Genomic DNA, 43,404 nt, shown 5'->3' with positions numbered 1-43,404 from the left:
GGGGGGGGTCGGTCAGCCCCCGTCGACCTCCACGAACCCGTAGCGGCCGCGGTGGAACAGGAGCGGACGGCGGCCGGGGTCCGCGCCGAGGTCCAGCACCCGGGCCGCGACGATGGTGTGGTCGCCGCCGTCGTACTCCGCCCACAGCGTGCAGTCGATCCACGCGACGACGCCGTCGAGCACGGGGGAGCCGTGCCGGCTCGGCCGCCACGGGACGCCGGCGAACTTGTCGACGCCCGAGCGGGCGAAGGCCGCCGACAGCCCGGACTGGTCCTCGGCGAGGACGTTGACGCAGAACCGGCCGATGTCCCGCAGCCGCGGCCAGGTGCTCGACGTGCGCGAGGGCGCGAGCGCCACCAGCGGCGGGTCCAGCGACAGCGAGCTGAACGACTGGCAGGTGAAGCCGACCGGGCCGCCGTCGCTGTCCGCGGTGACCACGGTGACGCCGGAGGCGAAGTGGCCGAGCACGTCCCGCATGACCCGTGGGTCGACGACCTCCGCCGGACCGCTCACGCCGTCGTCCCGGCGGCCGCCCGGGGGACCGAGCGGCCGCCGGCGCGGTACAGGGAGCTGGGCAGCTCGTGGCCGACCGCGGACTCGGTGACCCGCGCGGCGGCCAGCAGCGCGTCCAGGTCGATCCCGGTGCGCACGTCGGACTCCTCCAGCCAGTAGACGAGCTCCTCGGTGGCGATGTTGCCGCTCGCGCCGGGCGCGAACGGGCAGCCGCCGAGCCCGCCGACGGAGGCGTCGAGCTGGGTCACCCCGGCCTGGACGGCGGCCAGCGCGTTGGCCTGGCCGGTGCCGCGGGTGTCGTGGAAGTGCACAGCGACCGGGGTGCCGGGGCAGGCGCGGCGGACCGCGTGCAGCAGGCGGACCACCCGCGCCGGCGTCGTCGTCCCGATGGTGTCGCCCAGGCACAGGGCGTCGGCGCCGGCGGTGACCGCGGCGCGGCAGACGTCGACGGTGCGGGCGATCGGGGTGCGCCCGTCGAACGGGCAGTCCCACGCGGTGGCGACGACGACCTCCAGGGAGCCGCCGGCGCCGTGCGCCAGCGCGGCCACCTCGCCGACGCCGGCCAGCGCCTCGGCGGTGGAACGGCCGGCGTTGGCCCGGCTGTGCGCGTCGGAGGCGGACACGACCAGCTCCAGGTCGGCGAGGCCGGCGTCGACCGCGCGGACCGCGCCGCGGGGGTTGGCGACCAGCGCCGACCAGTGCACGCCCGGCCACCGGGACAGCTCGGCGGCCACCCGGTCGGCGTCGGCCAGCGCCGGGACGGCCTTCGGCGACACGAACGAGGTCACCTCGATGCGGCGGACGCCGGTGGCGACCAGCGCCTCCAGCATCGCGAGCTTGCCCTCGAGCGGGACGGGGGCCTCCAGCTGCAGCCCGTCCCGCATGCCGACCTCGCGGACGTCGACCGCCGTCGGCAGCACCAGGTCGAAGTCCGACGGCACCGCGGCCCTCCTGTCTGCTCGCCCGGACGGGGGAACCCGACCATCCTGCTACGTGATGGGGTTCCACGTGGAACGCAGGAGGTAATGACTGGGGTCGGTACACCGAGCCGAGGTGCGGGAGGGAGGCGCCGTGGACCTGGGTAGTGCCACGGGCACCCTGCCGCCCCCCGACCTGGGCAGCGCGTTCACGAACTCGCCGATGGGCGTGGCGCTGAGCACCCCGGAGGGCGTGCTCATCGAGGCGAACGCCGCGCTCGGCGAGCTGCTCCGGCGCGACCCCGGGACGCTGCGCGGCACGACGCTGTTCGACGTCACCCACCCCGAGGACGTGGCCGGCGCGGTCGCCGTCTGCGCCGGCCTGCAGGAGAGCCGCGGCCGGGCCCGCCACGAGTGCCGGATGGTGCGGTCCGACGGGGAGGTCGTGCCGGTCCAGGTGACGTCGTCCTGGGTCGACGGCACCCCGGGCGTCACCGCGCCGCACCTGGTCCTGGTGGTCGAGGACGTCACCGAGCGCAAGGCGATGGAGGCCCGGCTGCTGCACCAGTCGGCGCACGACCCGCTCACCGGGCTGCCCAACCGGCTGCTGTTCCGCGACCGGCTGCGGCACGCGCTCGAGCGGGGCCACCGCGAGCACACGCCGACCTGCGTGCTCGTGCTCGACCTCGACGGGTTCAAGGCGGTCAACGACCAGTTCGGTCACCCCGTCGGTGACGCCGTCCTCGTGGCCGTGGCCGGGCACCTCGTCTCGGTGCTGCGGGCCAGCGACACCGCGGCCCGGCTGGGCGGTGACGAGTTCGCCGTCGTCTGCGAGAACACCGAGCGGGCCGACGCCGAGGTGCTGGCCGCGCGGCTGCAGGAGGCCTTCCCCGGCTCGCTGAGCATCGGCTCGACCACCGTGCGGGTGGGCCTGAGCATCGGCATCGGCTCGGTCGACGGCGGCGTGGACCCCGAGGAGGCGCAGGACGCGGTGGTCCGGGAGGCCGACGCGGCGATGTACGCGGACAAGGCCCGCCGCCGCTGAGCTCCCTCAGGCGCGCGGCTCCGTCAGGCGCGCGAGCCGGCCCAGCCCACCGTGCCGGGCAGCCGGGCGAACACCGCGGTCAGCACCGGCAGCGGCAGCGCGAGCACGAGGAAGACGGTGAAGCCGGCGATGTCGTCGGCGTTCTGCGACGCGGCCCCCACGACGAGGGCGAGGAAGAGGACGGCGACCGAGGCGAGCGCGGAGGCGAACAGGACCGTGGGGGAGTGCCGGCCCAGCAGCCGCGCCGCCCCGGTGACCAGCCCAGCCGCGCAGGGGAGCCCGAGCAGCAGCGTGACGGTGATCGGGTCGTCCTCGGCGCCGGTGAGCACCGCGACGAGGAAGGCCAGCGACACCAGCGCGGTCAGGCCGCCGGTCACGAAGCCGAGCACGGCCGCGGTGGTCGCCGTCCCCGGCCGCCCGGGGCCGTGCGGCCACGCCGGCGGCGCGAGCGGCACCGCCGCCCAGCCGGGGCCGTACGGGGCCGGCGGCGGGGAGGGCGGGACCTGCCCGTAGGGCGGCACGGCGCCGTACGGGGGCGGGGCGCCGTACGGGGGCCGGGCGCCGTAGAGCGGCTGGGCGCCGTACGTCGGCTGGTTGCCGTACCCGGGCGGCGGGGGCGGAGGGGCGGACCCGGGCGGGACGACGTCCCACTCCTGCTCGTACGGCTGACCGGTCATACGCCCAGTCTGCGGCCGCCGCCCCCGCGCCCCGCGCTCCCGCTGCCGTGTCGTCGCCCGCTCGGGTCAGACGCCGAGGGCGGCGCCGACGACGGCGCGGGCCTCCTCCTGCACCTGCGCGAGGTGGTCGGGGCCCTTGAACGACTCCGCGTAGACCTTGTAGACGTCCTCGGTCCCCGACGGGCGGGCGGCGAACCAGGCGTTCTCCGTGACCACCTTCAGCCCGCCGATCGCGGCGTCGTTGCCGGGCGCGCGGGTGAGCTTGGCGGTGATCGGCTCGCCGGCCAGCTCGGTGGCGGTGACGTCCTCCGGCGACAGCTTCCCCAGCGCCGCCTTCTGCTCGCGGTTCGCCGGGGCGTCCACCCGCGCGTAGGCCGACGCGCCGTACCGCCCGGTCAGCTCCGCGTGCAGCTGCGACGGCGAGCTGCCGGTCACCGCCTGGATCTCGCCGGCCAGCAGCGCGAGCAGGATGCCGTCCTTGTCCGTCGTCCACACCCCGCCGTCGCGGCGCAGGAACGACGCCCCCGCGGACTCCTCGCCGCCGAAGCCGACCGACCCGTCGAGCAGCCCCGGCACGAACCACTTGAACCCGACCGGCACCTCGACCAGCCGCCGCCCCAGCCCGGCGACGACGCGGTCGATCAGCGACGACGACACCAGCGTCTTGCCGACGGCGACGTCCTCGCCCCACTCCGGGCGGTGCACGAACAGGTAGGAGATCGCGACGGCGAGGAAGTGGTTGGGGTTCATCAGCCCGGCGTCGGGGGTGACGATCCCGTGCCGGTCGGCGTCGGCGTCGTTGCCCGTGGCGATCGCGTAGTCGGCGCGCTTGCCGATGAGCGAGGCCATCGCCGACGGCGACGAGCAGTCCATCCGGATCTTGCCGTCCCAGTCGAGCGTCATGAACCGCCACGTGGGGTCGACCAGCGGGTTGACCACGGTGAGGTCGAGCCGGTGCCGCTCGGCGATGGCCGCCCAGTAGTCCACGCTCGCGCCGCCGAGCGGGTCGGCGCCGATCCGCACCCCGGCCGAGCGGACCGCGTCGAGGTCGAGCACCGCCGGCAGGTCGTCGACGTAGGTGGCGACGTAGTCGTAGCGCTGCGCCGCCGCGTGCGCCCGGGCGAACGGCACCCGCCGCACGCCGTCGAGCCCGGCAGCGAGCAGCTCGTTGGCGCGGTCGGCGATGACCTTCGTGGCGTCGGTGTCGGCCGGGCCGCCCGACGGCGGGTTGTACTTGAAGCCGCCGTCGCGGGGCGGGTTGTGCGACGGGGTGACGACGATGCCGTCGGCGAGACCGCCGGTCTTCCCCCGGTTGGCGGCGAGGATCGCGTGGCTCACCGCCGGGGTGGGCGTGTACCGGCCGGCGGCGTCGACGAGCACGGTGACGTCGTTGGCGACGAGCACCTCCAGCGCGGACGCCCACGCCGGCTCGGACAGCGCGTGGGTGTCGCGGCCGAGGAACAGCGGCCCGTCGTAGCCCTGCGCCGCCCGGTACTCGCAGATCGCCTGGGTGGTGGCCAGGATGTGCGCCTCGTTGAACGCGGTGTCGAACGCCGACCCGCGGTGCCCCGAGGTCCCGAACGACACCCGTTGCGCCGGCTCGGCCGGGTCGGGCACCAGCGTGTAGTAGGCGGTCACCAGCGAGGCGACGTCGACCAGGTCGGACGGGGCGGCCGGCTGGCCGGCGCGGGGATCGGTCACGCGCCGATCCTGGCCCGACCGGGGCCCGGCTGGCGACCCGGCGTCACCCCACCCGGGCGGTCGCCCGGCGGACCCGGAGTCCGTCGAGCAGCAGGCCGGCGGCCAGTGCGGCCCCGGCGCCCTCCCCGGCGCGCAGCCGCAGGTCCAGCAGCGGCTCCAGGCCGAGAGCGTGCAGCACCAGCTCGTGCCCGCGCTCGCGGCTGCGCTGCCCGGCGACCAGGCAGGCCTGCGCGCCGGGCTCGAGCAGCACGGCGGCCAGCGCGGCCACCGAGACGGCGAACCCGTCGAGGACGACGGGGGTGCGCGCGGCCGCGGCGCCGAGGACCGCCCCGGCCAGCACGGTGAGCTCCGGCCCGCCGAGCTCGGCCAGCGCCCGGGCGGGGTCCAGGCCGCTCCCGGCCCGGGCCACCGCGGCGGCCACCACGGCGCGCTTGCGCTCGAGCACCGCGCTGTCGGCGCCGGACCCCAGCCCGGTGACCTCGGCGGGGTCGGCGCCGAGCAGCCCGGCGGCCAGCGCGGCGGCGACGGTCGTGTTGCCCACGCCCACCTCGCCGAGCGCGAGCAGGCCGTCGCGGGCGCCCAGCTCCCGCCCGGCGGCCAGCAGCCGCTCCACGTCGGCGGCGGGCAGGGCCGGGGCCGTGGCGAGGTCGCCGCGCGGGCCGGCCGGGCGGGCGTCCACCGCGCCGGGCAGCGGGCCGCCGTCCACCCCGGCGTCGACGACGACCGTCGTCAGCCCGGCCGCGGCCGCGGCGGTGGCGCCGACCGAGGTGCCGGCCAGCGCGGCGCGGACGACGTCGCGGGTGACGTGCCCGCCGTAGGCCGAGACGCCGAGCGCGGCGACCGGGTGGTCGGCGGCGGCCAGCACGAGGGCGCCGCCGGTGACGTCGCCGCGGCCGAGGGCCACGACGCGGTCCACCGCGCGGTCGAGCACGCCGAGCGAGCCCGGGGGAGTGAGCAGGCGGTCGGCCTCGTCGCGGGCGCCGACGACGTCCTCGCGGCCGGGCGCGCGCAGGTGCGACGGGGGAGCGGCCGGGCCGCCGTCGTCGGCGGGCCAGCGGTCCTCCAGGACGACGGCGTCCAGCGGCAGCCGCCGCGACCAGCCGGCGCGCTCCAGCCCGGGCGCGGGCGGGCGCTCGTCGGGCCAGCCCAGGCACAGCCAGCCGAGGGTGGCCACGCCGTCGGGCAGGCCGACCAGCCCGGCCAGCTCCTCGGGGCGGAACAGCGTCACCCAGCCCATGCCCAGGCCCTCGGCGCGGGCGGCCAGCCACAGGTTCTGGATGGCGGCCGCGCAGCTCCACAGGTCGGCGTCGGGGAAGGTGGCGCGGCCCAGCACGCCGGCCGCGGGGGTGCGCCGGTCGCAGCAGACGACGACCCCCAGCGGCGCCTCACGCACGCCCTCGAGCTGCAGGTCGAGCAGCCGGCGGGCGGCGTCGGGCTCCATCTGCGCGGCCTGGCGCAGCCGCTCGCGGTCGGTGAGGACGGCGGCGCGGTCCCGGACGGCCGGGTCGCGGACGACGACGAACCGCCACGGCTGGCTGTGCCCGACCGACGGCGCGGAGTGCCCGGCGGCCAGCACCCGGCGCAGGACGTCGTCGGGCACCGGGTCGGGGCGGTAGCGGCGGACGTCGCGGCGGGCGGCGACGACGGCGTAGAACCCGCCGGCGTCGTCGGGCATGGCCCAGCCGGCGGGGTCGCCGGCCCGCTCGGCGGCGGAGGTGGCGTCGCCGATGAGCGGGACCGGCCGGGGATACGTCACGGGTGCTGCCTCCGCAGCCGGCCGGGGGCCCGGCGGGCCCAGGCCTCGTCCAGCAGGTCGGTGACGACGGCCGGGGCGGCCGCGGCGAGGTCGACCTGCACGCCGGAGAGCCGCTTCCCCCACCACAGCAGCGACACCGCGCCGCCCTCGGCCGCGCGCGCCTCCGACTCCCCGACCATGACGTTGAGGATGCCCGGTGCCCACAGCGTGGCGAGCACGGCGGTCCCCAGCCGGAAGGACGGGCGGCCGTGGTGGTCGGCCTCGGTGACCTCCGGCAGCGCGAGGGCCAGCGCGCGGACGTCGTCCTCGGTCATGCCCGGTCCCCGGTCACCCGCTCAGCCTGGCAGCGGCCGGGAACGGCCTCCAGCCGCCGGCGGGCACGACGGGGCGGTTCAGGCGCTCGCCGCGATCCCCGCGAGGAGCGCGATCCCGATGAACCCGATCCCCACCCAGCCCAGGACGATGCCGGCGATCGCCATGCCGTCCCCGCTCTCGCCGCGCTCGCGGATCTGGCTGCGCGCGATGTAGCCGAAGACGAGCGCCAGGACGCTGCCGATCCAGTAGATCCAGAGGATGCCCAGCACCATCGACGCGATGGCCAGGCCGTTCGTCCGGCGCGCGACCGGGTAGCCGTAGGGCGGGTACCCGTGGCCGTAGGGCGCGGGCGGTGGACCGTACGGGCCCTGCGGGGGGCCACCCGCGGCCGGGCCGGGGGTCGGCCCGTACTGCGGCCACCCCTGCTGCCCGGTGCCGTACCCGGGCGCGTCCCACTGCGTCATGTCCGTCCTCCCCGTCCCGATCCCCGCGCGGGAGCGGACGGGAGTCCGTCGTCCCGGCGCGGGTGCGGAGGGCAGGCTACGGAGCCGGGGGCCACGGGCCCAGCTCCGCCACCCCTGACGGGTCGGACAGCGGGCAGCCCGCGCGCAGGTCCGCGGAGGTGCTCGCTCGACGGCGGCGACGGGCTCCGCGCGACGTTCCCACGGGAACGCCCTCAGTCCTCGACGGCGGCGAGGAAGCGGCGCAGCGTCTCGAGGAAGACCTCGGGCTGCTCCGAGTGCACCCAGTGGCCGGCGTTCTTCACCGTGACCAGCCGGGTCGAGGGGAACAGCTCGTCCATCCGCGCGCGGTCCTCGGGCAGCACGTAGTGGCTGTTCGCGCCGGCGACCCAGAGCACCGGGCCGTCGAAGGTGGCGCCCGGCGGCGGGTCGGGGAAGCCGCGCAGCTCGCCCAGGTCGCGCTCGAGGGTCTCCAGGTTCAGCCGCCACCGCCAGCGGCCCGAGCCCACGCCCTCGCGGACCAGGCTCTGCAGCAGGAACGACCGCACCATCGTGCTCGGCACCGCCTCGCGCAGCGCCCGGTCGGCGTCCTCGCGGGTGCGCAGCGCGCCGAGGTCCACCGCCCGCATCGCGGCGATGTAGGCGCCGAACGGCGAGGCCTCCTCGTCGCGGTCGTCGGTGCGGCCGCCGGTGAGCGGGTACTCGACCGGCGCGATGTCGACGACGACGAGCGCGCGCAGCAGCTCCGGCCGGCGCAGCGCCAGCTGCATCGCCACCTTGCCGCCCATCGAGTGCCCGACCAGCGTCACCGGCTCGCCGAAGGACTCCAGCTCCGCGGCCACCAGCCCGGCCATGTCCACGTAGTCGACCCGGTCGGTCCACGGCGAGTGCCCGTGGTTGGGCAGGTCGAGCAGCGTCACCCGGTGGCGGTCGGCCAGCCCCTTCGCCGCCGTCGTCCAGTTCTTGCCCTGGCCGAACAGCCCGTGGACGAACACCACCCGCGGGCCGGCCTCGCCGACGGTGCGCGCCGCCAGCCGCTCGTCGGAGGGCGCGTCGGCGGTCACCCGGCGATTCCACCAGATCCGCGGGCGACGGCGACCTACCGTGCCGGGGACGACGGGGGAGGTCCCAGCATGCCCGGACGGCGTCGCGCCGCCACGACCACCAGACGGCGGACCACGAAGCGGCGGACGGCGGCCCGCCGGCCGCCGGTGCCCGACCTGCCCACCGCCGGTCCCGGTGAGCGGGTGTGGGTGCTCGCCGTCCCGTTCCGCGCCCCGGCCCCGGGCGCCGTCTGGCACGCCGGGCTGCAGGCGCACGTGTGGGTCGGCGCGCGGCTGCCGCCGGCGCTGGCGCCCTACGACCCGCCGCCCTACACGTTCGAGCGCTTCCTCGAGGACGAGCTCAACGAGGCGCCGCGGCCGCTGCCCGAGGCCCGGCAGCTGGTGCCGCGCGACGAGCAGTGCACCGGCGCCGAGGCCGTCGTGGCCTCGGCCGCGGCCGGGCACCGGGTGTTCCTGCTCGGCGACGACCCCGGCGTCGGCAAGACCGGCACCGCGGTGATGGCCGCCCGCGAGATCTGCGAGCTGCGCGGCGGCGAGCGGGTGCTCGTCGTCGCCGACCGCCCGGCCGCCATCACCATCCCGCACTGGACCCGCTCGATCGCCGGCTTCGGCGACGGCGGCCTGCGCTGGTGCGTCACCACCTGGGACCGGCTGGCGAAGGTCGCGAAGCTGCCGTTCGACGTCGTGATCGCCGACGAGGCGCACATGGTCCGGCACACGACGACGCAGCGCTGGAAGCACTGGAAGGCGGTCTCCGGCGGCGCCCGCGCGAAGGACGTCCCCTTCGTCATCGCCGCCACCGCCACCCCGGCGCACACCCCGCTGGAGCTGCCCTACCTGGCGCCGCAGTTCGCCCAGGTGCACGACGAGCCGCTGCGCGCCTGGGCCGACCTGCCCGCGAAGCTCGCCGGGCACGGGTTCCACGTGGAACGCGGCCGCTACGGCTGGGCGTGGACCGAGGACGCCGACGCCCGCCGCGCCGACCTCGCCCGCCTGCAGGGCTGGCTGGCCGACGCGGACCCGCCAGCGACCCTGCACCGCCCGGCGCCGTGGGGCCCGGTGTCGGTGACCGGGACCCCGGTGGCCCTGACCCCCGCCGAGCGGGCCGCCTACGAGTCGGAGTGGCAGGAGTTCCGCGCGGAGATGCAGCTGGCCCGGAAGGCCCGGCAGAGCGCCCGCGGCCGCGCCGCGCTGCTGCGGTTCCGGCAGAAGGCGGGGCTGATCCGCGCGCAGGCGACCGTCGACTGGGTGCGCGCCCAGGTCGAGGCCGAGCGGCAGGTCGCGGTGTCGGTGGAGTTCGTGGAGACCGCGGCCGACCCGATCCGCGAGGCGCTGCTCGACTCCGGCATCGCCGTCGCCTCGATCTACGGGCGCGACCGGTTCGACGTCGAGGCCGAGCGGCTGCGCTTCCAGACCGGTGAGGCGACGGTGTGCGTGTTCACCGTGACCGCCTCGATCAGCCTGCACGCCGGCGAGCTGCTGCCCGGCGGGACGACGGCATCGCCGACGCCGCGGGTCGGGCTGTTCCACCAGCCGCGCTTCTCCGGCATCCAGGCCCGCCAGGTCACCGGCCGCACCCACCGCGACGGGCAGGTCTCGCCGTGGCGGGTGGCCTACGCCGAGGGGACGGTCGAGGAGCAGGTGGCCCGGGTGATGGTCGAGCGGCTGGCGGTCAGCGGGTCGACGGCGGGCGCGGACACCTCGGCCCTGCGGGAGATCGCCGAGCTGCTCGACGCCGACTGGCTGCCGCCGGTCGCGCTCACCGACGCCTGAGAGACGCCGCGCGGCGCTACCGTCCGGCTCCGTGATCCCGGTCGCCGCCGTCGGTACCGCGCTGCTCGCCGCCCTCGCCGTCCTCCAGCTCGCGCTGGCCGGCGGCGCGCCGCTGGGGCGGTTCGCGTGGGGCGGGCAGCACGTCGTCCTGCCGCCCCGCCTGCGGGTGGGCAGCGTGCTGTCGATCGGGGTCTACGCCGTGGTGGCGCTGCTGGTGCTGCAGGCGGCCGGGGCCGTCGACCTGCTGCCCGGCGGGCTCGTCGAGGTCGGCATGTGGGTCCTGACCGGGTACTTCGCGCTGGGCGTGGTCCTCAACGCGCTCTCCCGCAGCCGGCCCGAGCGGCTGGTCATGACGCCGGTCGCCCTCGCGCTGGCCGTCGTCTGCCTGGTGCTGGCGCTGGCCTGAGCCGGCGCTACGCCCCCGGCTGCGCGTGCAGCCGGCGGGCCGCCGACGCGTGCAGGAAGCCGGTGATCCCGAGGACGGCCAGGCCGCCCACCGCGTGCAGGCCGCCCCAGACGGTCCCCTCGTCGGCCAGGGCCCGCAGCAGGCTCTGCCCGACGAAGGTGAGCAGGGCGAGCACCAGGGCGAGGACGACGTCCCGGGTGCCGGCGCGGGCCAGCAGTGCCAGGACGAGGACCACGGCCGACAGCGCGGGGATGACGGTGAAGCCGTTGGTCACGTGGGCGTCGAAGCCCCCGCCGAAGGCGCCCAGCCCGGCGAGGAAGAACTGCACGACGACGGCGAGCAGCAGCAGGGCCAGCGCCAGCCGGTAGGCGACCAGCGCCCCGTGCCGCGGTCCACCGCCTCGTGTCCGCGTCGTCGCCGGGGTCCCGTGAGCGGTCATCGGCGGCCTCCTGTCGGGTGCCTGCCGGCCAGGATCCGGCGGCGCCGGACCGGCGTCCAGGGCCTGTCGTCCCGGCGTAGGACCATGGGGGCGTGCGGCGGGAGGCGAGCGTCCTGCACCTGGACCTGGACGCGTTCTTCGCCGCCGTCGAGCAGCGCGACAAGCCCTCGCTGCGGGGCCGGCCGGTGGTCGTCGGTGGCACCGGCGGGCGCGGCGTCGTCGCGACGGCGTCCTACGAGGCGCGCGCGTACGGGGCCCGCTCGGCCATGTCGACGGCGGAGGCGCGGCGCCGCTGCCCGCCGGGGACGGCGTTCCTCGGCGGCCGGTTCGGCGCCTACCGGCGCACCTCCGACGTCGTCATGGAGTTGCTGCGGGAGCTGTCGCCGCTCGTCGAGCCGGTGTCGATCGACGAGGCCTACGTCGACCTCGCCGCCGGTCCGGGGCACGACCTGTCCGTCGCGGGCGTCACCGCGCTGGCCCGCGGGCTGAAGGCGCGCATCGCCGAGGCCACCGGCGGGGTGACCGGCTCGGTGGGCATCGGCAGCTCCAAGCTCATGGCCAAGATCGGCTCCGACCTGGACAAGCCCGACGGCCTCGTCGTCGTCGCGCCCGGCACGGAGCTGGACGTGCTGCACCCGCTGCCGGTGACCCGGCTCGGCGGCGTGGGCCCGGCGACGGCGGAGCGGCTGCGGCAGGTCGGCGTCGCGACGGTGGCGCAGCTGGCCGCCAAGTCGCTGCCGGACCTCGTCGCGCTGGCCGGGAAGGCGCACGGCAGCGGGCTGTACCAGCTGGCGCGGGCCGAGGACGACCGGCCGGTGGTGGCCGAGCGCGAGGCCAAGTCGGTGTCGCACGAGGAGACCTTCGAGCGGGACCTCACCGACCTCGCCGAGCTCAACCGGCTGATCGACTCGATGGCCACCCGGGTGGGCGCGCGGCTGCGGACCTCGGCGCTGTCGGGGCGGACGGTGACGCTCAAGCTGCGCCGCTACGACTTCACCACGCTCACCCGCTCGCAGACGCTGCCGCAGCCCACCGACGACGCCCGCCAGGTCGCCTCGATCGCCCGGCGGCTGCTCGTCGAGGCCGGCACCGGCGGGGGCCTGCGGCTGCTCGGCGTCGGCGTCTCGGGGCTGTCCCAGTACGCGCAGGGCGACCTGTTCGCCGACGACGACGCCGACGCGCCCGACGAGTCGGAGGCCGCCGCCGTCCTCGCGCAGGCCGCCCGGACCGCGGGCCCGGCCGACCGGCGGTGGTGGCCGGGGCAGGACGTCGTGCACGACGAGCTGGGCCCGGGCTGGGTGTGGGGCCGCGGGCTGGGCCGGGTGACGGTGCGCTTCGAGGGGCCGCTGACCCCGCCCGGCCCGGTGCGGACCCTCGCCGCGGACGACCCGGCGCTGCACCCGGGCGACCCGCCGGACTGGCGGCCCCCGACGATGGAGCCGTGAGCGAGAACCTCTGGGTGCGGATGACCGAGGCCGACCCCGGTCACTCGGCGGCCTACGTCAAGCGGTTCAAGGACCTGGCCGCGGGCGGGATGGACATCGTCGGCGAGGCGCGGCTGGTCGACGCGATGCTGCCGCGGCGGTCGCGGGTGCTCGACGCCGGCTGCGGCCCGGGCCGGGTCGGCGGCCACCTCGCCGCGGCGGGGCACGACGTCGTCGGGGTCGACGTCGACCCGGTGCTGATAGCCGCCGCGCAGGAGGACCACCCGGGCGCGCGCTGGCTGGTCGGCGACCTGGCCGCCCTCGACCTGCCCGACCGGTTCGACGCGATCGTGTGCGCCGGCAACGTGGTGACGTTCCTGGCGCCGTCCACGCGGGTCGAGGTGCTCCGGCGCTTCCGCGCCCACCTGGCCGACGGCGGCCGGGCGGTCGTCGGCTTCGGCGCCGGGCGGGACTACGCCTTCGACGCGTTCCTCGACGACGCCCGCGCCGCCGGGCTGGCGCCGGACCTGCTCCTGTCGAGCTGGCACCTGCACCCGTTCACCGCGGGGTCGGACTTCCTGGTCGCCGTCCTCCGGGTCAGCTGACGCCGGCCGGCCGGCCGACCACCTGCAGGTCGCCGTCGAGCCGGACGACGAGCGCCTCGCCGTCGGCGCCGCGCAGGTGCGCCTCGAACAGCCCCCACACGTCCACCTCCAGCCACTCGATCGTCGCTCCCGGCACCTCAGCGAGGGCGGCGGCGGCCACCTCGACGGCGACGTCGGCGGTCAGCTCCGGCGACAGCGGGCGGCGCGGGGTGCGCACCCAGGCGTGCCGGCCGACGGTCTCGGTGCTGCGGTACACGGTGGCCTCCTCGGGTCCCGGCGGCGGGAGTGCCGCCGTGGACCCGAGCCTCGGCCGCCCGCCTGGGAGCAGCCTGGGGACGACGTGCGGGTTCCCCGCCCCTCAGCGGCAGCCGAGGGCGAGGGTGAGCTCGAGGACGGTCTGCGGATCGTCGAGGTGCGCGCCGAACAGTTCCCGCAGCTGCCCCATCCGGTAGCGCACCGTCTGCGGGTGGACGAACAGCTCCGCGGCCACCCGCTCGCGCCGGCCGTGGTGCAGCAGCCACGAGCGCAGCGTCTCCAGCAGCTTCTCCCGCGGGCCGGGAGCCAGCCCGTCGAGCGGGGCGAGCACCTGCGCGCGCAGGTCGGCCAGCGCCTCGCCGTCGGCACGCAGGACCAGGTCGGCCAGCCGCTGCTCGGTGTCCACGGGCGCGTCGCCGTCGGGGGACAGGCCCACCTGCAGCGCGCGCAGCGCCCGCGAGTACGACGAGCGCGCCTCCTGCCACGGCCGCGCCGGCCCGACGACGGCGTCGCGGCCGGAGAGCACCTTGAGCAGCGCGGCGCGGGCGAACCCCTCGGCGTCGGGCACCAGCAGCACCGCCCGCTCGGTCGAGGGCTCGGCGCCGGGCAGGTCCTCGCCGGCCTGCAGCGTGCGCGCGTCGAGCACCGCCGTCGCGTCGCGGGCGCCGGCCTCGGACAGCAGGACGGCGGTGAGCGTGCGCGGCGGCGTCCAGTCCGCCCGCTCGGCCGCGGTGATCAGCTCGTACGGGGGCGCGCCGGTGACCAGCAGCTCGGCCAGCCGCTCCAGGTGCCGCCGCCGTACCCGGCCGCTGGCCGCGAGCTGGTCGGCGTGCCCGGAGGCGCTCGCCGCCGAGAGCTGGTCGATGTAGGCGAACACCAGCTCGGCGAAGCGGGCCAGCGCCGCGGCGGGCATGCCGGCCGCCACCGCCGTCTCGCTGAGGTGCCGCCAGGCCACCCGGGCGCCGACCCGGTAGGCCGACAGCAGCGCGTCCATCGACCGGCCGGTGCGCGCCTCCCCGCGGCCGAGCGCGTAGGCGCTCTCGATCGCGGGGTCCACCGGCCGGCTGGCGTCCGCGCCGCCGGTCGCGAGCTCCAGGAAGCCGCCGAGGGCGAGCTGGACGGCGTTCTCGATCTTGCGGCCCATCTGCCCGCGGAAGGCCTCGGCGTAGCTGGGCACCTCGACGACGATCGCCGCGACCGTCCGCTCGGCGACCGACGGCAGCTCCGTGCGCATCGCCGCCGCGACGTGCAGCGCGAAGGTCTCCTGCTGGGGGACCACGTGACCTCCCCGTGACACGGTTTGTCCTCCGCGAACAGTATCCGGCGGAACGTTCACGTCCAGGGCACAGGTAGTTGCACGTTCCGCAGGGAACAGTGAGGGCATGACCGCGACCGCTCCGCGCCCTTCCCCGGCCCGGCCGGCCCTCAAGGCGCTGCGCGACCGCGTCCTGCGCGTCGCCGAACTCGTCACCACCCCGCTGCTGCCCGCCGACTACCTCGACCTGATCGACCCGCTGCGCGCCGGCGCCGACCTGCGCGGACGGATCGAGGCGGTCGTGCCCGAGACCCGCGACGCCGCCACCGTGGTCATCCGGCCCGGCGCCGACTGGCAGCCGCACCGGCCTGGCCAGTACGTGCGCATCGGCATCGACGTCGACGGCGTCCGGATGTGGCGGGCCTACTCGATCACCTCCGACCTCGGCCGCACCGACGGCTGCTTCACCGTGACCGTCAAGGCGATCCCCGGCGGCAAGGTGAGCAACCACCTGGTCCGCCGGGCGAAGCCCGGCGCGATCGTGCAGCTCGACCAGGCCACCGGGGACTTCTGCCTGCCCGCGCAGCTGCCGGCCAAGGCGCTGTTCGTCACCGCCGGCTCCGGCATCACCCCGGTGATGGGCATCCTGCGCAACCACCCCGAGCTCACCGACGTCGTCCTGGTGCACTCCGCGCCCACGCCCGACGACGTCGTCTTCGGGGCGGAGCTGCGGCGGCTGGCCGCCGACGGGCGGATCCGGCTGGTCGAGCAGCACACCGACACCGCCGGGATGCTCGACGCCGCGGCGGTCGCCGCCCTCGTCCCCGACGTCGCCGAGCGCGACACCTGGGCGTGCGGCCCGGTCGGCATGCTCGAGGCGCTGGAGGAGCACTGGGCCGCGGCGGGACTCACCGAGCGGCTCTACACCGAGCGGTTCCGCCCCAAGGTCCTGGTCACCGGCGAGGGCGGCACGGTCACCTTCACGAAGAAGGGCACCTCGCTCGAGGCCGACGGCGCCACCCCGATCCTCGACGCCGCCGAGGAGGCCGGCGTCCTCATGCCCAGCGGCTGCCGCATGGGCATCTGCTACGGCTGCGTGCTCCCGCTGCGCGAGGGCGCCGTCCGCGACCTGCGCACCGGCGAGGTGACCACCGCCGCCCCCGGCGACGGCGTCCTCGTCCAGACCTGCATCAGCGCCGCCGCCGGCGCCTGCGACATCGACCACTGACCGCTTCCGACCCAGAGGAGCACCGCATGACCGTTCTGCAGAAGAAGGCCGTCAACCCCATCGAGCACCTCACCCCCGAGGACGTCGAGCTCATCGGCAAGGAGCTCGACGAGATCCGCCAGGGCGTGATGGACAGCCGCGGCGAGTCCGACGCGCGCTACATCCGCAAGGTCATCGACGTGCACCGCAAGATCGAGCTGGGCAGCCGCGCCGTGCTGCTGGCGTCCGGCTTCCCGCCCGCGTGGATCGCCGGGACGATCGGCCTGTCGATCGCCAAGATCCTCGAGAACATGGAGATCGGGCACAACATCCTCCACGGGCAGTGGGACTGGATGCGCGACCCGAAGATCCACTCCACGACGTGGGAGTGGGACATGGCCAGCCCGGCCGAGCAGTGGAAGCACTCGCACAACGAGCTGCACCACACGTACACGAACGTCGTCGGCAAGGACAACGACCTCGGCTACGGCATCATGCGCGTCGACGAGGACCAGCCCTGGACGCCGCTGTACCTCGGCCAGCCGCTGTGGAGCTTCATCAACGCGTGCTTCTTCGAGTACGGGATCGCCGCGTACGACCTCGAGCTCGGCGCCGTCATCGCCAAGAAGCAGACCGGCGACCCGGAGTTCCGCCGACGGGCCAAGCAGGTGCTGGTCAAGATCGGCCGGCAGGTGCGCAAGGACTACGTCATCCACCCGCTGCTGTCGGGCCCGAACTTCCTGGCCACCCTGGCCGCGAACTTCACCGCCAACATCGTGCGGAACCTGTGGTCGAACTCGGTCATCCTCTGTGGGCACTTCCCCGAGGGCGTCGAGACCTTCGAGAAGAAGTCCATCGACGGCGAGACCCGCGGCGAGTGGTACCTGCGGCAGATGCTCGGCTCGGCCAACATCTCCGGCTCGAAGGCGATGCACATCCTGACCGGGAACCTGTCCCACCAGATCGAGCACCACCTGTTCCCGGACCTGCCGAGCAACCGGTACGCCGAGATCGCCCCGAAGATCCGCGACCTGTTCCAGCGCTACGGGCTGAACTACCACACCGCGCCGCTGCCGAAGCAGGTCGGCTCGGCCTGGCACAAGATCATCCGGCTGTCGCTGCCGAACGGCTGGCTGGCGAACACCAACGCCCGCAACCTGCCCTCGCAGCTGGCCAAGCTCTGGAAGATGACCACCGGGGAGCCGAAGGTCCGCCGCCGGCTGGTCCGCGAGCAGGCCGCCATGGCCGCCGCTGCCGCCTGAGACCGCGCAGCCGCACGGCACACGCGGAGGGGCCCGGGACGGATCGCCGTCCCGGGCCCCTCGTGCGTCAGCGGCCGGTCAGGGCCGCAGCGCCGGCTGGGCGTAGTTCAGCCGGAGCAGCACGGACGGGTCGCCGACCGGCACCTCCCACACCGCGCCGCCCGCGTCCGGGTCGACGACCTGTCCCGACTTGAGGAACGCCGCGACCTGCGCCTGCCCCTGCAGCGCCGACGGGTGGGTCAGGACCAGCAGGAACGAGTGCGGGTTGGGCAGCGGCGGCGTCGCCCTGTCGTTGCGGTAGAGGCTGGTCCGCGACCACAGGTGCCCGGCGTCGACGAGCGTGTACGACGTCGGGTTGGGCACCGTCTGGTCGCCGTAGGCCACCTGGACCAGCACCCGCTGCGGGTCGATCAGCGGGGCGAAGGTCTCCGGGCTGCCCGGGCGGGACAGCCAGGTGGACCGGGCCAGGTACTCCTGGATCTCCACCGCGCCGGGCACGGTGACCGTGACCGGGCCCTCGCCACGCAGCGGCATCTGCTCCTGGAAGTAGTTCCGCGTCGGGTCGGCGCTGTTGAGCAGCCCCGCCGCCTGCAGCGACGCCGTGGTCAGCGGGCGGAACGCCGGCGAGAGCCGGGCGATCTCGCTGATCGGGCCGCCGGGCACGTTGAGCACCGAGCGGGTCACCGCCCGGTCGACGCCGGTCAGCATCGTGCCGTAGATGCCGCCGAAGCTCTGGCCGAAGTAGGTCACGCCCTCGCCGGAGAGGTCGGCCGTCCCGTTGCCGTCGACGTCGGTGCCGCCCAGCGAGCGGATCAGCGTCATGTTGTCCGCGACGGTCTGCCGCAGCGCGTCGCGGGAGGACTGGGCCGCGGCCGCACCGGTGGCCGAGGACCCCTCGCTGGACTCGATGTCGGTGTCACGGTCCTGGTCGATCCCGCGCCCGTGGGCCGGGATGACCGTCGTCGTGCCGCCGCTGGTCACGTTCCAGGCGCTCTCCGGGCCGAAGCCGTGGCCGACCACGTTCGTGCCGATGGTCGCGATGCCGTTCTGGGCGTTCGCGACCGCGGCGAGGAACACCGCGTTGGTCGAGCTGGTGAAGCCGTGGCCGAACACCGCGACCGGCCAGCCGCCGGCCGGGGCCTGCCCGGGCGGCAGGACGGCGACGAAGGGCAGCCGCTCGGCCTCGACCGGCCGCGGGCCGGCGTCCCGCGTCGGCGTCTGGGGGATGGTGACGTCCGGGGTGAGCCAGGACGGCGCCTGGAACGTGCCGAAGACGATCGTGCCGCCGACCTGGGCCGTCGGGACGGGCACGGGCGTCGGCGCGGGGTCGGTGGCGCCGCGGTCGGTGGTCCACGTGACGGTCGTGCCGCGGGCCGGGAAGGCGCCCTGGACCTGCAGGCCGGGGCGGTCGATCCCGACGGCGCGGAAGGCGCTGCCGCTGTCGATCTGCCGCTGCAGGTCCTGCAGGCCGTCGGTGGCCGACAGGGTGGTGAAGGTCGTGTCCTGGGTGGCCCCGATGGTCGGGCCGCCCTGGACCCTGACCCGGTAGGTCGTGCCGGGCGCGAGCTGCTGCGCCGGGTGGGCGTAGAGCGTGTTGGCGGCCGGGTCCCAGACGACGCGGTCGACGCCGGTCCGCCAGCCGCCGCGCTCCTCCTGGACCGTGATCCGGGCGGCGGCCGTGGCCGGGTCGACCGGCCTGCTGAAGCGGATCGCCAGCCGCGGGTCGAGGTCGAAGCCGTCGAGCTGGTTGAGCTGCTGCACCAGGCCGCAGCTGATCGGGGCGCCGCAGTCGGCCGTCGGCAGGCTCACCCGCCGGCCGGTCAGCTGGGCGGGGTCGCGCACGGTGAGGGTGTCGGAGGGGAAGACCGAGACCGGCTCGGCCTTCTGCGGGTCGGCCAGCGCGGGGGGCGCGGTGACCGAGAGGGCGGCCGTGAAGGCCAGCGCACCGACGAGCGACGTCGTCGCGCGGTGCCAGCGTCGTTGCTGCAAGGCGTCTCCAGGTGGGAGGAAGGGGGCGCCTCTTCCTAGTCTGCCGTGACTCGGATCACAAGATGATCACGAGAAATGGCAGGTCAGGACCGGTCCGTCCCCGTCCCGGGGCCGGGAGGGCAGCCTCCCGGCCCCCGGACGGGCGGTCACATCCGCGCGGCCGCGGCCTTGATCGCCTCGCGGATGCGGACGTAGGTGCCGCACCGGCAGACGTTCTGGATCTCGTCGATCTCCTCGTCGGTGGGGTCCGAGGTCCGGCGCAGCAGCGCGACCGCGGCCATGATCTGCCCGGGCTGGCAGTAGCCGCACTGCGCGACGTCCTGTTCGAGCCACGCCTCCTGGACCGGGTGCAGCCGGTCGCCGTCGGCCAGCCCCTCGATGGTCGTGACCTCGCGCCCCGCCACCTCCGCCGTCGGGGTGACGCACGGGCGGATCGCCTCGCCGTCGAGGTGGCTGGTGCAGGCCTTGCAGACGTCGATGCCGCAGCCGTACTTGGGCCCGGTGACGCCGAGCTTGTCGCGCAGCGCCCAGAGCAGGGGGAGGTCGGCGGGGGCGTCGACGGTGACGGTCTCGCCGTTGAGCTGGAAGGTGTAGTTCGGCACGGGGGCGCTCCTCAGCGGGGGAAGGGCTCGAAGTCGACCGGGAAGACGAGGGGGAACGACCGCGGCTTCGTCCCGGTCGCGCGGGCGTAGGCGTTGGCGACGGCGCCGACCGCGGCCGGGACGCCGAGCTCGCCGGCGCCGCCGGGCTCGTCGCTGCTGTCGATGACGAAGACCCGGACGTCGGCCGGCGAGTCGGCCTGCCGGGTGTAGTGGAACTGGCTGTAACTGCCCTCGAGCGGCAGCCCGTCGACGACGTGCAGGCCCGCGCGCAGCGTGGTGCCGATGGCGTCGGTGAGCCCGCCGAGCATCTGCGCCTCGAGCCCGCGCGGGTTGACCGCCTTCCCGACGTCGACGGCGATCGTCGCCCGGGTGACCCGCGGGCGCTGCGGGTCGTGCGCGTCGATCTCCACCAGGCAGGCGGTGCAGCCCTTGTACTCGGCGTGGAAGCCCAGGCCCTGGGCGCGGCCGCGCGGCAGCCGCCGTCCCCACTGCCCCTCCTGGACGACCTTGTCCAGGACGGCGCGGTAGCGGTCCTCCTTGAGGAAGCGGCGGCGGAACTCGGCCGGGTCGCGGCCGGTGGCGGCGGCGAGCTCGTCGACGACGACCTCCTCGGCCCCGCGGGTGTTGGCCGAGTACACCGAGCGCCAGCTGCCGGTGTGCATCTGCAGCGGCACCTCGGCCAGCGTCTGCGTGGTGACGCCGAAGTGGTACGGCGAGTGCACGGTGGTGAGGAAGACCGTCTGTGCGAACGAGGCGTTCCCGCCCACCGGGAGGTCCGCGGCGACCGACGTGAGGATCTCGCCGAGGCCGTGCCCGAAGTCGGTCTCCACGCTGGCCACCCGGTGCTCGAAGCTGAGCACGTCGCCGGCGGCGTGCGTGGCCCGGATGCGGTGGTGGCTGGCGGCGCGGGCCCGGCCGTGGCGCATGTCGTCGATCCGCGACCACAGCAGCTTGACCGGCCGCCCCGTCGCCTTCGACACCCGCGCGGCCTCCAGGGCGGCGTCGGAGAACAGGCGCCGGCCGAAGGACCCGCCGCCCTGGACGACGTGCACGGTCACCCGGGACACCGGCAGGCCGAGCTCGGCGGCGATGGTCTCCTGCGCGACGATCGGCGACTTCAGCGGCGACCAGATCTCGGCGCGGTCCGCGGTCACGTGCGCGATGGCGCAGTTGGGCTCCAGCGGCGCGTGGCTGACGAAGGCGAAGTCGAACTCCGCGTCCACCGTCCGCACCAGCAGGCCGGGCGCCAGCGGCGGCGGCGTCACCGCGCGCAGCTTCCGCCGGATCGACTCGTCGTCCTCGCCGTCGACCGTGCCCGGCCCCCAGGTGGCCCGCACGGCCGCGACGGCGTCGCGGGCCTGGCCGAAGGTCTCGGCGAGGACGGCGACCCCGGTCGGCACCACGGCGACGTCGACGACGCCCGGCATGGCCCGGACCTCCGCCTCGTTGTCCAGCGACCGGACGGTGCCGTTGATCGTCGGCGGGCGGCGCAGCATGGTCGGCAGCGCGCCGGGGACGACGTCGAGGTCGAGGGTGTAGCGCTGCCGGCCGGTCACCATCGCGCGGGCGTCGGTGCGGCTGGTGGGCGTGCCGACGACCCGCTGCGCGGAGGCGGGCTTGGGTGACGCCAGGGCGACGGCGAGCGTCCGGTCGGCCGCGGCGGCCGACAGCTCGCCGTACGTGGCGGTCCGCCCGCCGGGACCGCTGACCACGCCGTCGGTGACGGTGAGCGAGCCCGGGGTGGTGCCCCAGCGGAGGGCCGCGGCGGCCAGCAGCCGGGCGCGGGCCACGGCGGCCGCCCGCCGGACCGGGCCGTAGACGCTGCGCATGGTGTTGGAGCCGCCGGTGAGCTGGTTGAAGACCAGCTCGGGGCGGGCGTCGGCGAGGGTGACGTCGACGTGGCCCAGCGGCACGTCGAGCTCGTCGGCCAGCAGCATGGCGACGGCGGTGGTGATGCCCTGGCCGACCTCGGCGCGGGGGAGGGCCAGCCCGACCCGGCCCCGCTCGTCGACGGTGACGACGATGAGGTCCTCGGTGGGCTTCCCGGCGAGGATCAGCACGTCGCCGAGGTCGAGGAGCTCGGCCGGCGCGGGCACCGAGGGGAGCGCCTGGGCGGTCGCCGGGCCGGCCACGTCGGCGACGACCTGCGCCGCGACGGCGAGCGTCGGGGCCGCGACGAGGTAGGTGAGGAAGCGGCGGCGGCTGTGCGTGGCCGCGGGCTCGTCGGTGCGGGGGTGCTCGGGCAGGGTCGTCACGCGTTGGCCTCTCGACGGTGAGCGGTCGGTCGAGGACACGGCCGGGCTCGGCGGTGCTCGGCCCGGACCAACGAGCGGGCGCCACCCGGGTCACGACGTTGCAGTGCGACGGTGTGTCGTTGCAACGTCGCGCTCGGTGATCCACGTGGAACACCGCGGACGCACGGAGGGCCCGGGACCACGACGGTCCCGGGCCCTCCTGCGCGTGGGCGCGACCTCTCGGTCGGCGCCGTCTCGGTCGGCCCTGTCAGTTGGCCATGTCGACGAAGCGGCTGTAGTGGCCCTGGAAGGCGACGGTGACGTTGGCCGTCGGGCCGTTGCGGTGCTTGACCAGCATGATGTCGGCCTCGCCGGCCCGCGGGCTCTCCTTCTCGTACATGTCCTCGCGGTGGATCATCATGACCATGTCGGCGTCCTGCTCGATCGAGCCGGACTCACGGAGGTCCGACAGCATCGGCTTCTTGTCCTGACGCTGCTCCGAGCCGCGGTTGAGCTGCGACATCGCGATCACCGGGACCTCGAGCTCCTTGGCCAGCAGCTTCAGCGCCCGGGAGAACTCCGAGACCTCCTGCTGGCGGCTCTCGACGCGCTTGCCCGACGTCATGAGCTGGAGGTAGTCGATGACCACGAGCTTGAGGTCGTTGCGCTGCTTGAGCCGCCGCGCCTTGGCCCGGATCTCCATCATCGTCATGTTCGGCGAGTCGTCGATGTAGAGCGGGGCGTCGGCCACCTCGCCCATCCGGCGGGCCAGCTTCGACCAGTCCTCGTCGGACAGCGTGCCGGCGCGCATGTGGTGCAGCGGCACCTTCGCCTCGGCCGACAGCAGACGCATGGTGATCTCGTGCTTGCTCATCTCGAGCGAGAAGATGACGGCCGGCATGTGGTGCTTGACCGTGGCCGACCGCGCGATGTCCAGCCCCAGGGTCGACTTGCCCACACCGGGGCGGGCGGCGATGACGACCATCTGCCCCGCCTGCAGGCCGTTGGTCAGCTCGTCGAGGTCGCGGATGCCGGTGGGCACGCCGCGGGCGGTGCCGCCGCGGGAGGCGATGGCGTCGAGCTCGTCCATCGTGGGCTGCAGGACGTCCTCGAGGCGCGAGTAGTCCTCGCTCATCCGCTTCTCGGTGACCTCGTAGATCTCCTGCTGCGCGCGATCGACGATGTCGTCGACGTCGCCGCGCCCGCCGGCCGCGCCGTAGCCCAGCTGCACCACGCGGGTGCCCGCCTCGACCAGGCGGCGCAGGGTGGCCTGCTCGGCCACGATCTGGGCGTAGTAGCCCGCGTTGGCCGCCGTCGGCGTCGAGGCGATGAGGGTGTGCAGGTAGACCGCGCCGCCCATCTTCGACAGCTGGTCGGTGCGGTTGAGCTCCGCGGCGACGGTGATCGCGTCGGCCGGCTCACCCCGGCCGTACAGGTCGAGGATGCAGTCGTAGATCAACTGGTGCGCCGGCCGGTAGAAGTCGTTGCCGGTCAGCTGCTCCACGACGTCGGCGATGGCGTCCTTGCTCATCAGCATGCCGCCCAGCACCGACTGCTCGGCCGCGACGTCCTGCGGCGGCTGCCGGTCGTACTCCGGCGCCGTCGCCTGCGGCCGGCTGAAGTCGTCGGCCACCGCCACCTGGGTACCTCCCTCTCCTCGGGGCACGCGCGCGCGTACAGACCCCGGCCGCCCGGCCGGGGCCCGGTGGGGGAAGCACCAGGACGCCTCGCGTGCCGCTCGAACACGCGTTCGAGGACATCACTACCCGGAGCCACCGACAGTTCGCGGAGGTCCGGCGCAGGAGACGACGTTAGGAAGCGGGGACGGACCCGTCCAACACCCGTGTGGGCCGCGTTCTGCACAACTTGTGGACAAGTCGGTGGACAGCCGGAGTCGACATGTGGAGACGGGGAGGACACCGACCCGTCGTGCCGCGGTCCCGCGGGCGTCACCTGCGTCCCGGCCACCCACCGGCTGTGGACACGAGAAAGTCGGCGCGCCGGGGGCGCCGGGCGTGTCGTGTCGTCCCGCCCGGCGCAGCCGTCACAGGCGCCCACCGGCCCCGGGAGCCCGGCCGTCCCGGGCCGGCCAGCCGGGATGGGCCCGCGGCGTCCCCCTGCCGCCGTCCGGGGCCCAGGGGCCCGGGAAACGACCCCCGAGACGCCGCGAGGGGCGCCGGACGGGTGTCCGACGCCCCTCGCGGGCGGTGCTGCGGCGTTCTCAGCCGGCGACGACCTCGATGGGGAGGGTCGTCGTGACCTCCGGGTGCACCCGCACGGTGACGGTGTGCTTGCCGGTGGTCTTGATGCTGCTCGGCAGCTCGATGCGGCGGCGGTCCAGCTCCGGGCCACCGGCGGCCGTGACGGCCGCGGCGACGTCGGCGGTGGTGACGCGGCCGAACAGGCGGCCACCGTCGCCGGCGCGGGCGGGCACCCGGACGGTCAGGCCGGAGAGGCGGCCGGCCACGGCCTGGGCCTCCTCGAGCGACCGCACCTCGCGGGCGGCACGCGCCCGGCGCAGCGACTCGACCTGCTTCTCGGCACCGCGGGTGGCGACGATGGCCAGGCCGCGGGGCAGGAGGTAGTTGCGGCCGTAGCCGCCCTTGACCTCGACGGTGTCACCGGAGGACCCGAGACCGGTGACCTCCTGCGTCAGGATCAGCTTCATCGTGCTCATGGTCAGCGCGCCGTCGAGGTGTAGGGCAGCAGGGCCATCTCACGGCTGTTCTTGACGGCCGTGGCGACGTCCCGCTGGTGCTGGCTGCAGTTGCCGCTCACGCGGCGGGCACGGATCTTGCCGCGGTCGGAGATGAACTTCCGCAGCAGCGTCGTGTCCTTGTAGTCGATGTAGGTCGCCTTGTCCTTGCAGAACTGGCAGACCTTCTTCTTGGGCTTGCGCACGGGGGGCTTGGGCACTGGGTTCTCCAGGTACGACTAGATCTGGGGTGTGGATGGCCCCCTCGCAGGGGCCCGCGCCGTGCGGAGCGCGGCGTGGGGGGCGAGGGGGTCCTTCTGTCAGAAGGGAGGCTCGTCGGACGGGCCGGCGGGCGTCGACCACGGGTCGCTCGCGCCGCCGCCGAAACCGCCGCCACCGCCACCGCCGCCGAAACCGCCACCGCCGCCGCCACCCTCACCGCGCGAGGCGCGGGTGACCTTCGCGGTGGCGTAGCGCAGCGAGGGGCCGATCTCGTCGACCTCGAGCTCGACGACGGTGCGCTTCTCGCCCTCCTTCGTCTCGAACGAGCGCTGCTTGAGGCGCCCCGAGACGATGACCCGCGAGCCGCGGGTGAGGGACTCGGCCACGTTCTCGGCCGCCTGCCGCCAGACGTTGCAGCGGAGGAACAGCGCCTCGCCGTCCTTCCACTCCTGCGACTGCCGGTCGAAGGTGCGCGGCGTCGAGGCGACCGTGAAGTTGGCGACCGCGGCCCCCGACGGCGTGAACCGCAGCTCCGGGTCGGAGGTCAGGTTGCCGATGACGGTGATGACGGTCTCGCCGGCCATGGTCAGTGGACCTCGGGCCGGAGCAGCTTGGTCCGCAGGACCGACTCGTTCAGGTTGAGCTGCCGGTCGAGCTCGGCGACCGCGGCGGGCTCGGCCTGGATGTCGACGACGGCGTAGATGCCCTCGACGTGCTTCTTGATCTCGTAGGCCAGGCGGCGCCGGCCCCAGATCTCGGTCTTGACGGTGCCACCGGAGTTGGTGACGACGGTCAGGAACCGGTCGAGGGAGGGAGCGATCGTGCGCTCCTCCAGGTCGGGGTCGAGGATGACCATCAGTTCGTAGTGACGCACGGAGAACCCCACCTCCTCTGGTCTGGGCGGCTGCAGGACGTCTGCAGCAGGAGGGTCGTACACGCGTCGCGCGCCCTGCCTGCCTCGGACGGCACACGGGACGCGCCCCCCGAGGGTACCAGCGCGCCCACCGGCGCCCGCCGGGGTCAGCGGGAGCGGACCGCCCGGGAGGTGCGGACCAGCGCGGCGGTGCTGCCGGCCAGCGCGACGACGGCGGCCAGCGCGGCGGGCGGCAGGGCCGGGCCGGGGGAGGCGCCGTCGGCGGTCACCGTGCTGCTCTCCTCGTCCAGCGCACCGCCGTCGAGCGCGCCGAGCTCGCCGGAGACCGGCACCGCGGCGCCGTCGTAGCCGCCCGCGACCCCGCCGGAGCCGTCGGCGCCGCCGCTGCCGGACGCGGTGCCCGATGGGGAGCCGGCCCCGGGCAGCCGCGACGGGTCGAAGGCCGCGGATCCGCCGCCGGAGGGCGCCATCCGCGCCGCGCCGCCGCCGAGGTCGTAGGAGTAGGGGTCGCCGTCGACCCCCTGCGCGGCCGCCGGGGCCGTCGGCGCGGCGGCCGGGGCCTGCGGCGCGGTCGGGCCGGTGGGGGCCGGCGCCGGGAGCGACGGCAGGGAGGGCAGCGGGACGTCGACGGTCGGCAGCGGCGGCAGGCCGACCGAGGGCAGGTCGGGCAGCGGCAGCAGCGTGTTGACGAGGAACGGCGTCGGGACGCCGATCTGCACCGTCGTCTGCCGGCCGTCGTAGGTGACCGGCTGCGTCTGCGGCAGCGTGCTCAGCGCCCGGGTGGTGACGGTGTCCAGCGCGCTCCCGACGATCGAGGTGTTCGGGACGACGACCCGGTACGTGTAGGTGATCGTGCAGGTCAGGCAGGTGCTGTCGAAACGCTCGGTGACGCTCGCGTCCTTCGGCAGCGGCTCCGGACCCGAGGGCAGGCCGAGCGTGACGTCGGTGAACACCTGCGCGGTGACCAGCGAGGGCACCAGCCCGCCGCCGCCGACCTGCACCGTCTTCGGCTCGATCCGGTTGGTGAAGGTGACCGTGCCGCCGGGGTCGACCGAGACCAGCGGCGGGGTGAGGTCGCGGATGTCGACGGTGGCCGACGGGGCGGCGCTCGCGGCGGGCGGCAGCAGGACCGCGCCGCCCAGGACGGCGGCCACCACGAGCGCGAGCGCGGCGAGGAACCGCCGCGCGGCCCGCCGCATCGTGCCGGTGGTCGCCGTCCCCGTCGTCATCCCCTGCGTCCCCTCCGTCTGCGTCCCCGTGGTCACGGCGCGCGCCACCGCCCGCGCGTGTCCGCCGTCACGTGTCCCAACGAGGACGTGACCTGCGCGATACGGGTGGGTCCCCGTCCGGGGCGGAACTACTGTCGCCGGGGTGGCGGAGCACCCGATCGGCGTACACGTCGGCCCCGGCCTGACCGGGGACAACGAGCTGGACGCGGGCGGGCCGCTGGCCCGAGCCGCGGAGATGGACGCCGACGGCGTGCAGGTCTTCCTCGGCGACCCGCAGGGCTGGAAGGCGCCGCCGCCGCGCCCGGACGCCGAGGACCTGCTCGCCTCCGACGTCGCCGTCTTCGTGCACGCGCCGTACGTGCTCAACGTGGCCTCGACCAACAACCGGATCCGCATCCCGAGCCGGAAGAACCTCGCGGTGCACGCGCGGGCGGCGGCGGCGATCGGCGCCCGCGGGATGGTCGTGCACGGCGGCCACGTGCTCGCCAAGGACGACCCCGCGGCGGGGTTCGACAACTGGCGCAAGACGTTCGCGCGGCAGACCGAGGACGGCGGCTTCCCGCTGCCGCTGCTCATCGAGAACACCGCCGGCGGCGAGAACGCGATGGCCCGCGAGCTCGGCGCGGTGGACCGGCTGTGGGACGCCGTCGGGGAGTTCGGCGCGGGGTTCGTGCTCGACACCTGCCACGCCTGGGCCGCCGGCTGGGACCTCGCCACCGCCGTCGCCGACGTCCGCGCCGTCACCGGCCGGGTGGACCTCGTGCACCTCAACAACAGCCGCGACCCGCACGGCTCCGGCCGCGACCGGCACGCGCCGCTGACCGAGGGGGAGATCCCGCTGGAGCTGCTGCTCGCGGTCGCGCGCGCCGCCGACTGCCCCGTCGTCCTGGAGACGCCCGGGGACGCCGCCGCGCACGCCGAGGAGGTCGCGCTCGTCCGCGCGGCGCTGCGCGGCTAGGCGGGCACCCGCCGGCGCAGGGTGCGCCGGTCGGGGGCGCCGTCCAGCGGGCCGCCGGCCGGGTCGTCGACGCCGGGCCAGCTGGTGCGGACGACGTCGCCGTCGGGGTGCAGCACGTCGCGCACGACCAGGCCCATGAGCACGACGACGGCGAGGTCGCGCGCGGTCACCGCGAGGAAGAACCACTCGACGCCGACGCCGCGGTCCTCGGTGCCGAGGTACCAGAGCATCCGCACCACCCACAGCACCGCCTCGACGGCCTGCCAGAGCAGCAGCGAGCGCCAGCGCGGCCGGGCCAGGACCGCCAGCGGCAGCAGCCACAGCGAGTACTGCGGGCTCCACACCTTGGTGACCAGCAGGAACGCCGCCACCAGCAGGAAGGCGACCTGGGCCACGCGCGGCCGCACCGGGGCGCGCAGCACCAGCCACCCCAGGCCGGCGAAGACCAGCAGCACGCAGCCCGCGACGACGGTGTTGAGCACCACCGGCGGCGTCCCCTCGGGCAGCGGGCCGTCGAGGAACCGCCCGTCGGAGGCGGTGATCAGGACGTTCCAGACGCTGTCGGGGTCGGCCGGGCGGGCGGTGTTGAGCCGGAAGAACAGCGACCAGTGCTCCGGCGCGAGCAGCGCCACCGGCAGGTCGACGGCGAGCCAGGCGGCCCCGGCGGCGACGGCGGCGCGCAGCCACTCGCGCACGCGCCCGGCCCGCAGGCACAGCAGGAACAGCGCCCCGAGCAGCAGCAGCGGGTAGAACTTCGCGGCGACGCCGAGGCCGAGCAGCACGCCGGCGAGCACCGGCCGGTTGCGCGCCCACGCCCACAGCCCGCCGGTGGCCAGCGCGACGGCGAACAGGTCCCAGTTGGTGAAGGCGTGCACGAGCAGCAGCGGGGACAGGCCGACCATCGCGGCGTCCCACGGCCGGTGCCCGGCCAGCGCCAGCACCTCCCGGACGAGGAGGAACGCGCACAGCGTCAGCAGCAGGCAGGTCGCCACGTAGTAGGCCTGCACGGGCGGGACCTGCGGCGGCAGCCCGGCCGCCGTCGCGAGGTCGCCGTAGGCCCGGCCGAGCAGCGCGGCCAGCGCCGTGAAGGCGCCGGTGAGCACCGGGTACTCGACCGCCGAGTCGAGGTAGGGGACCGCGGCGGCGTCCAGGCCGTGCAGCGTGAACAGGGGGACGGTGTCGGAGTAGCAGAAGTGGGTGTACTGCACCGACCCGGCCCAGTTGCCGTCGGCGCAGGGCGCCTGCTTCAGCCACGCCGCCGCCAGGACCACGGTGGCGTAGAGCAGGCAGATCCGCAGCGGCGTCCAGAACAGCGCCCGGCCGGTGACCGCGTGCCGCCCCCACGGCCCGCCCACCGCCTCGCCGGCCTGCGCGGCGACCGGGTCCGACCACGTCGGCACCACCCGGTCCGGACGCCCCGGGGGCACCGGTGCGGGGGCCGCGGACGCCGGAGACGCCGCGGGCCCGTCCGCCGGCTGGTCGGCCGGGGCGGACGGGCCCGTGGGGGAGGAACTCACCCGGTCAGTCTGCCGGGCGGGTCAGCCGGTCAGCTGCGGCTGGGTGGTGGTGGGTGCCGGCTGCCCGGGTTGCGTCGGCGGCCCCCCGGGGTTGGATCCCCCGGCAGGGGGCGGGAGGTTCGGGTCGGCCTGCGGCCCTGTCGGCGTGGGGGTCGGGGTCGGCGTCGGGGTCGGCGTCCCGTTGTTCGGGTCCTGCTCGGTCGTGCCGTCGTCCGGCGGCGTGGTCTCGGTCGGCGTGGCCGGGGTGGTCGGCGTCGCCTGCGTCGTCGGCGCGGACTGCGTCGTCGGGGCCGCCCGGGTCTCCGGCGCCGGGACGCCCTCGCCCGTGTCCCCGCGGATGACCGGCCGGTCGGGCAGGTCCTCCTCCGGGGTGCCGGCGAGCACGGTGTCCATGAACTCCTGCCAGATGGCGCCCGGCAGGCCGGAGCCGTAGATGATCGCGCCGTCGGAGTTGCGGATCGGCAGGTAGCCGTCGGTGCCCATCCACACCGCCGTCGACAGGGACGGGGTGTAGCCGACCATCCAGGCGTCGGAGTTGTCGTCGGCGTCGATGCCCTGGGTGCCGGTCTTGGCGGCCACCTCGCGGCCGCCGTCGAGCGCCCGGCGCGAGTACTGGGCGACGCCCTCGAGCGCGAAGGTGGTGTCGTTCGCGACGTCCTCGCTCATCACCCGCTCACCGGCCGGCGCGCCGTCCTCCAGCAGCACGGTGCCCTCGCTGTCGGTGACCCGGCTGACGAAGAACGCCTCGTGCCGCACGCCGCCGCTGGCGAAGGTGGCGAAGCCGACGGCCTGGTCGATCGGGCGCATCTCGTACTCGCCGATGCCGATCGAGGAGCCGGTGACCCCGGAGTCGGGGGCGGCCAGCGTCGTCTTGTCGTCGAGCAGCGAGCCGGTGGCCGGCCAGGTCTCGGGCATCCCGGTCGCGGCCAGCGCCGTCTCCCGGACGTTCTCCGGGCCCACCTCGTAGGCCAGCCCGTAGAACGTCGTGTTCAGCGAGCGGGTCATCGCCTCGACCAGGGTGCAGGCGGGGCACGAGGCGCCGCCGGAGTTGCGCACCGGGGCCTCGCGGTCGGGGAAGGTCTGCGGCGAGCTGCCGTCCCGGCGCGAGGTGACGCTGATGCCCTGGTCGAGCGCGGTGGCCAGCACGTAGGGCTTCATCGACGAGCCGGGCTGGCGGCGCGCCTGCGCGTAGTCGACCGCGCCGTCGCCGGCGCCGATGTCCCCGCCGTAGTAAGCGCGCACCCCACCGGTCCGCGGGTCGACGGCGACCAGCGCCTGGCGCAGCGTCTCCCGCGGCTCGCCGTCCATGACCTCGTTCACCGCGGCCAGCGCGGCGTCCTGGGTGGCCTTGTCGACGGTCGTGGTGATCCGCAGGCCGCCGGCCTGGATCTGCTCCTCGGTGTAGCCGCGCGCCTCGAGCTCGGAGATCGCCCGCGACACGACCAGGCCCTCGGGCCCGGTGGGGGTGCCCAGGGCCGAGGACTGCGGCTTGGGCAGCACCGGCGGGTAGACCGACGCGTCGCGGTCGGCCTGGGTCATCCAGTCCTCCTCGACCATCGCGTCGAGGACCAGGCCCCAGCGGTCCTGCGCGCCCTCCGGGTTGGACTCCGGGTCGTAGGAGCTGGGGCTGCGGATCTGGACGGCGAGCACCGCGCCCTGCTGCGGCGTCAGCTGGGCCGCCGGGACGCCGAAGAAGGTGTTGGCCGCGGCCTCGATGCCGTAGGCGCCGCGGCCGAAGTAGATGGTGTTGAGGTAGTTCTCGAGGATCTCGTCCTTGTCGTAGTTGTTGTCCAGCTTGATCGCCAGGAACAGCTCCTGGAATTTGCGGGCGAACGTCTGGTCGGAGTTCTGCAGGATGGCGTTCTTCACGTACTGCTGCGTGATCGTCGAGCCGCCCTGCGTCGAGCCGCCGGTGAGGTTGTTCCACGCCGCCCGGACGATGCCGGTGAAGCTGATGCCGGGGTCGGAGTAGAAGTTCCGGTTCTCCGCGGCCAGCACCGCGTTGCGCGCGGGCTCCGAGACCTGCTCGAGCGTGACGTCCCGCCGGTTGGTGTCGCCCAGACGGGCCATCTCGGTGGTGCCGTCGGCGTAGTACACGACCGTCGTCTGCGACCGCTGCACCGAGCTGGGGTCGGGCACCTCGGTGGTGGCGTAGACGACGCCGACGAAGACGCCGAGCAGCACCAGCAGGCCGAGCAGGGTGCCGAGGGCGACCTTCAGCCGGCGGCGGCGCCGCTGCTTCTTCGTGCGCGCCTTCTTGCCGCCGGGCTTGCCGCCCGCGGGACGCGAGCCGGTGGGCCGGGAGCCGCCGGGACGCGAGCCGCCGGAGCCCCCCGACCGCGCGGCCGTGGTGCGGCCGCGGCCGGCGGGTCCGGAGCCACCGGTCGCGCGGGCGGCCGGCGGGCGCCGCGGCGGGCCGCCGGACGGCCCGACCGGCGTGGTCTCGTCGTGGGGAGGCACCAGGCAGCCCCTCCTCGGGTGTCGGTGGGCGGATCGGGTCCCGCCCAGCGTGGCGTCGTTACCTGTGGTGACCGGGGAGGACGCGCAGGCGCGCCGTCCTCCCGGGACGGGTGTGACGGACGGGTCCGCCGGTGTGCAACCGTGCGACCGGCGGTCCTAGTCCGTGGCAGCGCGGCGGCGCCGGCGCGGCTGCCGCCCCGGCTCGGGCTCGGTCCCGAGCACGTAGGAGCAGTCCAGGTGGTTCCACCCGCACCCGCGGCACACCTCGACGGTGTACACGGAGAACTCCTCCTGCATGGCGTCCATCCGGGCGAGTTCCGCCTCGGTCTTCGCCTGCCCGGACACGTGGCCCAGCCCCTCACCGTAGACGTAGTTGACCAACGTCAGGCGCTCGCGGCGGCAGACCGGGCACGGGTCGTCGGTCTGCTCGCCGTGGTACCTCGCGGCGCGGGTGAGGTAGGGACTGGCGTCGCAGACCTCGAACAGCCCGGTGCGGCCGGCGTGCACGTCCGCCAGGACGGCCCGCCTCTGCAGCGAGTAGTCGACGACGGAGCGACGTCCGGGCACGGCCGTCAATGTACGCAGGTCCGCCCGCGCCCGGGCCCGTCGTCACCGTCCGTGCGCGCCCTGCCCGATCGGGGGAGGGTCTCGGGTTGCCCACCGGTTCACCTCCCGATGTATCGTCTCGATACATCGAACGGCAGGGGCCGACGGGGGGCGAGATGCTCGAGTTCGCCATCCTCGGACTGCTGCAGCAGTCCCCGATGCACGGCTACGAGCTGCGGAAACGGCTCGCGGAGGTGCTGGGGGGCCTGCGCAGCATCTCCTACGGCTCGCTGTATCCCGCGCTGAAGCGGTTGCACGCTGCCGGACTCGTCACCACCGACGAGTCCGACCGGCGCGCGCCGCTCCCGGCCGACGCACCGCCGCTCACCGGCCGGCGCGGGAAGGTGGTCTACACGATCACCGCGGAGGGCAAGGAGCGCTTCGCGGAGCTGGTCAGCCAGGCCGGCCCCGAGGCGTACGACGACGGCAGGCTCTTCGGCGTCCACCTCGCCTTCTTCCGGCACACCGCCGCCGATGTACGGCTGCGCATCCTCGAGGGGCGCCGCCGCACGGTCGAACGGCAGCGGGACGGCCTGCGGTCCTCACTGGCGCGGACCCGCGAACGGCTCGACCGCTACACGCTGGAACTGCAGCGCCACGGCCTGGACTCGGTCGACCGGGAGGTGCGCTGGCTGTCGGAGCTCATCGACAGCGAGCGGCGCCGGCCCGAGCCGGGGCCCGGCGGTGAGCGCCCGCCGCCCAGCGAGGGGTGAGGCCGCCCCCGGGCGGGCCGCACCCACCGACACCGCACAACAGGCACCACGGCTGTCCTGCTCGACCGGCAGCCACCGCCAGGACCGGAACGGTCCCGCGACACGGACCACCCGGTCCAGGGAGAAGGGAAACCCATGGGAGCTGTCAAGGTCGCCATCGTGGGCGTCGGCAACTGCGCCGCCTCGCTGGTTCAGGGGGTGCACTACTACCGCGACGCCGACGAGACCACCTCGGTCCCGGGCCTCATGCACGTCCGCTTCGGCGAGTACCACGTCTCGGACGTGCAGTTCGTCGCGGCGTTCGACGTCGACGCCAAGAAGGTCGGCCGTGACCTCTCCGAGGCCATCGTCGCCAGCGAGAACAACACCATCAAGATCACCGACGTCCCGCCGCTGGGCGTCACCGTGCAGCGCGGCACCACCCTCGACGGCCTGGGCAAGTACTACCGGGCCACCATCGAGGAGTCCGACGAGCAGCCGGTCGACGTCGTCGCGGCGCTGCGGGAGTCCGGCGCCGACGTCCTCGTCTGCTACCTGCCGGTCGGCTCGCAGCAGGCCGCCGAGTTCTACGCGCAGGCCGCCCTCGACGCCGGCGTCGCGTTCGTCAACGCCCTGCCGGTGTTCATCGCCGGGACCAAGGAGTGGGCGGACAAGTTCACCGCCGCCGGCGTCCCGATCGTCGGCGACGACATCAAGAGCCAGGTCGGCGCGACCATCACCCACCGGGTGCTGGCCAAGCTGTTCGAGGACCGCGGCGTGCAGCTCGACCGCACGATGCAGCTCAACGTCGGCGGCAACATGGACTTCAAGAACATGCTCGAGCGCGAGCGTCTGGAGTCCAAGAAGATCTCCAAGACCCAGGCCGTCACCAGCCAGGTCGACCGCGACATGGGCACCGACAACGTGCACATCGGCCCGTCGGACCACGTGCCGTGGCTGAGCGACCGCAAGTGGGCCTACGTCCGCCTCGAGGGCCGCGCGTTCGGCGACGTCCCGCTGAACCTGGAGTACAAGCTCGAGGTCTGGGACTCCCCGAACTCGGCCGGCATCATCATCGACGCCGTCCGCGCGGCGAAGATCGCCAAGGACCGCGGGATCGGCGGCCCGATCCTGTCGGCGTCGTCGTACTTCATGAAGTCCCCGCCGGTGCAGTACAGCGACAGCGAGGCCCGCGACGCCGTGGAGGCCTTCATCCGCGGCGAGGTGGAGCGCTGACGCGGTAGCCGCGTCCCGCGAGCCGGCAGGCCCGTCCCCCGACCCGGGGGGCGGGCCTGCGGCCTGTCGGGGGACCGGTGCCGCCGGGCTGCCTACGCTGACCGCCATGCCGCGCCGCCTGCTCGCGATCGCGCTGGTCCTGCTGGCGGTCCTGCTGGCCGGGTGCTCGGGCGACCCCGCCGACCGGCAGCCCGGCGACCCGGTGACCGCCGAGGAGGCCGAGGTGCTCGCCGGCCTGCTGGCGCAGGACTCGGAGGAGGGCGGCGCCGACGTCGAGGTCGCCGCGCCCTTCGGTGACGGCGGCCTGCTGCGCCTCAGCGGCGAGGTCGACTTCACCGGCTCCGCCGGCCGGGCGCGGGCGGTGACCACCTACGGCGACGGGCGCCCCGACGACACCCGCACGCTGTTCTTCACCCGCGACCGGATCTGGTTCGGCGACGTCCCCGGGCTGCCGGCCGCGCTCGCCGCCGCCGGCCGGCCCGACGTCCCGTTCGTCAGCCGCGCGCTGGCGACCGGGCCCGACGCGGTGCCGCTGACCGACGTCCTCGTGGCCGTGGTGCTCAACCTGGGCGCGCCCGAGGCCGACGACGCCGCCGCCTTCCTCGGCGGGGAGCACACCTGGGAGGGGCAGCGCTCGGTCGACCGCCGACTGGCCACGGTCTACGCGGGGGAGGCCGGCTGGACGGTCACCGTGGACGACGCCACCGGCCTGCTGCTGCAGTACGTGACCCCGCTGCCCGGTCAGGACACCGAGGTCACGGTGACGCTGTCGGACCACGGGCCGCGGACGATCGCCCTGCCGGAGGACCGGCAGACGGTGGACGCGGCGGCGCACCCGGAGGTCGCGGCGGCGGTCGGCATCTGAACCCGGGGCGGGGTCACCCGGGCCCGGACATGGGAAGAGGGGGCGGCCTCTTCCCCAGACCGCCCCCTCCGGGGTCATTCCTACCAGACGTCGCCGGGGGGCGCGCCCCGGACCGTCGTCCCGCGGCGTGTCAGTTCGCGGAGGGGTCGGCCGGTGCCGTGGACAGCACCGCCAGGCGGCCGGTCTGCCGGGCGAGGACCGCGCGCCACAGCTGCGGTCCGGACAGCTCGCTGAGCACGTCGCCCGGGGTGCCGGGCACGCACGCCCAGGCGCCCTCGGCGACCTCGGCGGCCAGCTGGCCGGGCGACCAGCCCGCGTAGCCGGCGAACACCCGCAGGCCGGACAGGCCGCCCTCCAGGGAGCCGGGGTCGGCGTCGAGGTCGACGAGGTAGACGTCGCCGGCCACCCGCCGCAGCCCCTCGCCCTCACCGGCCGCGCCGGGGGCGCTGGCCAGGCACAGCGCGGTGTCGGTCTCGCACGGGCCGCCGACGTGGAAGACGCCCGGCTCGACGGCGAGGTCGCACCAGCCGGGCAGCACGTCGCGGATCTCGACCTGGCTGGGCCGGCCGAGGACGACGCCGAGCGTGCCGCTGTCGTTGTGGTCGAGCACGTAGACGACGGTGCCGGCGAAGTTCGGGTCGGTGAGCCCGGGCATGGCCACGAGCAGCGAGCCGGGGACGACGTCGTCGAGGGTGCCGGTGGACAGCCGCGGCACCGGCGCACGGCGTCGGCCCGTGGCCCGCCGGGTGGGCGGGCCGGACTCGGGTTCGGGTGAGGGCACCGGAGACATCCCGTCCAGTGTGCAACAGTCCGGGGCCCGGGGGAGGACGGGAGCGCACCGTAGGGTGAGCCGGTGACGCGGGCCGCTCCGACCGTGCGGCTCCTGCTCGGCCGGGGGGACTTCCGCCGGCTGCTGGCCACCCGGCTCCTGGCCCAGTTCGGCGACGGCGTCTTCCAGGCCTCGCTCGCCGGGAGCGTCCTGTTCAACCCGCAGCGGGCCACCGACCCGCTCGCCGTCGCGGCCGGGTTCGCGGTGCTGCTGGTGCCGTACTCGGTGCTCGGCCCCTTCGCCGGCGTCTGGCTGGACCGCTGGAGCCGCCGGCAGGTGCTGGTGCACGCCGACGTGCTGCGCGCCGGCCTGGTCGCCGTCGTCGCGGCCCTCGTGGTGACCGGGGCCGGCGGCCTGCCGCTCGCCGTCGCCGGGCTCGCCGTCTTCTCCGTCACCCGGTTCGTGCTGTCGGCGCTGTCGGCCGGGCTGCCGCACACCGCCGACACCGGCGTGCTGGTGACGGCCAACGCGCTGTCGACGACCTCGGGGGCGGTGGCGACCGTCGTCGGCGGGGCGGCCGCGGTCGGCCTGCTGCAGCTGGCGCCGGCCGGGGACGCCGGCTACGCGGCCGTGACGCTGTCCGCGGCGCTGCCCTACCTCGCGGCCGCGGCGGTCGTCGCGGGCTTCGGCCGGGCCCACCTCGGTCCCGACCACGCCACCCGCGCGGCCCGGCTCACGGCCCGGCAGGTGGTGCGCGGCATGGCCGACGGCGTCCGGGACGTGCTCGCGCACCCGCCGGCGACGGCGGCGCTGCTGGCGATCTCCGGGCACCGGGTCTGCTACGGCGTGCTGACGCTGACGTCCCTGCTGCTGTACCGCGGCCCGCTGGCGGAGGGGTCGGGGTCGCTGTTCCCCGGCGGGCTGGTCGGCCTGGGGCAGGTGGTGGGCGCCGGGGCGGTGGGCACGCTGCTCGCGGCGCTGGTCACCCCGGCCGCGGTGCGCCGGCTGGGCCGCCGCCGGTGGACGGCGCTGCTGCTGGCCGCCGGCGGGGTGCTGCAGCCGCTGCTCGGGCTCACCTTCGCGCCACCGGGGATCGTGGCCGGCGGGTTCGTGCTCGGCTTCGTCGCCCAGGGCGTGAAGGTGTGCGTCGACACCACGCTGCAGGAGGTGCTCGCCGACGACGTCCGCGGGCGGGTGTTCTCCGTCTACGACACCCTGGTCAACGTCACCTACGTCGCCGCGCTCGTGGCCGGGGCGCTGGTGCTGCCGGCCTCAGGCGTGTCGGTGCCGGTGCTGCTCGCCGTCGGCGCCGTGTACGGGCTGACCGCCGTCGCCTTCCTGCGGCGCAGCGCGGCGCCGGCGCGGGTCTAGAGCCCCGGCTCGCAGACGCCGCGGCCCAGCCGCGCCAGGCCCGCGAGGTCGCCGGGACCGAAGTCCACCTGGCCGTCGTTGCGCGGGGCCATCAGCTCGGCCGGGTCGTCGACGTGGTCCAGGCCCAGCACGTGCCCGAACTCGTGCATGAGGACGGCGCGCAGCGCGTCCCGGCCCTCGGGGGACCCCGTGGCGCCGGCGGCCCAGCCGGCGTCGATGGTCACCGCGCCGGTGACGAACACCCACGGCCCGCCGGCCGCGGCGGCCGCCTGGCTGCCGCCCAGGCCCGCCACCGTGCCCCCGAGGCCGGGCACCTCCTCCGGGGTGGCCCAGCTGACCAGGACCGGCGCCCAGCGGTCGCCGTAGCGGTCGGGCTGGAACACCGCCCGGTCGTCGGTGTACCCCTCGTCGGTGGTGCCGTCGGGGACGAACCGCAGGCCGGTGGCGGCCGACAGCCGGGTCAGCGCCTCCTCGACCAGCCCGGCGGCGTCCGGCGGCGCGCCGTCGGGCCGCATGACCCAGTGCACCGGGCGGCACGGGTCGTAGGCGACGGGCGTGACGCCGTCGGCCTGGTGCTCGACGAACGCGAAGGTGCCGCCGGCCGGCGCCGGCGGCGGCGCGCCGAGCGGCAGGTCCGCGGCCTCGTGGCCGGGCGTGGGCCGGTCCGCCGCCGGGGTCGTGGGGCTCCCGGCGCCGGTGGAGCCGGAGGAGGACTCCCAGGGCCACGGACGTGGGCCGGCGAGCACCGCCGCGCCGAGGCTCAGCGCGAGCACCAGGACGACGGCCAGCACCCCGCGGACGGCGGGGGAGCGGCGGCGCGGGGGCGGCGGCCCGCCCTCCCAGGCGCGCCACGGCACCGGGTCGGCGGGACGGCCGGCCGCCTCGTCCAGCACCCACCGCGGCACGCGGCCGGTGGGCGAGGCCGGGATGCCCGGTGGGGGCGGCAGGGACGGCGGCCACGGGCCCGACGGCCGTTCCGCGGGCCCCTCCGAGGGCCCTGGTGCGCGCACGGCGCGCCCGTCCTGCGTTCCCCCGTGCACCCGTTCGCGGTCCGGCCGTCCGTCCTACCGGCGGACGCGGGGCGCGGGGAGGGGCGCGGGCGGCGCGGCCACCCGTGCGGGGGAGTCAGGAGCGGGCGGCCCACCAGGCGCGCAGCGCGGCCTCGGCCTCGTCGGGCCCGAGCGGGCCGCGCTCCAGGCGGAGGTCCTTGAGGTACGTCCACGCCTCGCCGACCTCGCGGCCCGGCGGGATGCCCAGGATCTCCATGATCGCGTTGCCGTCGAGGTCCGGCCGCACCCGCGCGAGGTCCTCGGCCGCCGACAGCTCGGCGATCCGCCGCTCGAGCGAGTCGTAGGTGGCCGAGAGCGCGGCGGCCCGGCGCCGGTTGCGGGTGGTGCAGTCCGAGCGGACCAGCTTGTGCAGCCGGGAGAGCAGGTCGCCGGCGTCGGTGACGTAGCGGCGCACCGCGGAGTCGGTCCACTCGCCGCGGCCGTAGCCGTGGAACCGCAGGTGCAGGAAGGTCAGCCGGGCGACCGCCTCGACGACGTCCTTCGGGTAGCGCAGCGCGGTCAGCCGCTTGCGCACCAGCTTCGCGCCGACCACCTCGTGGTGGTGGAAGGAGACCCGGCCGCGGGGCTCGTGCCGGCGGGTGGCGGGCTTGCCGATGTCGTGCAGCAGCGCCGCCAGCCGCAGCACCAGGTCCGGCGACTCGGCGTCCGGATCGGCCTTCTCCAGCGCGATCGCCTGGTCGAGCACGGTCAGCGAGTGGGAGTAGACGTCCTTGTGCTGGTGGTGCTCGTCGATCTCCATCCGCAGTGCCGGCAGCTCGGGCAGCACGACGTCGGCCAGGCCGGTGGAGACGAGGAGCTCCAGCGCCGCGCGGGGGGCGTCCTGCAGCAGCGTCTTGGACAGCTCCGCCTGCACCCGCTCCGGGGTGATCCGCGCCAGCTCCCCGGCCATGTCGGTCATCGCGCGGACCACGTCGTCGTCCGGGGTGAGCCCGAGCTGGGCGACGAAGCGCACCGCGCGCAGCATCCGCAGCGGGTCGTCGGCGAAGGAGTCCGCCGCCGCGCCCGGGGTGCGCAGCCGGCGGGCGAGCAGGTCGCCGAGGCCGCCGAACGGGTCGGTCACCGTGCGGTCGGGGCCCAGGGACACCGCCATCGCGTTGACCGTGAAGTCGCGGCGGGCCAGGTCGTCGACCAGCGACTCGCCCCACGCCACCTCGGGGTTGCGGGACTCGCGGTCGTACCGGTCGGCGCGGAAGGTGGTGATCTCCAGCCGGGTGCCGCGCACCTCGGCGCCCACGGTGCCGAAGGCGATGCCCTGGTTCCACGTGGAACCCGCCCAGCCGCGCAGCAGCCGCAGCACCTGCTCGGGCCGGGCGTCGGTGGTGACGTCGAGGTCGCCGGGCGGCGTCGGCGCACCGCTGCCGGCGGCCAGCAGGGCGTCGCGCACCGACCCGCCCACGAGGTGGGCCTCGAACCCGGCCGCGGCGAAGCGTTCCCCCAGCTCCACCAGCACGGGCGAGACCTCGACCAGCTCGCGCACGGTCTGCTGCACCGCCGAGGGGACGTCCACGGCGGCCGGACGACTCTTCCGCTCCTCGGACACGACGAGCCAGGGTAGTGCGGCGGCTCGCGCTACCCTCCTGGCATGGCAGGCACCGGCGGACGCGGGCGTCCCGGCCGCCGCCTGCGGCGGGTCGACGAGACCTCCGCCGGGGGCCTCGTGGTCGCCGACGACGGCATCTCCGGCCCGCGCGCCGCGCTGATCGGCCGCACCGACCGCCGCGGCCGGCTGCTGTGGTCGCTGCCCAAGGGCCACATCGAGGAGGGCGAGACCCCCGAGGACACCGCCGTCCGGGAGGTCGCCGAGGAGACCGGGATCATCGGTGAGGTGCTCGCCCCGCTCGGGATCATCGACTTCTGGTTCGTCGCCGAGGGCCGCCGCGTGCACAAGACCGTGCACCACTTCCTGCTCCGCGCCATCGGAGGCGCCCTGTCCGACGCCGACGTCGAGGTGACCGAGGTCGCCTGGGTCCCCCTCGACGAGCTGTCCGACCGGCTGGCCTACGCCGACGAGCGGGCGCTGGTCGAGCGGGCGCCCGCGCTGCTCGCCGACAGTGCGTGACCCGGACCGCGACGCCCATCCTCGGCACAGCACCCCCCGGTCCGGGGCCGGCCGGCGCGGGAGGACGGTGACCCGCGTCCTGACGGCGGCCCTGCTGGCGCTGCCGCTCGCCGCCGCCCCCGCGCTCGTCCCGGACGCGGCTCCCGCCGCCGCGGCCCCGGCGGCCCCGGCACCGCCGGCCGCGCCCGCGACCGACCCCGAGCGGCCGGTCACCGTCGACCTCACCCGGCTCGAGCCGCGCACCGTCGCCCCCGGCGGCACGGTCACCCTGGCCGGCACGCTCACCAACGACGGCACCGAGACGCTCACCGACCTCGGCGTGCGGCTGCAGCGCGGCCTGCCCGTCACCACCCGCGCCGACCTGCTCGCCGCCGACGCCGACCCCGCCACCGCGTCCACCACGCCGTTCCAGCCGCTGCCCGGCCCGCTCGCCCCCGGCGACTCCGCGCCGTTCACCGTCACCGTCACCACCGCCGACCTGGCGCTGGACCGCGACGGCGTCTACCCCCTGCTGGTCAACGTCAACGGCACCACCGCCGACGGCGAGCCGAGCCGGGTGGGCGAGGTCCGCACCCACGTGGTGCAGCAGAGCGCGCCGCCGGCCACCGCCACCGCCGTCGCCTGGCTGTGGCCGCTGGCCGAGCGCAGCCACCGCGACGCCTCCGGCCGGTTCGTCGACGACGGCCTGGCCGAGGCGGTCTCCGACGGCGGCCGGCTCGACCGGGCGCTGTCCGCCGTCGAGCGGCTCCCCGCCGCCGTCGCGCCCGCGCCCACGTCCCTGGCCCCGGTGACCCTCGCCGTGGACCCCGCCCTGGTCGAGGAGCTCTCGATCATGGCCGAGGGCCCCTACGACGTCGGCGGCGAGGAGGACGCCGGCACCGGCACCGAGGCCGCCGCCGCGTGGCTGGAGCGGCTGCGCGCCGTGGCCGCCGACCACCCGGTGCTCGCCCTGCCCTACGGCGACGTCGACGCCGACGCGCTGCAGGCGGCGGGCCTGGAGGCCGCGCTCACCCGCGCGCTGCCCGGCGCCGCACCCGGGGCGGAGGGCGACACGCCCGAGAGCGGGGGCGTGGTCTCCGAGGCCTCGCCCGGGCCGGCCGGGGCCGCGCTGCTGGCCGACGTCCTCGGGGTCACCCCGCGCACCGACCTGACCTGGGCGGCCGGCGGGGCGCTGCGGCCGGACACGCTCGCGACCCTCCGGGAGGGCGGCGTCGAGCAGGTGGTGGTCGCCTCCAGCGCGCTGAGCGACGGCGACGCGGCGCTCGGCATCCCCGGCGGCGGCGCGGCCGCGCGGACCACGGTGCCCGGCACCGACGGCCCGGTCGAGGCGCTGGTGGCCGACGCGGGGCTGTCCTCCGTCGTCGGCACGGCCGACACCGCCGAGGGCGGCCCGCGGGTGGCCGAGCAGCGCTACGTCGCCGAGCTGGTGCTGGTCTCGCAGCAGACGCCCGCCAGCCCGGCGGGCCAGAGCGTCCTGGTCGCCCCGCCGCGCGACGTCGACCCCGACCCCGAGACGGTCGCCGCGATGATCACCGACACCGCGCTGCCCGGGCTGCGCCCGGCGTCGCTGACCGACCTGTCCGCGGGCCCGGTCGCCGACGCCGGCACGCCGGTGGACCAGGCCGGCGCGGCGGTGCTCGACCCCGCCGGCATGGCCGGGCTGGTCGCCGCGACCGCGCTGCGCGACGACCTCGCCGGCGCCGTCGTCGAGGAGCCCGCCACCGTCCTCGCCGGGTACGACGCCGCGCTGGCCCGGGCCGCCTCGGTGGCCTGGCGGGACGACCCGGCCGGCTTCACCACCGCCGCCGGGGACGTGCGCGACACCCTGGCCGGGCTGCGCGAGCGGGTGACGCTGGTCGCCCCCGCCGACGGCACCTACAGCCTGGCCTCCAGCGACGCGCCGCTGGTGCTCACCGTGCAGAACGACCTGCCCTTCGCGGTGCGGGTGCTGGTGGAGGCGCGCACCCGCGACAAGGTCGGCCTGACCATCGGCGAGCTCGACGCGCAGGAACTGGCGCCCGAGCAGCGCACGACGCTGGAGGTCCCGACCGAGGTGCGCCAGTCCGGCCGCTTCGCCGTCACCGCGAGCCTCACCACCCCCGACGGCGGCCCGCTGGGCGACGACGTCGCGATCCAGGTCCGCAGCACCGCCTACGGGACGATCTCGCTGTCGATCACCATCGGCGCCGCCGTCCTGCTCGGGCTGCTGTTCCTGCGCCGCGGGGTCCTCTTCCTCCGCCGCCGGGGGCGGCCCGAGGAGGAGCTGCCCGACGGCGCCGGGACCGCCTTCCCGCCCAGCCGGAGCCCGGTGTGACCGGCCACCCCCGCAGCGACGAGGACGCACCGGCCCGGGAGCCGGGGGCGCGCCCGCTGCCGCCGGTGCCCCCGCCCGTGTCCTCCCCGCTCCCCGCGGCGGCGTCCCCGGAGGCGGCGGGACCCGCGCCGGGGCACGACCGGTCCCGGCCGCTGCCCCCGCCGCCCTACCCGGTCGCCCCGCCGCCGGGCTCGGGCCTGCCGGGCACCCCGGCGGCCCGCCGCGCCATGCCCCCGGTGCCGCCGGCCCGGCCCCGGCCGCCCGGGGCGCCCCGCACCGGGGACCAGCCGGGGGCGCGGGCCGACGGGCGGCGCCCGGCGGCCCCCGGGGCCGAGGCACCCCCGCCCGCGGCCGTCCGGCCCGCGCCCCGGCCGCTGCCGCCGGTGCCCCCGCCGGTGCGGCGCCGCTTCATCCCGGCCGACGAGACGCAGGTCATCCCGATCCTGCACCTGCCCCCGGTCCCGCGGCCCGAGGGCGAGACCGAGGAGGAGGCGCAGCGGCGGGAGGGCGCCCCCGGCGGCAGCCGCGGCCTCCTGCGCGCCGCCGGGACCATGGCGGTGGCCACGC

At 75.9% G+C, this 43,404-nt stretch carries 41 protein-coding genes (1 of these 41 only partly in view); 15 read left to right on the top strand and 26 right to left on the bottom strand.

Annotation, left to right across the window (positions count from 1 at the left end; all coding sequences use genetic code 11):
* Window positions 1-12: 12 nt before the first annotated feature.
* Both ACI79B_RS16360 and ACI79B_RS16355 read right to left on the bottom strand, forming a co-directional pair.
* Window positions 13-513 (bottom strand): flavin reductase family protein, encoded by a 501-nt coding sequence (locus tag ACI79B_RS16360; RefSeq protein WP_456927671.1) that lies wholly within the window; start codon window positions 511-513, stop codon window positions 13-15.
* On the bottom strand, window positions 510-1,454 hold the full coding sequence (locus tag ACI79B_RS16355; RefSeq protein WP_456927672.1) for a hydroxymethylglutaryl-CoA lyase: 945 nt from the start codon (window positions 1,452-1,454) through the stop codon (window positions 510-512). The genes ACI79B_RS16360 and ACI79B_RS16355 overlap by 4 nt, the downstream gene beginning before the upstream one ends.
* Before the next feature lie 130 nt (window positions 1,455-1,584).
* On the opposite strand from ACI79B_RS16355, the gene ACI79B_RS16350 reads away from it, so the two are divergent.
* The gene (locus tag ACI79B_RS16350) at window positions 1,585-2,475 is read left to right on the top strand and encodes a diguanylate cyclase domain-containing protein (RefSeq protein ID WP_456927674.1); all 891 of its coding nucleotides are present in this window, start codon (window positions 1,585-1,587) and stop codon (window positions 2,473-2,475) included.
* A gap of 23 nt (window positions 2,476-2,498) precedes the next feature.
* Here ACI79B_RS16350 and ACI79B_RS16345 read toward each other — a convergent pair whose 3' ends face one another.
* The 6 genes from ACI79B_RS16345 to ACI79B_RS16320 form a co-directional block, all read right to left on the bottom strand.
* Window positions 2,499-3,152 carry a hypothetical protein gene (locus ACI79B_RS16345; protein WP_456927675.1) on the bottom strand — a complete coding sequence of 218 codons (654 nt, stop codon included), beginning with the start codon at window positions 3,150-3,152 and terminating at the stop codon, window positions 2,499-2,501.
* Between the two features lie 66 nt (window positions 3,153-3,218).
* The gene (gene pgm, locus ACI79B_RS16340; protein WP_456927676.1) at window positions 3,219-4,853 is read right to left on the bottom strand and encodes a phosphoglucomutase (alpha-D-glucose-1,6-bisphosphate-dependent); all 1,635 of its coding nucleotides are present in this window, start codon (window positions 4,851-4,853) and stop codon (window positions 3,219-3,221) included.
* Window positions 4,854-4,896: 43 nt separating this feature from the next.
* Entirely contained in the window at window positions 4,897-6,609 is a 1,713-nt protein-coding gene (gene bluB, locus ACI79B_RS16335; RefSeq protein WP_456927677.1) for a 5,6-dimethylbenzimidazole synthase, read from the bottom strand.
* The gene (locus tag ACI79B_RS16330; protein ID WP_456927678.1) at window positions 6,606-6,923 is read right to left on the bottom strand and encodes a hypothetical protein; all 318 of its coding nucleotides are present in this window, start codon (window positions 6,921-6,923) and stop codon (window positions 6,606-6,608) included. Before ACI79B_RS16330 ends, bluB begins: the two co-directional genes overlap by 4 nt.
* A 78-nt stretch (window positions 6,924-7,001) precedes the next feature.
* The gene (locus ACI79B_RS16325; protein ID WP_456927679.1) at window positions 7,002-7,388 is read right to left on the bottom strand and encodes a DUF4190 domain-containing protein; all 387 of its coding nucleotides are present in this window, start codon (window positions 7,386-7,388) and stop codon (window positions 7,002-7,004) included.
* Window positions 7,389-7,600: 212 nt separating this feature from the next.
* A complete protein-coding gene (locus ACI79B_RS16320; protein WP_456927680.1) occupies window positions 7,601-8,449 on the bottom strand; it encodes an alpha/beta fold hydrolase in 849 nt (282 codons plus the stop codon).
* Between the two features lie 69 nt (window positions 8,450-8,518).
* Between ACI79B_RS16320 and ACI79B_RS16315 the strand changes: the two genes are divergently transcribed.
* Both ACI79B_RS16315 and ACI79B_RS16310 read left to right on the top strand, forming a co-directional pair.
* Complete coding sequence (locus tag ACI79B_RS16315) at window positions 8,519-10,222, top strand: helicase (RefSeq protein WP_456927681.1); 1,704 nt, start codon at window positions 8,519-8,521, stop codon at window positions 10,220-10,222.
* Window positions 10,223-10,253: 31 nt separating this feature from the next.
* On the top strand, window positions 10,254-10,628 hold the full coding sequence (locus ACI79B_RS16310) for a hypothetical protein (protein WP_456927682.1): 375 nt from the start codon (window positions 10,254-10,256) through the stop codon (window positions 10,626-10,628).
* Between the two features lie 7 nt (window positions 10,629-10,635).
* Here ACI79B_RS16310 and ACI79B_RS16305 read toward each other — a convergent pair whose 3' ends face one another.
* Entirely contained in the window at window positions 10,636-11,067 is a 432-nt protein-coding gene (locus tag ACI79B_RS16305) for a DUF6220 domain-containing protein (RefSeq protein WP_456927683.1), read from the bottom strand.
* A gap of 92 nt (window positions 11,068-11,159) precedes the next feature.
* Between ACI79B_RS16305 and ACI79B_RS16300 the strand changes: the two genes are divergently transcribed.
* Window positions 11,160-12,512, top strand: a complete 1,353-nt coding sequence (locus tag ACI79B_RS16300; RefSeq protein ID WP_456927684.1) for a DNA polymerase IV — start codon at window positions 11,160-11,162, stop codon at window positions 12,510-12,512.
* Window positions 12,509-13,096, top strand: a complete 588-nt coding sequence (locus ACI79B_RS16295; RefSeq protein ID WP_456927685.1) for a class I SAM-dependent methyltransferase — start codon at window positions 12,509-12,511, stop codon at window positions 13,094-13,096. The genes ACI79B_RS16300 and ACI79B_RS16295 overlap by 4 nt, the downstream gene beginning before the upstream one ends.
* Here ACI79B_RS16295 and ACI79B_RS16290 read toward each other — a convergent pair.
* Window positions 13,089-13,352, bottom strand: coding sequence for a hypothetical protein (locus ACI79B_RS16290; protein ID WP_456927686.1), 264 nt, complete (start codon window positions 13,350-13,352; stop codon window positions 13,089-13,091). The genes ACI79B_RS16295 and ACI79B_RS16290 overlap by 8 nt on opposite strands.
* Window positions 13,353-13,454: 102 nt before the next feature.
* Window positions 13,455-14,630 (bottom strand): PucR family transcriptional regulator, encoded by a 1,176-nt coding sequence (locus ACI79B_RS16285; protein ID WP_456927687.1) that lies wholly within the window; start codon window positions 14,628-14,630, stop codon window positions 13,455-13,457.
* Between the two features lie 103 nt (window positions 14,631-14,733).
* Here ACI79B_RS16285 and ACI79B_RS16280 point away from each other — a divergent pair, with 103 nt between their 5' ends.
* Both ACI79B_RS16280 and ACI79B_RS16275 read left to right on the top strand, forming a co-directional pair.
* Window positions 14,734-15,834, top strand: a complete 1,101-nt coding sequence (locus tag ACI79B_RS16280) for a ferredoxin reductase (protein WP_456927688.1) — start codon at window positions 14,734-14,736, stop codon at window positions 15,832-15,834.
* Between the two features lie 26 nt (window positions 15,835-15,860).
* A complete protein-coding gene (locus ACI79B_RS16275; RefSeq protein WP_456927689.1) occupies window positions 15,861-17,075 on the top strand; it encodes a fatty acid desaturase family protein in 1,215 nt (404 codons plus the stop codon).
* 78 nt (window positions 17,076-17,153) lie between these two features.
* On the opposite strand, the gene ACI79B_RS16270 is transcribed toward ACI79B_RS16275, so the two are convergent.
* The 9 genes from ACI79B_RS16270 to ACI79B_RS16230 form a co-directional block, all read right to left on the bottom strand.
* The gene (locus ACI79B_RS16270) at window positions 17,154-19,064 is read right to left on the bottom strand and encodes an Ig-like domain-containing protein (protein ID WP_456927690.1); all 1,911 of its coding nucleotides are present in this window, start codon (window positions 19,062-19,064) and stop codon (window positions 17,154-17,156) included.
* Window positions 19,065-19,210: 146 nt separating this feature from the next.
* Window positions 19,211-19,666, bottom strand: coding sequence for a (2Fe-2S)-binding protein (locus ACI79B_RS16265; protein ID WP_456927691.1), 456 nt, complete (start codon window positions 19,664-19,666; stop codon window positions 19,211-19,213).
* Window positions 19,667-19,677: 11 nt separating this feature from the next.
* A complete protein-coding gene (locus ACI79B_RS16260) occupies window positions 19,678-21,921 on the bottom strand; it encodes a molybdopterin cofactor-binding domain-containing protein (RefSeq protein WP_456927692.1) in 2,244 nt (747 codons plus the stop codon).
* A 247-nt stretch (window positions 21,922-22,168) separates the two neighbouring features.
* Window positions 22,169-23,533, bottom strand: a complete 1,365-nt coding sequence (dnaB, locus tag ACI79B_RS16255; RefSeq protein ID WP_456903469.1) for a replicative DNA helicase — start codon at window positions 23,531-23,533, stop codon at window positions 22,169-22,171.
* 588 nt (window positions 23,534-24,121) lie between these two features.
* On the bottom strand, window positions 24,122-24,568 hold the full coding sequence (gene rplI, locus ACI79B_RS16250; protein ID WP_456927694.1) for a 50S ribosomal protein L9: 447 nt from the start codon (window positions 24,566-24,568) through the stop codon (window positions 24,122-24,124).
* Between the two features lie 11 nt (window positions 24,569-24,579).
* Window positions 24,580-24,816, bottom strand: a complete 237-nt coding sequence (gene rpsR, locus ACI79B_RS16245; RefSeq protein WP_073422051.1) for a 30S ribosomal protein S18 — start codon at window positions 24,814-24,816, stop codon at window positions 24,580-24,582.
* A 99-nt stretch (window positions 24,817-24,915) separates the two neighbouring features.
* Window positions 24,916-25,401, bottom strand: a complete 486-nt coding sequence (locus ACI79B_RS16240) for a single-stranded DNA-binding protein (RefSeq protein ID WP_387988607.1) — start codon at window positions 25,399-25,401, stop codon at window positions 24,916-24,918.
* A 2-nt stretch (window positions 25,402-25,403) separates the two neighbouring features.
* Window positions 25,404-25,691, bottom strand: a complete 288-nt coding sequence (gene rpsF / locus ACI79B_RS16235; RefSeq protein WP_387988608.1) for a 30S ribosomal protein S6 — start codon at window positions 25,689-25,691, stop codon at window positions 25,404-25,406.
* A 146-nt stretch (window positions 25,692-25,837) separates the two neighbouring features.
* The gene (locus tag ACI79B_RS16230; RefSeq protein WP_456927695.1) at window positions 25,838-26,920 is read right to left on the bottom strand and encodes a hypothetical protein; all 1,083 of its coding nucleotides are present in this window, start codon (window positions 26,918-26,920) and stop codon (window positions 25,838-25,840) included.
* A 142-nt stretch (window positions 26,921-27,062) separates the two neighbouring features.
* Between ACI79B_RS16230 and ACI79B_RS16225 the strand changes: the two genes are divergently transcribed.
* Window positions 27,063-27,878 carry a deoxyribonuclease IV gene (locus ACI79B_RS16225; protein ID WP_456927696.1) on the top strand — a complete coding sequence of 272 codons (816 nt, stop codon included), beginning with the start codon at window positions 27,063-27,065 and terminating at the stop codon, window positions 27,876-27,878.
* Here ACI79B_RS16225 and ACI79B_RS16220 read toward each other — a convergent pair.
* From ACI79B_RS16220 to ACI79B_RS16210, 3 genes are all read right to left on the bottom strand, one after another.
* On the bottom strand, window positions 27,875-29,278 hold the full coding sequence (locus tag ACI79B_RS16220; protein WP_456927697.1) for a glycosyltransferase family 87 protein: 1,404 nt from the start codon (window positions 29,276-29,278) through the stop codon (window positions 27,875-27,877). The two genes, ACI79B_RS16225 and ACI79B_RS16220, sit on opposite strands and share 4 nt — an antisense overlap.
* A 138-nt stretch (window positions 29,279-29,416) precedes the next feature.
* Window positions 29,417-31,855, bottom strand: a complete 2,439-nt coding sequence (locus ACI79B_RS16215) for a transglycosylase domain-containing protein (protein WP_456927698.1) — start codon at window positions 31,853-31,855, stop codon at window positions 29,417-29,419.
* 156 nt (window positions 31,856-32,011) lie between these two features.
* Entirely contained in the window at window positions 32,012-32,422 is a 411-nt protein-coding gene (locus ACI79B_RS16210; RefSeq protein ID WP_456927699.1) for a DUF5318 family protein, read from the bottom strand.
* Between the two features lie 155 nt (window positions 32,423-32,577).
* On the opposite strand from ACI79B_RS16210, the gene ACI79B_RS16205 reads away from it, so the two are divergent.
* From ACI79B_RS16205 to ACI79B_RS16195, 3 genes are all read left to right on the top strand, one after another.
* Complete coding sequence (locus ACI79B_RS16205) at window positions 32,578-33,174, top strand: PadR family transcriptional regulator (protein WP_456927700.1); 597 nt, start codon at window positions 32,578-32,580, stop codon at window positions 33,172-33,174.
* A gap of 135 nt (window positions 33,175-33,309) precedes the next feature.
* Window positions 33,310-34,389: an inositol-3-phosphate synthase gene (locus tag ACI79B_RS16200; protein ID WP_387988615.1), complete on the top strand. Its 1,080-nt coding sequence runs from the start codon at window positions 33,310-33,312 to the stop codon at window positions 34,387-34,389.
* 106 nt (window positions 34,390-34,495) lie between these two features.
* On the top strand, window positions 34,496-35,254 hold the full coding sequence (locus ACI79B_RS16195; protein WP_456927701.1) for a hypothetical protein: 759 nt from the start codon (window positions 34,496-34,498) through the stop codon (window positions 35,252-35,254).
* A gap of 130 nt (window positions 35,255-35,384) precedes the next feature.
* Here ACI79B_RS16195 and ACI79B_RS16190 read toward each other — a convergent pair whose 3' ends face one another.
* Complete coding sequence (locus ACI79B_RS16190) at window positions 35,385-35,969, bottom strand: YqgE/AlgH family protein (protein WP_456927702.1); 585 nt, start codon at window positions 35,967-35,969, stop codon at window positions 35,385-35,387.
* A gap of 138 nt (window positions 35,970-36,107) precedes the next feature.
* Between ACI79B_RS16190 and ACI79B_RS16185 the strand changes: the two genes are divergently transcribed.
* Window positions 36,108-37,394 (top strand): MFS transporter, encoded by a 1,287-nt coding sequence (locus ACI79B_RS16185; protein WP_456927704.1) that lies wholly within the window; start codon window positions 36,108-36,110, stop codon window positions 37,392-37,394.
* Here the strand turns inward: ACI79B_RS16185 and ACI79B_RS16180 are convergent.
* Window positions 37,391-38,299, bottom strand: coding sequence for a matrixin family metalloprotease (locus ACI79B_RS16180; RefSeq protein WP_457000197.1), 909 nt, complete (start codon window positions 38,297-38,299; stop codon window positions 37,391-37,393). The genes ACI79B_RS16185 and ACI79B_RS16180 overlap by 4 nt on opposite strands.
* A 220-nt stretch (window positions 38,300-38,519) precedes the next feature.
* On the bottom strand, window positions 38,520-40,004 hold the full coding sequence (locus ACI79B_RS16175) for a CCA tRNA nucleotidyltransferase (RefSeq protein ID WP_456927706.1): 1,485 nt from the start codon (window positions 40,002-40,004) through the stop codon (window positions 38,520-38,522).
* Between the two features lie 42 nt (window positions 40,005-40,046).
* On the opposite strand from ACI79B_RS16175, the gene ACI79B_RS16170 reads away from it, so the two are divergent.
* The 3 genes from ACI79B_RS16170 to murJ form a co-directional block, all read left to right on the top strand.
* Complete coding sequence (locus ACI79B_RS16170; RefSeq protein ID WP_387988621.1) at window positions 40,047-40,523, top strand: NUDIX hydrolase; 477 nt, start codon at window positions 40,047-40,049, stop codon at window positions 40,521-40,523.
* Window positions 40,524-40,590: 67 nt separating this feature from the next.
* Entirely contained in the window at window positions 40,591-42,837 is a 2,247-nt protein-coding gene (locus ACI79B_RS16165; RefSeq protein ID WP_456927707.1) for a DUF6049 family protein, read from the top strand.
* On the top strand, window positions 42,834-43,404 hold the beginning of the coding sequence (gene murJ / locus ACI79B_RS16160) for a murein biosynthesis integral membrane protein MurJ (protein ID WP_456927708.1). The gene runs 1,568 nt beyond the window's last position; 571 of the gene's 2,139 nt are visible here — the first part of the coding sequence; its start codon is at window positions 42,834-42,836; the stop codon falls past the right edge of the window. The genes ACI79B_RS16165 and murJ overlap by 4 nt, the downstream gene beginning before the upstream one ends.

The sequence above is a fragment of the Geodermatophilus sp. SYSU D00879 genome (genome assembly GCF_054050375.1).
The sequence above is the reverse complement of the archived record's forward strand: the minus strand, read 5'-3'. Positions and strand labels throughout refer to the sequence as shown.

Coding starts and splice junctions, on each gene's coding strand:
- ACI79B_RS16275 (WP_456927689.1), top strand. CDS start 15,861: ATGACCGTTCTGCAGAAGAAGGCCGTCAACCCCATCGAGCACCTCACC.
- ACI79B_RS16205 (WP_456927700.1), top strand. CDS start 32,578: ATGCTCGAGTTCGCCATCCTCGGACTGCTGCAGCAGTCCCCGATGCAC.
- ACI79B_RS16170 (WP_387988621.1), top strand. CDS start 40,047: ATGGCAGGCACCGGCGGACGCGGGCGTCCCGGCCGCCGCCTGCGGCGG.
- ACI79B_RS16345 (WP_456927675.1), bottom strand. CDS start 3,152: ATGACCGGTCAGCCGTACGAGCAGGAGTGGGACGTCGTCCCGCCCGGG.
- ACI79B_RS16200 (WP_387988615.1), top strand. CDS start 33,310: ATGGGAGCTGTCAAGGTCGCCATCGTGGGCGTCGGCAACTGCGCCGCC.
- rplI (WP_456927694.1), bottom strand. CDS start 24,568: ATGAAGCTGATCCTGACGCAGGAGGTCACCGGTCTCGGGTCCTCCGGT.
- ACI79B_RS16315 (WP_456927681.1), top strand. CDS start 8,519: ATGCCCGGACGGCGTCGCGCCGCCACGACCACCAGACGGCGGACCACG.
- ACI79B_RS16280 (WP_456927688.1), top strand. CDS start 14,734: ATGACCGCGACCGCTCCGCGCCCTTCCCCGGCCCGGCCGGCCCTCAAG.
- ACI79B_RS16305 (WP_456927683.1), bottom strand. CDS start 11,067: ATGACCGCTCACGGGACCCCGGCGACGACGCGGACACGAGGCGGTGGA.
- ACI79B_RS16195 (WP_456927701.1), top strand. CDS start 34,496: ATGCCGCGCCGCCTGCTCGCGATCGCGCTGGTCCTGCTGGCGGTCCTG.
- ACI79B_RS16325 (WP_456927679.1), bottom strand. CDS start 7,388: ATGACGCAGTGGGACGCGCCCGGGTACGGCACCGGGCAGCAGGGGTGG.
- ACI79B_RS16330 (WP_456927678.1), bottom strand. CDS start 6,923: ATGACCGAGGACGACGTCCGCGCGCTGGCCCTCGCGCTGCCGGAGGTC.
- ACI79B_RS16230 (WP_456927695.1), bottom strand. CDS start 26,920: ATGACGACGGGGACGGCGACCACCGGCACGATGCGGCGGGCCGCGCGG.
- ACI79B_RS16240 (WP_387988607.1), bottom strand. CDS start 25,401: ATGGCCGGCGAGACCGTCATCACCGTCATCGGCAACCTGACCTCCGAC.